The 56,061-nt window shown below is 65.3% G+C and carries 54 protein-coding genes, 1 other RNA gene and 1 riboswitch (1 of these 56 running past the window's edge); of the genes, 43 read left to right on the forward strand and 12 right to left on the reverse strand.

Annotated elements, in window-relative coordinates; genetic code table 11:
- Positions 1-16 precede the first annotated feature (16 nt).
- From LR961_RS04080 to LR961_RS04150, 15 genes are all read left to right on the forward strand, one after another.
- Complete coding sequence (locus LR961_RS04080; protein ID WP_232147171.1) at positions 17-499, forward strand: RcnB family protein; 483 nt, start codon at positions 17-19, stop codon at positions 497-499.
- 164 nt (positions 500-663) lie between these two features.
- On the forward strand, positions 664-1,917 hold the full coding sequence (gene glyA, locus LR961_RS04085) for a serine hydroxymethyltransferase (RefSeq protein ID WP_232147172.1): 1,254 nt from the start codon (positions 664-666) through the stop codon (positions 1,915-1,917).
- Between the two features lie 171 nt (positions 1,918-2,088).
- A complete protein-coding gene (gene nrdR, locus LR961_RS04090) occupies positions 2,089-2,622 on the forward strand; it encodes a transcriptional regulator NrdR (RefSeq protein ID WP_332311013.1) in 534 nt (177 codons plus the stop codon).
- A 93-nt stretch (positions 2,623-2,715) separates the two neighbouring features.
- Positions 2,716-3,444 (forward strand): hypothetical protein, encoded by a 729-nt coding sequence (locus tag LR961_RS04095; RefSeq protein WP_232147173.1) that lies wholly within the window; start codon positions 2,716-2,718, stop codon positions 3,442-3,444.
- Between the two features lie 144 nt (positions 3,445-3,588).
- Positions 3,589-4,056, forward strand: a complete 468-nt coding sequence (locus LR961_RS04100; protein ID WP_232147174.1) for a GNAT family N-acetyltransferase — start codon at positions 3,589-3,591, stop codon at positions 4,054-4,056.
- A gap of 100 nt (positions 4,057-4,156) precedes the next feature.
- A complete protein-coding gene (ribD, locus tag LR961_RS04105) occupies positions 4,157-5,254 on the forward strand; it encodes a bifunctional diaminohydroxyphosphoribosylaminopyrimidine deaminase/5-amino-6-(5-phosphoribosylamino)uracil reductase RibD (RefSeq protein ID WP_232147175.1) in 1,098 nt (365 codons plus the stop codon).
- A 201-nt stretch (positions 5,255-5,455) separates the two neighbouring features.
- Positions 5,456-5,621: riboswitch (FMN riboswitch) on the forward strand.
- Positions 5,622-5,696: 75 nt separating this feature from the next.
- Positions 5,697-6,299 carry a riboflavin synthase gene (locus LR961_RS04110; RefSeq protein WP_232147176.1) on the forward strand — a complete coding sequence of 201 codons (603 nt, stop codon included), beginning with the start codon at positions 5,697-5,699 and terminating at the stop codon, positions 6,297-6,299.
- Complete coding sequence (ribB, locus tag LR961_RS04115) at positions 6,296-7,396, forward strand: 3,4-dihydroxy-2-butanone-4-phosphate synthase (RefSeq protein ID WP_232147177.1); 1,101 nt, start codon at positions 6,296-6,298, stop codon at positions 7,394-7,396. The genes LR961_RS04110 and ribB overlap by 4 nt, the downstream gene beginning before the upstream one ends.
- A 337-nt stretch (positions 7,397-7,733) precedes the next feature.
- Positions 7,734-8,201, forward strand: coding sequence for a 6,7-dimethyl-8-ribityllumazine synthase (gene ribH, locus LR961_RS04120; RefSeq protein WP_232147178.1), 468 nt, complete (start codon positions 7,734-7,736; stop codon positions 8,199-8,201).
- Complete coding sequence (gene nusB, locus LR961_RS04125) at positions 8,198-8,677, forward strand: transcription antitermination factor NusB (protein WP_232147179.1); 480 nt, start codon at positions 8,198-8,200, stop codon at positions 8,675-8,677. Before ribH ends, nusB begins: the two co-directional genes overlap by 4 nt.
- A gap of 99 nt (positions 8,678-8,776) precedes the next feature.
- Positions 8,777-9,757 (forward strand): thiamine-phosphate kinase, encoded by a 981-nt coding sequence (gene thiL / locus LR961_RS04130; protein WP_332311014.1) that lies wholly within the window; start codon positions 8,777-8,779, stop codon positions 9,755-9,757.
- 151 nt (positions 9,758-9,908) lie between these two features.
- Positions 9,909-10,346, forward strand: a complete 438-nt coding sequence (locus tag LR961_RS04135) for a roadblock/LC7 domain-containing protein (RefSeq protein WP_232147180.1) — start codon at positions 9,909-9,911, stop codon at positions 10,344-10,346.
- A gap of 164 nt (positions 10,347-10,510) precedes the next feature.
- A complete protein-coding gene (locus LR961_RS04140) occupies positions 10,511-10,873 on the forward strand; it encodes a roadblock/LC7 domain-containing protein (RefSeq protein ID WP_232147181.1) in 363 nt (120 codons plus the stop codon).
- 141 nt (positions 10,874-11,014) lie between these two features.
- The gene (locus tag LR961_RS04145) at positions 11,015-11,902 is read left to right on the forward strand and encodes a hypothetical protein (protein WP_232147182.1); all 888 of its coding nucleotides are present in this window, start codon (positions 11,015-11,017) and stop codon (positions 11,900-11,902) included.
- Entirely contained in the window at positions 11,899-12,453 is a 555-nt protein-coding gene (locus LR961_RS04150) for a GTPase (RefSeq protein ID WP_332311030.1), read from the forward strand. The genes LR961_RS04145 and LR961_RS04150 overlap by 4 nt, the downstream gene beginning before the upstream one ends.
- Positions 12,454-12,655: 202 nt before the next feature.
- Here the strand turns inward: LR961_RS04150 and LR961_RS04155 are convergent, their stop codons facing one another.
- Genes LR961_RS04155 through LR961_RS04170 form a run of 4 tightly spaced genes read right to left on the reverse strand, consistent with a single transcriptional unit; the run spans position 12,656 to position 16,662 of the window.
- Complete coding sequence (locus LR961_RS04155) at positions 12,656-14,032, reverse strand: FAD-linked oxidase C-terminal domain-containing protein (RefSeq protein WP_232147184.1); 1,377 nt, start codon at positions 14,030-14,032, stop codon at positions 12,656-12,658.
- A complete protein-coding gene (locus tag LR961_RS04160) occupies positions 14,029-14,571 on the reverse strand; it encodes a metal-dependent hydrolase (protein WP_232147185.1) in 543 nt (180 codons plus the stop codon). The genes LR961_RS04155 and LR961_RS04160 overlap by 4 nt, the downstream gene beginning before the upstream one ends.
- Complete coding sequence (locus LR961_RS04165) at positions 14,571-14,948, reverse strand: YraN family protein (protein ID WP_232147186.1); 378 nt, start codon at positions 14,946-14,948, stop codon at positions 14,571-14,573. Before LR961_RS04165 ends, LR961_RS04160 begins: the two co-directional genes overlap by 1 nt.
- Entirely contained in the window at positions 14,938-16,662 is a 1,725-nt protein-coding gene (locus LR961_RS04170) for a penicillin-binding protein activator (protein ID WP_232147187.1), read from the reverse strand. Before LR961_RS04170 ends, LR961_RS04165 begins: the two co-directional genes overlap by 11 nt.
- Positions 16,663-16,740: 78 nt before the next feature.
- On the opposite strand from LR961_RS04170, the gene rsmI reads away from it, so the two are divergent.
- The 3 genes from rsmI (at position 16,741) to rnpB (ending at position 18,915) form a co-directional block, all read left to right on the forward strand.
- On the forward strand, positions 16,741-17,568 hold the full coding sequence (gene rsmI / locus LR961_RS04175) for a 16S rRNA (cytidine(1402)-2'-O)-methyltransferase (RefSeq protein ID WP_232147188.1): 828 nt from the start codon (positions 16,741-16,743) through the stop codon (positions 17,566-17,568).
- Positions 17,569-17,642: 74 nt separating this feature from the next.
- Positions 17,643-18,506, forward strand: a complete 864-nt coding sequence (locus tag LR961_RS04180; protein ID WP_232147189.1) for an alpha/beta hydrolase — start codon at positions 17,643-17,645, stop codon at positions 18,504-18,506.
- A gap of 57 nt (positions 18,507-18,563) precedes the next feature.
- An RNA gene (rnpB, locus tag LR961_RS04185) (RNase P RNA component class A) lies at positions 18,564-18,915 on the forward strand.
- A 351-nt stretch (positions 18,916-19,266) separates the two neighbouring features.
- On the opposite strand, the gene LR961_RS04190 is transcribed toward rnpB, so the two are convergent.
- Positions 19,267-20,037 (reverse strand): NRDE family protein, encoded by a 771-nt coding sequence (locus LR961_RS04190; RefSeq protein ID WP_232149189.1) that lies wholly within the window; start codon positions 20,035-20,037, stop codon positions 19,267-19,269.
- 329 nt (positions 20,038-20,366) lie between these two features.
- On the opposite strand from LR961_RS04190, the gene mraZ reads away from it, so the two are divergent.
- The 14 genes from mraZ to lpxC all read left to right on the forward strand — a co-directional run bounded on the left by mraZ (position 20,367) and on the right by lpxC (position 36,432).
- Positions 20,367-20,813, forward strand: coding sequence for a division/cell wall cluster transcriptional repressor MraZ (gene mraZ, locus LR961_RS04195; protein WP_282266355.1), 447 nt, complete (start codon positions 20,367-20,369; stop codon positions 20,811-20,813).
- A 14-nt stretch (positions 20,814-20,827) separates the two neighbouring features.
- Positions 20,828-21,796: a 16S rRNA (cytosine(1402)-N(4))-methyltransferase RsmH gene (gene rsmH, locus LR961_RS04200; protein WP_232147190.1), complete on the forward strand. Its 969-nt coding sequence runs from the start codon at positions 20,828-20,830 to the stop codon at positions 21,794-21,796.
- Positions 21,793-22,056 (forward strand): cell division protein FtsL, encoded by a 264-nt coding sequence (gene ftsL, locus LR961_RS04205; protein ID WP_232147191.1) that lies wholly within the window; start codon positions 21,793-21,795, stop codon positions 22,054-22,056. Before rsmH ends, ftsL begins: the two co-directional genes overlap by 4 nt.
- Entirely contained in the window at positions 22,053-23,921 is a 1,869-nt protein-coding gene (locus LR961_RS04210; protein WP_232147192.1) for a penicillin-binding protein 2, read from the forward strand. Before ftsL ends, LR961_RS04210 begins: the two co-directional genes overlap by 4 nt.
- Positions 23,918-25,408, forward strand: coding sequence for a UDP-N-acetylmuramoyl-L-alanyl-D-glutamate--2,6-diaminopimelate ligase (locus tag LR961_RS04215; RefSeq protein ID WP_232147193.1), 1,491 nt, complete (start codon positions 23,918-23,920; stop codon positions 25,406-25,408). The genes LR961_RS04210 and LR961_RS04215 overlap by 4 nt, the downstream gene beginning before the upstream one ends.
- The gene (gene murF, locus LR961_RS04220; RefSeq protein WP_232147194.1) at positions 25,405-26,787 is read left to right on the forward strand and encodes a UDP-N-acetylmuramoyl-tripeptide--D-alanyl-D-alanine ligase; all 1,383 of its coding nucleotides are present in this window, start codon (positions 25,405-25,407) and stop codon (positions 26,785-26,787) included. The genes LR961_RS04215 and murF overlap by 4 nt, the downstream gene beginning before the upstream one ends.
- On the forward strand, positions 26,777-27,862 hold the full coding sequence (gene mraY / locus LR961_RS04225; protein ID WP_232147195.1) for a phospho-N-acetylmuramoyl-pentapeptide-transferase: 1,086 nt from the start codon (positions 26,777-26,779) through the stop codon (positions 27,860-27,862). Before murF ends, mraY begins: the two co-directional genes overlap by 11 nt.
- Positions 27,862-29,172, forward strand: a complete 1,311-nt coding sequence (gene ftsW / locus LR961_RS04230; RefSeq protein WP_232147196.1) for a putative lipid II flippase FtsW — start codon at positions 27,862-27,864, stop codon at positions 29,170-29,172. The genes mraY and ftsW overlap by 1 nt, the downstream gene beginning before the upstream one ends.
- The gene (gene murG, locus LR961_RS04235; RefSeq protein ID WP_232147197.1) at positions 29,172-30,263 is read left to right on the forward strand and encodes an undecaprenyldiphospho-muramoylpentapeptide beta-N-acetylglucosaminyltransferase; all 1,092 of its coding nucleotides are present in this window, start codon (positions 29,172-29,174) and stop codon (positions 30,261-30,263) included. Before ftsW ends, murG begins: the two co-directional genes overlap by 1 nt.
- 43 nt (positions 30,264-30,306) lie before the next feature.
- On the forward strand, positions 30,307-31,743 hold the full coding sequence (gene murC, locus LR961_RS04240) for a UDP-N-acetylmuramate--L-alanine ligase (RefSeq protein WP_232147198.1): 1,437 nt from the start codon (positions 30,307-30,309) through the stop codon (positions 31,741-31,743).
- Positions 31,744-31,834: 91 nt separating this feature from the next.
- A complete protein-coding gene (locus LR961_RS04245; protein WP_232147199.1) occupies positions 31,835-32,563 on the forward strand; it encodes a cell division protein FtsQ/DivIB in 729 nt (242 codons plus the stop codon).
- A complete protein-coding gene (gene ftsA / locus LR961_RS04250) occupies positions 32,560-33,795 on the forward strand; it encodes a cell division protein FtsA (protein WP_057633401.1) in 1,236 nt (411 codons plus the stop codon). Before LR961_RS04245 ends, ftsA begins: the two co-directional genes overlap by 4 nt.
- A 219-nt stretch (positions 33,796-34,014) precedes the next feature.
- Positions 34,015-35,244, forward strand: coding sequence for a cell division protein FtsZ (gene ftsZ, locus LR961_RS04255; protein WP_232149192.1), 1,230 nt, complete (start codon positions 34,015-34,017; stop codon positions 35,242-35,244).
- 276 nt (positions 35,245-35,520) lie between these two features.
- Entirely contained in the window at positions 35,521-36,432 is a 912-nt protein-coding gene (gene lpxC / locus LR961_RS04260) for a UDP-3-O-acyl-N-acetylglucosamine deacetylase (RefSeq protein ID WP_232147200.1), read from the forward strand.
- A 503-nt stretch (positions 36,433-36,935) separates the two neighbouring features.
- Here lpxC and LR961_RS04265 read toward each other — a convergent pair.
- Positions 36,936-37,373: a DciA family protein gene (locus LR961_RS04265; RefSeq protein WP_232147201.1), complete on the reverse strand. Its 438-nt coding sequence runs from the start codon at positions 37,371-37,373 to the stop codon at positions 36,936-36,938.
- 12 nt (positions 37,374-37,385) lie between these two features.
- Here LR961_RS04265 and LR961_RS04270 point away from each other — a divergent pair, with 12 nt between their 5' ends.
- The 3 genes from LR961_RS04270 to LR961_RS04280 all read left to right on the forward strand — a co-directional run bounded on the left by LR961_RS04270 (position 37,386) and on the right by LR961_RS04280 (position 42,403).
- Positions 37,386-38,336, forward strand: coding sequence for a M23 family metallopeptidase (locus LR961_RS04270; RefSeq protein ID WP_232147202.1), 951 nt, complete (start codon positions 37,386-37,388; stop codon positions 38,334-38,336).
- Between the two features lie 152 nt (positions 38,337-38,488).
- Complete coding sequence (gene secA / locus LR961_RS04275; RefSeq protein ID WP_232147203.1) at positions 38,489-41,215, forward strand: preprotein translocase subunit SecA; 2,727 nt, start codon at positions 38,489-38,491, stop codon at positions 41,213-41,215.
- A gap of 237 nt (positions 41,216-41,452) precedes the next feature.
- A complete protein-coding gene (locus LR961_RS04280; RefSeq protein ID WP_232147204.1) occupies positions 41,453-42,403 on the forward strand; it encodes a Nudix family hydrolase in 951 nt (316 codons plus the stop codon).
- Here LR961_RS04280 and LR961_RS04285 read toward each other — a convergent pair.
- Together LR961_RS04285 and metF are read right to left on the reverse strand one after the other, a co-directional pair.
- A complete protein-coding gene (locus LR961_RS04285; RefSeq protein WP_232147205.1) occupies positions 42,393-43,016 on the reverse strand; it encodes a DUF4124 domain-containing protein in 624 nt (207 codons plus the stop codon). The two genes, LR961_RS04280 and LR961_RS04285, sit on opposite strands and share 11 nt — an antisense overlap.
- Before the next feature lie 57 nt (positions 43,017-43,073).
- Complete coding sequence (gene metF, locus LR961_RS04290; protein WP_232147206.1) at positions 43,074-43,904, reverse strand: methylenetetrahydrofolate reductase [NAD(P)H]; 831 nt, start codon at positions 43,902-43,904, stop codon at positions 43,074-43,076.
- 243 nt (positions 43,905-44,147) lie between these two features.
- On the opposite strand from metF, the gene LR961_RS04295 reads away from it, so the two are divergent.
- The 3 genes from LR961_RS04295 to proP all read left to right on the forward strand — a co-directional run bounded on the left by LR961_RS04295 (position 44,148) and on the right by proP (position 46,961).
- Positions 44,148-44,702 (forward strand): DUF3228 family protein, encoded by a 555-nt coding sequence (locus tag LR961_RS04295; protein ID WP_232147207.1) that lies wholly within the window; start codon positions 44,148-44,150, stop codon positions 44,700-44,702.
- Positions 44,703-44,710: 8 nt separating this feature from the next.
- Entirely contained in the window at positions 44,711-45,136 is a 426-nt protein-coding gene (locus LR961_RS04300) for a DUF2809 domain-containing protein (protein WP_232147208.1), read from the forward strand.
- A gap of 295 nt (positions 45,137-45,431) precedes the next feature.
- Positions 45,432-46,961: a glycine betaine/L-proline transporter ProP gene (gene proP, locus LR961_RS04305; RefSeq protein WP_232147209.1), complete on the forward strand. Its 1,530-nt coding sequence runs from the start codon at positions 45,432-45,434 to the stop codon at positions 46,959-46,961.
- 101 nt (positions 46,962-47,062) lie between these two features.
- Here proP and dusB read toward each other — a convergent pair whose 3' ends face one another.
- The 3 genes from dusB to LR961_RS04320 all read right to left on the reverse strand — a co-directional run bounded on the left by dusB (position 47,063) and on the right by LR961_RS04320 (position 50,434).
- Positions 47,063-48,061 carry a tRNA dihydrouridine synthase DusB gene (dusB, locus tag LR961_RS04310; protein WP_232147210.1) on the reverse strand — a complete coding sequence of 333 codons (999 nt, stop codon included), beginning with the start codon at positions 48,059-48,061 and terminating at the stop codon, positions 47,063-47,065.
- A 93-nt stretch (positions 48,062-48,154) separates the two neighbouring features.
- Positions 48,155-49,105, reverse strand: a complete 951-nt coding sequence (locus LR961_RS04315) for a ribokinase (protein WP_232147211.1) — start codon at positions 49,103-49,105, stop codon at positions 48,155-48,157.
- Between the two features lie 30 nt (positions 49,106-49,135).
- A complete protein-coding gene (locus tag LR961_RS04320; RefSeq protein ID WP_232147212.1) occupies positions 49,136-50,434 on the reverse strand; it encodes a nucleoside transporter C-terminal domain-containing protein in 1,299 nt (432 codons plus the stop codon).
- A 202-nt stretch (positions 50,435-50,636) separates the two neighbouring features.
- Between LR961_RS04320 and LR961_RS04325 the strand changes: the two genes are divergently transcribed.
- From LR961_RS04325 to LR961_RS04340, 4 genes are all read left to right on the forward strand, one after another.
- Positions 50,637-51,608, forward strand: a complete 972-nt coding sequence (locus LR961_RS04325; RefSeq protein ID WP_232147213.1) for an aldo/keto reductase — start codon at positions 50,637-50,639, stop codon at positions 51,606-51,608.
- Positions 51,609-51,782: 174 nt separating this feature from the next.
- Positions 51,783-51,977 carry a hemin uptake protein HemP gene (locus tag LR961_RS04330; protein WP_232147214.1) on the forward strand — a complete coding sequence of 65 codons (195 nt, stop codon included), beginning with the start codon at positions 51,783-51,785 and terminating at the stop codon, positions 51,975-51,977.
- A gap of 178 nt (positions 51,978-52,155) precedes the next feature.
- Positions 52,156-54,363, forward strand: a complete 2,208-nt coding sequence (locus tag LR961_RS04335) for a TonB-dependent hemoglobin/transferrin/lactoferrin family receptor (RefSeq protein ID WP_232147215.1) — start codon at positions 52,156-52,158, stop codon at positions 54,361-54,363.
- Positions 54,364-54,461: 98 nt separating this feature from the next.
- Positions 54,462-55,394: a DUF6607 family protein gene (locus tag LR961_RS04340; protein WP_232147216.1), complete on the forward strand. Its 933-nt coding sequence runs from the start codon at positions 54,462-54,464 to the stop codon at positions 55,392-55,394.
- 133 nt (positions 55,395-55,527) lie between these two features.
- Here the strand turns inward: LR961_RS04340 and LR961_RS04345 are convergent, their stop codons facing one another.
- On the reverse strand, positions 55,528-55,881 hold the full coding sequence (locus LR961_RS04345; RefSeq protein WP_232147217.1) for a DMT family protein: 354 nt from the start codon (positions 55,879-55,881) through the stop codon (positions 55,528-55,530).
- A gap of 161 nt (positions 55,882-56,042) precedes the next feature.
- Here LR961_RS04345 and LR961_RS04350 point away from each other — a divergent pair, with 161 nt between their 5' ends.
- Positions 56,043-56,061, forward strand: partial view of a response regulator transcription factor gene (locus LR961_RS04350; RefSeq protein ID WP_057633435.1) — the start only. It continues 695 nt past the right edge of the window; 19 of the gene's 714 nt are visible here — the first part of the coding sequence; the start codon lies at positions 56,043-56,045; the stop codon falls past the right edge of the window.

A 56,061-nucleotide genomic window follows, 5' to 3' on the forward strand; every position in this document is an offset into this window, starting at 1 on the left:
CCTGCGAGGCCACCGAATGAAGACCAACCGCCTGATTGCCGCCGCGATGACTGCCTTGTTGGCCTTCGGTGCGGCTCCGGCCTTTGCAGCAGGTGACCGCGACGATGACGATCGGGGCCGCCATGGCTGGGATGACCGGGGCAGGGGGCACGGCCACGGCCGTGGTCACGACCGCCACGACCACGATGACCGCCGCGAATGGCGCGATGATCGCCGCCGCTACAACGCCGGCTACCGCGAGGGTTATCGCGATGCCCGCTACCAGGACCGCCGCTACTACGCCCCGCCGCCGCGCGTGGTGTACCGCCCGTACGGCTTCCAGCGCGGCCACCGCTACAGCAACTACTACGGCGGCCCGGTCTACGTGGTCAACGACTATGACCGTTACCACGTGCGCCGCCCGCCGCATGGTCACCGCTGGATCCGCGACGATCGCGGCAACATGCTGATGGTGGCCATTGCCACCGGCATCATCGCCGACATCGTGCTGCACCATTAAGCAAGCCGGTTTGCAAGGTTCCAGGACAGCAAAGGCGCCCGAAAAGGCGCCTTTGCTGCTTCCGGGGCCCGGCCGATGGTTGCCGAAGCGACAATTCCGGCGCGGTAAGGGGCAGGGGGACCGGCTACAATCGGCAGCTCCCTCGCCCCGTATCAGGAGCTGTGATGTTCCCGCGTGATGCCCGTATCGAGTCCTACGACCCTGAGTTGGCCAAGGCCATTGCCGATGAAAGCCAGCGTCAGGAAGACCATGTCGAGCTGATTGCCAGCGAGAACTACGCCAGCCCGATGGTGATGGAAGCGCAGGGCAGCCAGCTGACCAACAAGTACGCCGAAGGCTACCCGGGCAAGCGCTATTACGGCGGTTGCGAGTACGTGGACGTGGCCGAGAAGCTGGCCATCGACCGCCTGAAGCAGCTGTTCGGCGCCGATTACGCCAACGTGCAGCCGCACAGCGGCTCGCAGGCCAACCAGGCCGTCTATTTCGCGCTGCTGCAGCCGGGCGATACCATCCTGGGCATGAGCCTGGCCCACGGCGGCCACCTGACCCATGGTGCCAAGGTCAATGCCTCGGGCAAGATCTTCAATGCCGTCCAGTACGGCGTGAACGAGCAGGGCCTGATCGACTATGACGAAGTCGAGCGCCTGGCCCTGGAGCACAAGCCGAAGATGGTCGTGGCTGGTTTCTCGGCCTATTCGCAGATCGTCGACTGGGCGCGCTTCCGCGCCATAGCCGACAAGGTCGGTGCCTACCTGTTCGTGGACATGGCGCACGTGGCCGGCCTGGTCGCCGCCGGCGTCTACCCGAACCCGATCGAACACGCCCACGTGGTGACCTCCACCACCCACAAGACCCTGCGCGGTCCGCGTGGCGGCATCATCATCGCCAAGGGCGCGGGTGAGGAAATCGAGAAGAAGCTGCAGTCGATCGTGTTCCCGGGCATCCAGGGCGGTCCGCTGATGCACGTCATCGCGGCCAAGGCGGTGGCCTTCAAGGAAGCACTGGAGCCGGAATTCAAGGCTTACCAGGAGCAGGTGGTCAAGAACGCCCAGGCAATGGCCACCACGCTGATCGCGCGCGGCTACAAGATCGTCTCCGGCGGCACCCAGAACCATCTGATGCTGGTGGACATGATCGGCAAGGACGTGTCCGGCAAGGACGCGGAAGCCGCGCTGGGCAAGGCCCACATCACCGTCAACAAGAACTCGGTGCCGAACGACCCGCGTTCGCCGTTCGTGACCTCGGGCCTGCGCCTGGGCACCCCGGCCATCACCACCCGCGGCTACAAGGAAGCCGATTGCGTGGCGCTGGCCAACTGGATTGCCGACGTGCTGGACAATCCGGGCGATGAGAACGTCATTGCCGGCGTGCGTGAAAACGTCACCCTGCAGTGCCGTCAGTACCCGGTTTACGGTTGACGGTTTACCGGTGCCGGCCATGTGCAGGCACCGGTTCGTTGAAGTGATCGCCACTGTGATGGTGGCCAAACCCCGGGCCGGGCAGCCTTGCTCCATCCCGGGGTTTGCTGTATCTGCGTTGTAGTATTTCCCGCGCCGTGTTGTCGGCGCCCGATGTTCAAGGCGAGATAGATGCACTGCCCGTTCTGCCAACACACCGATACCCGCGTCATCGATTCGCGCGTTTCCGAAGATGGCGCGACCATCCGCCGCCGACGCGGTTGCGAAGCGTGTGGCGAGCGGTTCAGCACGCTGGAAACCATCGAGCTGAAGCTGCCGGTCATCATCAAGAGCGATGGTGGTCGCGAAGCCTTCGACGCGCGCAAGCTGCGGGTGGGCTTTGACCGCGCGTTGCAGAAGCGGCCGGTGTCGGAAGAGCGTATTGAAGCGGCGGTGCGCGCGGTGGTCCATCAGCTGCGCATGTGCGGTGAACGCGAGGTGCCATCGATCAAGGTGGGTGGCTTCGTGATGGACGAACTGCGCAAGCTCGATCACGTTGGTTATGTGCGTTTCGCCTCGGTGTACCGCAGCTTCGAGGATGTGGCCGATTTCCGCGACGAGATCGAGAAGCTCGAGCGCGATCAGTCGGCCGATGACGGCCAGTTGCCGCTATTGAATGCGGCTGAAGCACCGGATGGCAAGGTGGCAAAGCCGGCAAGGCGGTAACACCGCGCTTGCCGCAGCGCGTAGCTTCATGGAGACGAAGTGATGGCAACGACGGTGGTCCGCACATGGCGGAGCAGGTTGCGGCACCTGGGCATGGTGTTGGGATTGGCCGCATCGAGCTGGACCTTGGCATCGGAGGCGACGCCTGGGGCTGTCTGCGAGGAACGCCCGCAGGCGCCTGATGCGGCCAAGGTCGCAGGCCACTATTACCTTTCCGGTGTGCGTGAAGTCGGCTCGGAGCTGTTGCTCAGGGCAGATGGCCGGTTCCAGTGGATGTTTGCCTATGGCGCGATGGATTTCGTCGCCGAAGGGCGCTGGTGGCGCAATGCGGGCTGCATCGGGCTGGCGCGGGAGCAGGGCGCGCAGGTGCCATTCCAGCTGCTGCGTCGCGATGGTGATGAACAGACGCGCGCCACGTATGCGGACATGGACAAGTACCCCATGCCTGGCCAGGGTGATCGCCTGCTGGTCTACGCCTTTGAAGCGAGCCATGGCATGAGTGCCGACGGCCTGGAGGTCGCCTTGCGCTGGGCTGATGGGCAGGAGCAGACCGTGGTGGCCGAAGGCGGCGCGGCACTGTTTGAACCACGCCCCGGCATGCCGGTGCAGGTGGGTGCACGCTGGCCACGGACGGGTATGCAGATGACCTGGATGCAGGTCGATGCCGATGCACGCTGGCCGCTGTTGATGCGTCTGGACGTTGAAGCGCTGTCCGCCGCTGGCGACTCGCCGATGCCGACCTTCCTGCGCATTGACGACGAGGCGCTGGTGCCCACCTGGCCGGGGGACGAGCGTGAGCGCGGGCGCTATGAGCGCCAGTAGCGTTGGGCGGGTGGGGTGATGTCCAGCGGCATGCCGGCTCCCGGTGCTGGCGCTGCCGTTTCATGGAGATCACGTGGCCTCGCGTTTCATGGCGTGCAGGCGGTAGATTCGCGCCCGTTTCCACCTGCGATGTCATGAATCCCGATGTTGATCGTCAATCTGTTTGATCGCCCCGAGGCACTGCCGGAGCTGGCTGCCGCGCATGTGCAGGCCTTTGGCACGTTGCTGCCGGAGTGGACCGTGACCCAGGCCGAGCAGGAGCTGCGCGCACAACATCGCGATGCGATTCCCTGCACCTGGCTGGTCGAGGACGAGGACGGTTGGTTGGGGTCGGTGAGCCTGCTGCACGACGACCACGAGCAGATCCGTGGCTGGTCGCCGTGGCTGGCATCGCTGTACGTGCAGCCGCGCGCACGCGGGAAGGGCGCCGGTGCGGCGCTGGTCCGGCATTGCGTCGCGCAGGCCGCGGTGCTTGGTGTGGAGCAGCTTTACCTTTACTGCGAAGCACCGATGGTTGCTTGGTACTGCACGCTCGGCTGGCGTGAGCATACGAAGATGCAGCTCGGGCCACTGGCCATCACCGTGATGGAAATCGATACGCGGCAGAAGTGAATGAGTGTTGCGCGGCGAGCGCATACACTCCTTGCCGGTCGTCACTGCCGCCTGCACGGGGATGACGGCCGACATTTCGTCGTCGTACCGGAGCCGTTTCATGAGTTCATTCACCGCCACCGACCATCTGCTGATGGCCCGCGCGCTGCGCCTGGCCGAGCGCGCGGCGTGGACCACCCGGCCCAATCCAATGGTCGGCTGCGTTATCGCCCGGGGAGATGAAGTGGTAGGCGAAGGCTGGCACCAGCGCGCCGGTGGGCCGCATGCCGAAGTGTTCGCGCTGCGTCAGGCCGGTACGCGCGCGCGCGGTGCCACCGCCTACGTCACGCTGGAGCCGTGCGCGCATTACGGCCGCACGCCGCCGTGTGCGTTGGCGCTGATTGAAGCCGGCGTCGCGCGGGTCGTGGCGGCGATGAGTGACCCGTTTCCGGATGTGGATGGTGGTGGCTTCGCGCTGCTGCGTCAGGCCGGCATCGAGGTGGCGGTGGGCCTGCTGGCAGACAAGGCGCGGGAACTCAATCGTGGTTTTCTTTCGCGGATCGAACGTGGCCGTCCGTTCGTGCGGGTCAAGCTGGCCGCCAGCCTGGACGGGCGCACGGCGATGGCCGGTGGCGAATCCAAGTGGATCACCGATGAGGCTGCACGTGCGGACGTGCAGCAGTGGCGTGCGCGTGCCGGTGCCATCCTGACCGGCGCGGCGACGGTGCTGGCGGATGATCCGCTGCTGACCGCGCGCCCCGGCGATGGCGAGTTTCTGCCGCCGCTGCGGGTGGTGCTGGATGCGCGCCTGCGCACCCTGGATCAAGCCCGCGTCCGCGAAGGCGATGCGCCGACCTTGTATCTGCACGACCCCGCAGTGCCGGCGCCGGCACTGGGCGGTGCGGAGTTCGCAGCTTGTTCGTTGCAGGCCGATGGTCGTTTCGATCTGCATGCGGTGATGGCGCTGCTGGCCGCGCGGGGCATCAATGAAGTGCATGTGGAGGCGGGTCCCACGCTGTGCGGTGCCTTGCTCAGGGCAGGGCTGGCCGATGAGTTGCTGCTGTACGTCGCGCCGTTGCTGATGGGCGATGCTGCCAGGCCGCTGCTGGCGGGCCTGGGCATCGACACGATGGCGCAGGCCGTGCCGCTGGAGGTCGTCGATGCGCGGATGCTGGGCAAGGATTTGAGGTTGCTGCTGCACCCGGCCGCGGCACGGTAGCGCCGAGCCGAGCCGAGCCGAGCCGAGCCGAACTCGGCAGAACGTCTGGCCCGGGCAAATGTGGGCCGCAGGGGAATCAGAAGGGCATTCTGTGGCCTTGCTGAACCTGAACGACGTGGATGAAACAGACCGTCCAGCCGAGGGGCCGGCTACGTGCAGCCGGGCTGCTACAATTCGCAAGCCAGTTCGCTGGCAACTTACAAACGTCTTCAGGGCGGGGTGCAACTCCCCACCGGCGGTAGGCAGGGTTCTTCCGAGGAAGCCCGGCAAGCCCGCGAGCGCCGTGGTTGGTCAAGCCAGCCACGGGTCAGCAGATCCGGTCAGATGCCGGAGCCGACGGTCATAGTCCGGATGAAAGAAGACGGTGTTTCGGGCCCTTTGCGGGGTCCGTGCGCCTGTTTGCCTTGCGGCGTTTTTCGCTCACTTTTCGCGGAGAACGTTAGTGTTTACTGGAATCATCGAAGGCGTCGGCCGTCTGGCTGCACGCGAACCCATCGGCGGCGATGTCCGCTTTACCTTCAATGTCGGCAACCTGCCGTTTGATCAGGTGCAGATGGGCGAGAGCATCGCCATCAACGGCGTCTGCCTGACCGTCATTGCATTCGACGCCACCACCTTCAAGGCGGACGCATCGACCGAAACCCTGGCCCTGACCACGCTCGGCGAACTGGCCGAAGGCGCGGTGATCAATCTTGAACGCGCCATGCGCCCGACCGATCGCCTCGGTGGCCATCTGGTCAGCGGCCATGTCGATGGCCTGGGCAAGGTGCTGTCCATCCATGAGGATGCGCGCGCGCTGCGCTGGCGTTTTGCCGCGCCCAAGCCGCTGCTCAAGTACATCGCCAAGAAGGGCTCGATCTGCGTGGATGGCGTCAGCCTCACCGTCAACGAGGCCGATGACGAAGGCTTCGAGGTGGCGCTGATTCCGCATACCGTCGCCAACACCGCGTTCTCCGCCACTGGCGTGGGCAGTGCGGTGAACCTGGAAATCGATCTGGTCGCCCGCTATGTCGAGCGTCTGCTGGGCCAAGGAGCCACGCCATGAATTTCGCCCCCGTTCCCGAACTGCTGGAAGAGATCCGCGCTGGCCGCATGGTCGTGATCGTCGATGACGAGGACCGCGAGAACGAAGGTGACCTGATCATGGCCGCCGAGCTGGTCAAGCCGTCGGACATCAATTTCATGGTCACCCACGGCCGTGGCCTGGTGTGCCTGCCGTTGACCCGCACGCGTGCGGCCGACCTTGGCCTGGCGCCGATGGTGCAGGCCAATACCGCGCAGTTCCAGACCAACTTCACGGTCAGCATCGAGGCTGCCGAAGGCGTCACCACCGGCATCTCCGCACACGACCGTGCACACACCATCCGCACCGCGGTGAAGCCCAACGCCAAGCCGTCGGACCTGCACCAGCCGGGCCACATCTTTCCGCTGATCGCCCAGCCGGGCGGCGTGCTGACCCGCGCTGGTCATACCGAGGCGGGCGTGGACCTGGCGATGCTGGCCGGGCTGGAACCAGCCGGCGTGCTGGTGGAAATCCTGAACCCTGACGGCAGCATGGCGCGCCGCCCGGAGCTGGAGGTGTTCGCCCGCGAGCACGGCCTGAAGATGGGCTCCATCGCCGACCTGATCGCGTACCGCCTGGCCACCGAGCACACCGTCGAGCGCGTGGATGAGCGCGAGATCGACACCGAGTTCGGCCCGTTCCAGCTCGTCACCTACCGCGACCGCATAGCCAACGACCTGCATTTCGCGTTGGTCCGTGGCACCCCGGACAAGGACACGCCGACGCTCGTACGCGTGCAGGTGGAGAACCCGCTGGCCGACCTGCTGCATTGGCGCCGTGATGATTTCGGCGTGGCCAACACCGATGCGTTGCGCGCGATCGATGCGGCCGGTGCCGGCGTGATGGTGGTGCTGTCGGCACCGCGTGACAGCAACGCGCTGCTGGCCCGCCTGCTGCAACAACCTGCACCGGTTACGCCGGGCAAGGACAAGGATGTGGGCCAGTGGCGTCGCAACGGTGCAGGCGCGCAGATCCTGGCCGATCTGGGCCTGGGCAAGCTACGCGTGCTCGGTACCCCGCGTCGGCAGATCGGTTTGGCCGGTTATGGGCTGGAGATCGTCGAGACCGTTCAGGCTTGAAGCCGGAACGGGTGAGGGGCCGCTCAGGGCGCAGAGCACCCCTCCCCAACCCTCCCCTTGGCTTGCGCCAAAGGGAGGGGGTCGAAGCCCCCGCATTGGTGCGATCCGGCAGCCCTCGTGAACTGCCCCCCTGCGCTGCGCGCAAGAAACGGGGCTGAAGCCGGCATTGCTGCAATCTGACAACCCGCATGAATTACCCCCTCCCTTGCGCCGAAGGCGTAGGGGAGGGCTGGGGAGGGGTGCTCTGCGCCTTCTCCCGCAGCCCAGGCACAGCCAAGCCCGCCCCGCACCGCCCGCGCACGTTAAACTTACCCACCCCCAGGATCTCCCACACCCCATGAGCCACTACGAAGGCGACCTCCGCCCGGCCGGTTCGGCCCGCTTTGCCATCATCGCCAGCCGCTGGAATGCCCGCATCACCGACGCGCTGGTGACCGGTGCCCGTCAGAGCCTGGCCAGCAATGGCATCGGCGAAGACGCCATCGACGTGGTGCGCGTGCCCGGTGCCTGGGAAATCCCGCTGGTTGCCGCCCGCCTGGCTGCTGCTGGCCAGCATGCCGCGATCCTCACCCTGGGTTGCGTGATCCGTGGTGACACCCGCCATTACGAACACGTGGCCGACCGCTGCGCCGAAGGCCTGATGCGTGCGCAGCTGGATTTCGGCGTGCCGGTGCTCAATGGCGTGCTGGCGGTGGAGCGTGTGGAAGACGCCGAGGCCCGCGCAGGCGGCAGCCACGGCAACAAGGGTGAGGAGGCCGCACTTGCGGCCCTGGAAATGGTCAATCTTCTGGAGCAGTTGCCATGAACAACAAGAACAACGGCAAGCCTGCCGGAAAGCCCGTCCGCCGCGACGGCATTGACCCGGTGTTGCGTTCGCGCGCCCGTCGTCGTGCCCTGCAGGCGATCTATGCCTGGCAGATTTCCGGTGGCAACGCCGAATCGCTGCTGGCCCAGTTCGCCCACGAGCAGGCGCATGAAATCGCTGATCTGGCGTACTTCGAAAGTCTGCTGCGCGGCGTGCTGGACAACCGCCGTGACCTGGACGAGGCGCTGGCTCCGTTCGTGGACCGTGGCGTGGAGGAAGTGGATGCCATCGAGCGCGCAGTGCTGCGCGTGGCCGCCTACGAACTGCGCTACCGCCAGGATGTGCCGTACCGCGTGGTGATCAACGAAGCCATCGAAACCGCCAAGCGCTTTGGTTCCGAGCACGGCCATACCTACGTCAATGGCGTTCTGGACCGTGCTGCGGTTGAATGGCGCAAGACCGAATCGGGTCACTGAGCCCGGTGGGCGGCGCGGGTCGCCGCCAACTGGATTCATCTTCACTCCGCCGGAGCCGGCATCATCGGCTCCGGCGTTGTTGTTTCAGGAGGGCGGAGCATGAGCCTTGACGAGTTTGGCCTGATCGAGCGTATCGCCCGCCGCGCAGGTGTCCGGGGCGATGTCGCGCTGGGCATTGGTGATGACGCGGCATTGCTGCAGATGCCGGCCGGCCAGCAGTTGGTGGTCACCGCCGATACGCTCAACGCAGGCGTGCATTTTCCTGCGGAAACGCCACCGGCTGACATTGGCTGGAAGGCGCTTGCGGTGAATCTGTCCGACCTGGCTGCAATGGGCGCGCAGCCGGCGTGGTGCACGTTGTCGCTGTCCTTGCCCGAGGCATCGCCGGCCTGGGTGGATGGTTTTGCTGAAGGTTTCTTCCAACTGGCTGACCTGCATGGCATTGCGCTGGTCGGTGGCGACACCACGCGTGGGCCGCTGTCCATTTCCATCACGGCAATGGGCCATGTCCCGGCCGGCAAGGCGCTGCGCCGCGATGGCGCGCAGGTGGGCGATGACGTCTGGGTGACCGGTGTTCCCGGCGAAGCCGGCGTGGCCCTGGCGCTGTGGCAGCAGGGGCTGCTGGATGTGAGCCGGCCGACAGACGAAGAGGCGCTGGAGCACCTGCGGCAGCGTTTGGCGCGGCCCACTCCACGTTCGGCTGCCGGGTTGGCGTTGCATGGCCTGGCCAGTGCAGCCATTGATGTTTCCGATGGCCTGCTGGCCGACCTGGGGCATATCTGCCAGCGCAGCCAGGTGGCGGCCGAAATACTGGAATCTGCCCTGCCGGCATCGGTGCAGGCCGCCGCAGTGGATCAGTCTGCATTGTTCCGGCGCATCAGGGCTACAACCGGTGATGACTACGAGTTGTGCTTCACCGCGCCGGCCGCGCTGCGCGGGCAGGTAAGTGAAAGCATGGCCTGCGTAGCAGTTCCGGCTACCCGGATTGGATATATTCGGGCCGGGAGCCAGGTTCGGCTGGTAGATGGGGAGGGGGGGGCGTCTGTAGTGCCACGGCTGGGCTTCAACCACTTCGATTAGTGGTAATCAATTAAGAAAGCTCCGCATGGCAGGGTGGGGGTGGTCTGTTCACACCTCATCCACGTATTCATATTTATGATCCAACCGTGATCTGTGTCGCGTTTTAGTACGCGCGTTTGTATTGCGCCACGCGGCAGCAAACAGGGGGTTAGTGGTGGAATCGGCAACGCTGGAAAAAGTGAGGGCCAAGGCTGGGGATGCCAGCCTGCCTTCGCTGGCTGCGGACAACCCGGCGCTGGAAGCGCAGCTGGACGCGGTGATTGGGGTCAATGTAGGAATTTCCATGCTGCTGGTGTCCACCGGGGATGGTCGTGCCGTCGCTTTCCGTGCCCAGAGCAAGCTCGATCCCCGACGCCTGTCGGCAATGAGCAATTCCTTTCTCACGTTGGGCGAAACGCTTTCGCGTGAGCTGGGCCTGAGCACCGCCGATTACGTGACCATGTCTACTTCCCAAGGCAGCATGGTGCTGGTGCGCGTGGCAGGTGACCGGCCCTACACGCTGGCGGCGCTGGGCCATTCCGATGCTTCGCTTGCAATCGTGCTGTATGCGGCTCGTGACGCGGCCGCACGCATCAAATCTCTGTTGTAACCACCTGCTGTAAAGCACCTGCATTACGGGTTGTCCGGGGGAGCCGGATGGCCGGCTCGGCCCGGGTCGAGTTGACCGGTTTGAGCACGCAACAGAACGGCCGGCCCTGCCTCTGGCAAGCCTGCGCATCCTGACAAGACAACAACCGTTACATGGAGAAAAACATGGCTGGAAACGTCAAGCTGGAGAAGTTGAACGAGATCGCAGGTTTCGTGGGCGCCGCGCTGGTGGACAGCGACAGCGGCATGGCGCTGGGCATGCTGGGTGGTGGCCCGGTCAATCTGGAAGTGGCCGCAGCCGGCAACACCGAAGTGGTGCGCGCCAAGCGTCGTGTTGCCGCTTCGCTGGGCCTGACCGACAGCATCGAAGACATCCTGATCACCCTGACCCGCCAGTACCACCTGATCCGTCCGCTGGAAAGCAATCCGGATCTGTTCCTGTACGTGGTGCTGGACCGTGCTCGCGCCAACCTCGCGCTGGCACGCCACGAGCTCAAGTCGTTCGAGCAGACGTTGGATTTCAAGTAATCGATGTCCGTGCTGCCGCTCCGCAGGGGGCGGCAGCGCGATCGATGAGTTGCCGAGCCAGGCTTGACCGACGCAATGAGTGACCACTCCAGAAGGATTTCAACCGCCGTGATCGGATGCCACGGTCTGGATGTCCTACACATGATGCGGTTGAAGGTCGCCAGTTCGTTGTTGATGGCCGAGTACATCCAGGCTGAAGTACAGGCCTGGCAGCAGCAGCCGGTGGATCTGCTGGTGGCTTCCCTGGATGATGCGCAGGGGCAGGTGCTGCTGCACGAAGCGCGGCAGAAGGGCCTGCCGGTGCTGGCGATCACGCGCAAGCCGCTGTCGGCGCTATCGATGCCAGGCATCGCACATGGCGCCAGTGTCCGTGAAATGTTCCAGCGACTGCGGGAGCTGCTGCTGGCCGACGTTGTCGGTGAAGTGCCGTTCCGTCCGCGCACCTTGTTTCATAGCTTGGGCGATGTTCCCGGCAAGCCCTGTCTGCTGCACATGGGGCTGGTGAAATTGCTGGTCGATGCCGGGCGTGAACAGGTGATCGTGCTGCGCGACATTCCTTATGAAAACTGCTTGAAAGCCGCCGTCGAAGCGGGCTGGACGCTTGCCGTGATCGATGCCGACACGCTGCAGCAGAGCCAGGCCGATGCGGTCGGCAGGCATCCCTTCGAAGATTTCTGCTGGCGTGCGGCGGCATTGGCGGACGAGCCGCTGCTGGCGCAGGACCTGGAACGGCCCTGCCAATTGCGCGCGTGGCCGGAAGTGGAAACCGGCAGGTTGCCGGTGCAATGGCTGCTGCCGATGGCGGCGATGACGATCCGCCCATGGCGGCCGGCCGAACTGGCGCTTGCCACCGGTGCCGCGCAGGAGGACATTGCTCGTATCATGGCCGCGGCAGCCTGTACCGGCCTGCTTGATGGCAGTAGCACCCCGGTCGCCCATGCGCGCACTGCGGCGGGTACGGTGTCCGGTTTCTTCTCGCGTATCGCCAAGCGATTCGGGCTCAACTTCTCCAATGGGCTTCAGGTCTGACGGATATGGCAACCAAGCTGGTTTTTGTCGGTGAAATGGGCGCGGGCAAGACGACCGCGATCCGCGCGATCTCGGACATGGAGCCGATCAGCACCGAAATGCCGATCAGCGATGAGGCCGCGCTGGAAGCGCTGGACGGCAAATCGCACACCACCGTGGCGCTGGATTACAGCTCCATTGAGCTGGGTGATGGCGAGCTGCTGCACGTCTATGGCGTGCCTGGGCAGGCGTACCTGGACTTCATGTGGCCGATCGTGGCCGAAGGCGCCATCGGCGTGATCGTACTCGTGAGCGCACTCAACCCGCGCGCGCTGCCAAGTACGTTGACGTTGCTGGAGCAGTTCCGCGCGCTGGCACCGGAAGCGTGTTTTGCCGTCGGCGTGACCTGCCAGGACCGCCAGCCGGATTTCCACTTCGGCCAGTTCCGCGACGCACTTGCGCAGGGCGGTTATCGACTGCCGGTGATGTGGGTGGACGCACGCGAGTCGGTGCAGGTGGATTTTCTGGTCAAGGCGCTGCTGTCGTGCCGCTACGCTGAGGCGGTGGCGTAAGGCCTGGTTGTCGTGGGAGCAGCACGCGTCCTCGCAGGAGCGGCGTAAGCGGCGAAGCCGGCAACGTCGAAGGCATGGGAACTCCTGCAATTGCAGGTTTCCTGATGTCGGATGCAGCTTCAGCTTCGCGACTCACCTCGCTCCTGCAACGATCGGATGCAAGCCTGGCTTCGCGGCTTGCGCGCAGGTGCCCGATAACGCTCTACAGCGGCAGCACCTTGCCCGGATTGAGGATGCCGTCCGGGTCCAGCGCCTGCTTGATCGCACGCATCGTCGTCAGCGTGCTTGCGGAGAATGCCTGCGCCATGAAGTCGCGCTTGGCCAGGCCGATGCCATGTTCGCCGGACAACGTCCCGCCCAGTTGCAGGGTCAGTGCGAACACCTTGGGCAAGGCTGCATGCGCACGTGCGTTCTCGCCGGCATCGTCCGGGTGGTACAGGATGTTGACGTGCAGGTTGCCATTGCCGGCGTGGCCGAAGGTGACAATCGGCAGGTCGGCTTCGGCCGAGAGGCGCTGCACGCCCTCCACCAGTTCCGGAATGCGTGACACCGGCACCACCACGTCTTCATTGATCTTGCCCGGCGCAATGCTCTTCAGCGCGGGTGACAGCGCACGTCGCGCCGCCCACAACCTGTCGCGCGCACTACCGTCGGTGGCCACATCCAGCGCCAGCATGCCGTCGCCTTCTGCGGCCTGCGCGAGTGCGTTGAGCAGATAGGGCAGGGTGTCGTCGTCGCCGTCGGCTTCGATCAGCAACATCGCGCCGGCATCGGGGACCTGTGCGCCATTGCGGCGCAGCAGCTCCAGGCTGCGTGCATCCATGAACTCGAGCATGGTCGGTGTGACCGGTTGCGCCATCACCCGTGACACGGCCGCCGCTGCGGCATCCGCATCGCGGTACAGCACACGCAGGCCGGCTTGCGCGCGTGGTCGCGGCGCGAGCTTGAGCGTGGCTTCCACGATCAATGCCAGCGTGCCCTCGCTGCCGACGATCAGGTGGGTGAGGTCGTAACCGGTGGCGTCCTTGGTATACGCGCCGCCGCACTGGATCAGTTCGCCGGTGCCGGTTACCGCCACCAGCCCGAGTACGTTGTCGCGGCTGGTGCCGTACTTCACCGCGCGTGGGCCGCCCGCATTGCAGGCCAGGTTGCCGCCGATGCTGCAGATGTCGGCGCTGGACGGGTCCGGCGGCCAGAACAGACCGTGCGGCATAAGCGCCTGCTGCAGGTCGCCATTGAGTACGCCCGGTTCGACCACCGCGCAGCGGTCGCCGGCGCGGATTTCCAGAATGCGGTTCATGTGTGCGAAGGACAGCACCACGCCGCCAGCGGTGGGCACCGCCGCGCCGGTGGTGCCGGTGCCGGCGCCACGCCCGACCAACGGCACGCCGTGTTCGCGGCATGCCCGCACGATGGCCTGCACCTGCGCGCGGTCGCGTGGCATCGCCACGCCCTGCGGCAAGGCGTGGCGCCAGGAGTTGTCCTGCGCGTGTGCTTCCAGCGCGGCGGCATCGCTGCGCCAATCATCGCCAAGCAACTGCGTCAGGGTCTGGACGAAGGCATCGGGCAAGGGGTTCATGGGTTTCGGGCATCAACAGGTGCGCGTTGCTGGATCAAGCGCCAGCCGATCACGCAGGACAACAGGGGCAGCCACACCCAGCGCAGTTCCGATACGACGGTCTGCATGCCTCGCGCGCTGAAGAAATTGTTGGCGAACGGTGAAACACGGATTGGTCGCCATGGTGCGAACAGCCGCACATCGCTCCATGGCCACCACAGCGCCACGCCAAGGCCGCCAGAGGTGAGTGCATCAAGCAGCGGGTGTGACAGTGCGCATACGAACACGAACGTGCCGGCCTGCGCGCGGCTGGCCCGTAGTGCCGGCGCGATCAGCGCGGCGAAGATGCCGAGCAATGCGGCGAACAGCAACGAGTGGCTCGCGCCGCGATGGCCGAACGCATCGGCGTAGGGAATGTGCAGGGCGAAGGCCAGCACATCGGCATCGGGCAGCATGGCGGCGAGGACGCCGGCGCCCAGCAACCGGGGCGAGATCCGCCCGCGCTCGCTGGCGCACCACAGCGCCAATGGGACTGCCGCATGGGTGAAGACGCTGGGCATCAGCAGTCGTCGGCGCGGAAGGCGTCGCGCAGCCAGTGCAGGCGCGGTGGTTCACCGCTGGCCTCGACCACGTCGAAACGACACGGTGCCTGCGCAAGCCTGGCGTTGCCGGCCAGATACAGCTGCGCGGCATGCACCAGCTTGCGGCGTTTGCCTGCGTCCACCGAGGCGATGCCGCCGCCGAATGCTCCCGAGCGCCGGTAGCGGACTTCGACAAACACCACGGTGTTGGCCGAGGCCGTGTCGAGCATCACCAGGTCCAGCTCGCCACCGCGATAGCGCACGTTACCGGCCAGCCAGCGCAGGCCGGCCTGCTCCAGGTGCGCGCGTGCGGCAGCTTCCACCGCTGCACCGCGCGCAGCCCGGTCAGTTGCCATCACCGATCGGCGTGGGGCGGCCACCACTGAAGGTGGACCATGCCGGCGTGCGCAGCACATTGCCGAAGCCGTCCAGGTGCAGGGTGCCGGTGGCACCGTTGAGGCCGCCGCTGGTCGCGTTGGCCAGCTTCTCCATGTACGCGGTGATCTTCCACGCATCGAAGCCGAAGGCGAACAGTCGCGCCGCACCGCCGCGTGCGGTGGGCAGGGTGGTGGCCAGGGTACCGGCCGACGGCAGGCCGGCAACGCCGCGCGTGGTCCACGCTTCGCTCGGGAACACGATGCCGTCCAGCGGCAGGTCTTCTTCGGCCTTGCCGACACCGGACATCAACTGCGAGGTGCCCACGCGGCTCACCGCAGACAGGCCGGCCAGCGCCAGCTGCGGCGCCAGCATGCGCGCCTGGTTGCCCTTGACCGCCAGGAACACCGCATCCACGCCGCTTGCCTGTTGCAGCTGCGGGCCGATGTCGCTGAGCGTTTCGCCGACGTTGATGGTGTTGGCGACCTTGCCGCCGCGCTCGGCGAAGCGTTCCTTGAACGCGGCGCTGGCCCGGCGCCCGGCATCGTCATTGCTGGCGATCACCAGCACGTTGCCGCGCTCGCGACCAAGCAGGTACTCGGCGGCCATGATGCCGTCGTCTTCCGGCGCCAGCGAGAAGCCGGCGCTGCCCGGCGGCGGGGTGTCCTTGCCGCGGTTCAGTGCCAGCAACGGCACCGGCAGCTGCTGGCGATGGAACAGCGCATCCACTTCGTCGCGGCCCAGCGGCCCGACGATGAAATCCACGCCCGAGCTGACTGCCTTGTCGTAAGCGGCATTGGCACCTGCTGCGGTGCCGAGGGTGTCGATGAAGTCGATCTGCGGACGGCGGCGGGTTTCGCCGTAATAGCCGGCCAGCAGGCCGTCGCGTACCGGTGCAGCCGCCGTGGCCATCGCGCCACTGAGCGGCAGCAGCACGGCCATCTTCACCGGCGGGCGGTAGCCATCGGCATCGGCCGGCGGACGCTTGTTGGTATCCAGCTGCCACGCGGCATCACGGTCGAACGGGCGCGGCAGCGGCAGGCCACGGGCGATCAGCGCGCGACCGGCGTAGTTGTACAGCGGCTCGCCTACCGGCAGCGCGGCAGCGCGACTGCTCAGGGTGGTGTCATCCAGCCCGGCCAGCAGGCGGGTGATGGCCCGTTGGTTCTCGGTACGTCCGTTGTTGCCCTGCAGGACGATGGCGCGGGCGCGATCGGTGGCGGCGCCGAAGGCATCGCCGGTCGCTTCCAGTGCCTGTGCGCGGGCCAGGTGCCAGCGGGCCTGCAACGGAGCGGACAACTGGTCGCCACGCTGGCCAAGGATCTGCAATACGGCGGCCGGCTGTTTGTCGGCCAAGGCCAGTTCGGCCTGCAGCAGCGCAAAGCGCTGGCTGGTGGCGCCGGACAGCTGACGCGGCTGCACCTGCGCCATCAGCATGCGCGCGCGTGCCTGGTCACCGGCTTCGTGCCAGGCGAAGGCGGCATCGGCCAGCAGCGACGTCTTGCCAGCGCCACGTGCAAGGGCGGCCTCGGCCTCAAGCTGCTGCGCGGCCTCGCGCGGCTTGCCCTGTTCGAGCAGGGCGATGGCGGCCTGCTGGGCGGGCGAGGTGGTCGGTGCGAGGCTGGTGGTGGCACAGCCCACGAACAGCAGCATCGACAGTGACAGGGCGGTGATCCGGGCGACTGGCTTGTTCATTTAAGGTCCGTTCGACAGGGCGCGGCGGTGCCGGGCGGGGGAAACGGTAGGATTCTACCCTTGCCTATGGAAATCCCAATGATCAGTCCCGCTTCCGCCACCTTGTATGTCGTTGCCACGCCCATCGGCAACCTTGCCGACCTGAGCCCGCGTGCGCAGGAAATACTGCGGTCGGTTGCGGCGATCTGCGCCGAGGACACGCGCCATACCGGCCAGTTGCTGTCGCATTTCGGAATCAGCAAGCCGCTGGTGGCGCTGCATGACCATAACGAGGAAGCGATGGCCCAGCGTGTGGTGTCGCGGTTGCTGGCCGGCGAGTCGCTGGCGGTGGTCAGCGACGCCGGCACGCCGCTGGTCAGTGACCCGGGTTTCCGCCTGGTGCGTGCCGCGCGCGCGGCCGGGGTCAAGGTCAGCCCGATACCGGGCGCCTGTGCGGCGATTGCGGCGTTGAGCGTGGCAGGGTTGCCGAGTGACCGCTTCGTGTTTGAAGGTTTTCTGCCGGCAAAGGCATCGGCCCGACGCGAGCGGCTGCAACGGCTGGCCAGTGAGGCCGGCACGCTGGTGTTCTACGAATCCTCGCACCGCATTGCCGAGTCACTGGCCGACATGGCCGGTGCGTTCGGCAACGAGCGTCCGGCGGTGGTCGCGCGTGAGCTGACCAAGTTGTTCGAGACCGTGCTCGACGGCACGCTGGAGCAGCTGCTGGCCAAGGTGCAGGCCGACGACAACCAGCGCAAGGGTGAGTTCGTGGTGATGGTGCAGGGCGCCGCCGACGACGAAGAAGGCAAGATCGCCGAAGGCCGCCGGCTGTACGCCAAGCTCAATGAGCACCTGCCACCATCCACTGCGGCCAAGCTTGCGGCCGAACTGAGTGGCGCGCCCAGGAAGGCCTTGTACGGGCAGTGAGCATGCAGTGGTAGCGGGGCTACCGCTGCGCAGGGCAAACGCGCGAGTGGGTTGGACAGCGAGAAGGAGCGTGCATGAACGTTCGTTTTTTTGTGATTGTCCTGCTGTTTGCCATCTGCCCGGCTGGATGGGGGCAGGGTAAGCAGGCGCCGCCGCCCGATGTGCAGACCATTGATGGAGGCGCCGGGCAGCCATTGCCATTGCTGCTGTATGCGCCGGCGGAGACGGCAGCGCGGCCGTCAGCGGCAATCGTGTTGTTTCATGGCGGTGGCTGGACGGTTGGCCAGGCGCGCTGGATGGAGGCGGCCGCACGGTTGATGGCGAACGCAGGAATGCTCGCCGTATCGGTGGAGTACCGGTTGGCCGATCAGGCAGGCGTGACGCCTTTCGACAGCGTTGCCGATGCGCGTGCGGCACTGCGCTGGGTACGGCACAACGCTGCGCGGCTTGGCATTGACCCGCAACGGATTGCTGCCGGTGGGGTATCGGCAGGGGGACATCTGGCAGCTGCTGCTGCCGTGTTTGACGAACCGTTTGGTGATGTCGTGTCGGCACGCCCGGATGCGCTGGTGCTCTGGTCGCCTGCCGTGGCGGTTGCCGGGGATGGTTGGTTCGGCAAACTCACCGGCGGCACCGCGCGTGCGGCTGCATTGTCGCCGGATCTGCATGTTCGCCCCGGATTGCCGCCGACAGTGCTGCTGCAGGGAGAGCAGGACAGCGTTACGCCGGCCGGTGGTGCAGAGCGCTTCTGCAGTCGCATGCGTGTGTCGGGCAACCGGTGTGAACTGACGGTTTATCCGGGCGTGGGGCATCTGTTCACACGCAACCTGCAACAGCAGGAGAAGCCTGATTACGCAGCCATCGACATGAAGATCGACGCCGATGCAGATCAGGTTGCACTGGCCTTCCTGCGTGATCTGGGTTTTGCTGCGAGGTGAATCCCACATGTGAAAGTGGTCCGCCGCCGCATTGGAACATGCGACAATGCGCGCGGCGGAGTCGGCCAGGCAGTCGCGTCATTCCTTCGGGAATGCCGAGGAAAGTCCGGGCTCCACAGGGCAAGGTGCCAGGTAACGCCTGGGCGGCGCGAGCCGACGGAAAGTGCAACAGAAAGATACCGCCTACGTCTCTTTCGAGAGGCCGGTAAGGGTGAAATGGTGCGGTAAGAGCGCACCGCGAGTCTGGCAACAGACCGGTACGGCAAACCCCACCTGGAGCAAGACCAAATAGGGACCTAATGACGTGGCCCGCGTCGGGTCCGGGTAGGTTGCTTGAGCGTCACGGTGACGTGGCGCCTAGAGGAATGACTGTCCACGACAGAACCCGGCTTATCGGCCGGCTCCGCCGCTTTTTCCCGCCTGCCAGGCGGGAAAAAGCCCCACAGTTTCGCAGGGCGAAACTGTGGGCCCCGGGCCTCTGGCCTTCCAGATCCCCCGCCTGTCGGCGCGCCCCTTTACTAAAGGGGCTTGGCTTCCGTTGGGATTGCTGGGCTCGCTTCGCATCGCTTTCAGCACCATGTGAAGCTGGTTTGCCTTGAGCCCTTCTCCTGCTTGCGGAGTGATTGCATGTACTGGTGAGCCGTCGGCTCACGTGCGCACTGTGGTGGGTTGGGGTGCGAGGTGCGTTAGGGCGTTTTTCTGCATTTGGACGGGGTTTCATCCCCGCCCACGAACGAATGGTTGTTGCGTGTCCGCTTTCTCACTCCCCGTTGTGGGGAATTTCGACTCTGGTTTCCCCCAGGAAAACGCCTTCCGGGCCGAAGCGTCGTTCGTGGATGAAGCCCTGTCCTTCATGGTCGATGGCGATCACCGTGCTGGCGCGGGTGCCGTAATCGGTGCCACGAATGAACGCGCTGGAAAGCCGGCGCTCCAGTTCCAGTGGAATGCCGGTATGTGGCAATGCCTCATCCGGCGGCCGGCTTTCGTCGGCCAACGCCTGCCAGATCCCATCGAGAGTGATTTCGTCCCGAGCCAGCCACTGCTCCAGCGCCTGCATCAGTCGGCGGGTCTTCGGCCACGGTGCGTCGAGCGTGCCGTTGGACATGCCGTGGATGCCGGGCGGCAGGCGAAGGTGCAGGGCCGGGTGGTTGCCGAGGAAGCAGCAGTGCTCGGCATCGGCGACCAGCAGGTTGAACGGGGCGAATTCACTGGCCCGGTTGGCCAGCGCATCGACATAAGTGGTCGCGTCCTGGGTACCGCCCAGATAGCCGGCAATCAGTTCGCCGCGCGACGGCCCGCCGCTGGGTGCGGTCGGGTCACGCACGTTGGTGACCACCGCGGCATGTCCGAGCGTGTTGACGCCCATCCAGCTGCCGCCCGAGCGCAGATCACGCCCGGCAATGACCCCTGCGAGCGGGGCGGGCCAGCGTTGCAGGGGCGCAGTGGGACGGGCGTGGAACTCGTCGCGGTTGCCGGCCATGAACAAGCGCCAGCGCGGATGGCATTTCCAGGCAAAGGTGACCAGGCACATGTAGGAAGTGTGCCGGTTTGCGCACTTGTCGGCCATGTCCACCTGAATGGCAATGTAGTTGCCAGTGACTTTTCACATCCCCTCTACGCTGCTGAATTTCAAAGAAATCTCAAAATTTGAGACGAAACAGCAACTTGTGGATAAACCTTGAACAACTCTCTAAAGATTGCTGCAAGCCCTTGATGCGAATGACGATTTTGCGTGCGGAAAGTTGTTGACAACCCTAGGCTCGCTGCTAAGGTGGGCATCAGAGGGAAAACCGGGTTTTTTGTGGTTTTTCGTGGTTCAATGACTTTCCATACGCAATCCAGACAAACGGGTGCATTCGGGTGTTTCAGGGTGAGACGGCCATCACGGTTGACGACAAGGGACGCATGGCGGTGCCCACCGCCTACCGCGACCTTGTCGCGCGTGCCAGCGGCAACCGTCTTGTCCTGACCTACAACCCGTTCGAGGCCGGTTGCCTGTGGTTGTACTCAGAGCAGGAGTGGGAACGGGTGCGGGATGATGTGATGGCCAAGCCCAATACCCAGCGCGTGGTGCGCACCCTGCAACAGAAACTTGTCGGCTCCGCTGCCCATCTGGAACTGGATGGCAACGGCCGCATCAGCCTTCCGTCCAGCCATCGCAGCGCGGTGGGCATAGAGAAGAAGGCGGTATTGATGGGAATGGGTGACAAGTTCGAACTGTGGAGCGAGCAAGCGCATCGCGCACTGATCCAGCAGACGTTGTCTGATGAGGATCTGGGCGATGGGCTGCTCGACCTGAAGTTGTGAGCCGGGGTGCCCGGGTGCGCGGTCAAGCGCAAGCCGGTCACCCTCCGGTGTCACAGCCGCCGGCGGCTCACCTGCCGGTGCTGTACACCCAGGTCCTGCAGGGCCTGAGGGTGATCGAAGATGGTACGTATCTGGATGGCACGTTCGGTCGCGGCGGTCACGCCGGCGGCGTGCTGCGCCAGCTGGGTCCGAATGGCCGTCTGCTGGTGATGGACAAGGACCCCGAAGCCATTGCCGTGGCCGAGCGCGATTTCGCGCCCGATGGCCGCGTGTCGATCTATCGCGGCAGCTTTGCCGACCTGTTGAACTGGAACGAGACCGCCGCCGGCCTTGATGGCGTGCTGTTCGATCTGGGTGTGTCTTCGCCGCAATTGGATGTGGCCGAGCGTGGTTTCAGCTTCGGCAAGGACGGTCCGCTGGACATGCGCATGGACCCGGATTCGGGTGAGAGCGCGGCGCAGTGGATCAACCGCGTCGAGGACCGTGAGATCGCCGACGTGCTGTGGACCTACGGCGAAGAACGCCAGAGCCGTCGCATCGCGCGTGCCATCGTTGCCCGTCGTGCGACCCAGCCGTTCACCCGTACCGCTGAACTGGCGGAGGTGATCGCTTCGGTGATGCCGCGTGGCAAGGACAAGATCCATCCGGCCACGCGCAGCTTCCAGGCCATCCGCATCCACATCAACCGTGAGCTGTCCGACCTCGAAGCCGGACTGGACGCGGCGATGGCGCGGCTCAAGCCCGGCGGGCGGTTGGCGGTGATCAGCTTCCATTCGCTGGAAGACCGCATCGTCAAGCAGTTCATGAACCGTCATGCCAAAGCGCCGCCGACCAACCGTCGTCTACCCGAAGCCAGCGTGTTCGTACCGACGCTGGATCTGATCGGCGGAGCCATCAAGGCCGAAGAAGACGAGCTGGCGGTGAATCCGCGCTCGCGCAGCGCGGTGCTGCGCGTGGCTGAAAAACGTGAGGTGGCTCAATGAGCCGCCTGCTGCTGATCGTGCTGTTGGCCTGCACCATCGCTTCGGCGATCGGTGTGGTGTTCATGCGCCATCGCCATCGGCAGCTGTTCGTCGAGTTGTCGCGTCTGGAGTACGCGCGCGACGAACTGAACATCGAGTTTGGTCGTCTGCAGCTGGAGCAGGCCACGCTGGCCCAGGCCACGCGCGTGGACCAGGAAGCGCGCGGCCGGTTGGGGATGAAGTTCCCCGAAGCGGCTGACATCGTGGTGATCCGGCCATGACCCAACCCGGCCGCAATCGCAACCGCACCCAGTTCAACCTGCGCAACCGCCTGCTGATGGTGGGCGTGGGTCTTGGCCTGTGCGCGGTCACGCTGGTGGGCAGTGCGGCCTACGTGCAGTTGATCAACAGCGATTTCTACCAGCGCCAGGGCGAAGCGCGTTACCTGCGCGAAGTGCCGATCCCGACCTCGCGCGGCATGATCACCGACCGCAATGGCGAGCCGGTGGCGGTGTCCACGCCGGTGGCGTCGATCTGGGTCAACCCGCAGGAACTGCTGCGCGCGCCCGAGCGTATTCCGGAACTGGCGCAGGCGCTGGGCCTGCCGGCGGACGAAGTGACCGCCAAGCTGACCCAGAAGGCCGACAAGGAATTCATGTACCTGCGCCGCCGGATGAATCCGGACGTGGCCGAGCAGGTGGTCGCATTGAAGATCCCGGGCGTGTTCTCGCAGCGCGAGTTCCGTCGCTATTACCCGCAGGGTGAAGCGATGGCGCACGTGCTGGGCTTCACCAACATCGACGATCTTGGCCAGGAAGGGCTGGAGCTGGCCTTCGACGATTGGTTGCGTGGCAAAGCCGGTGCCAAGAAGGTGATCCGCGACCGCAAGGGCGCGATCGTGGAGAGCATCGACCTGGTGCGTCCTGCCGAGCCGGGCAAGGACCTGACCCTGAGCATCGATCGCCGCATCCAGTTCTTGGCCATGCGCGAGCTGCGCAATGCGGTCACCACCAACAAGGCGGCCGGCGGTTCGATCGTGATCATGGACGTGGCCACCGGCGAGGTGATGGCGATGGCCAACCTGCCGACCTACAACCCGAATTCCGTCAGCGGCGCCACCCCGGACACCCGTCGCAACCGCGCGGTGACCGATCTGGTCGAGCCGGGCTCGACGATGAAGCCGCTGACCATCGCCACGGCGTTGCAGAACCACGTGGTGACCCCGGATACGGTGATCGACACCAATCCGGGCTACCTGTCGCTCGGCCGCTACACCATCCGCGATGTGCCGCGTAACAACGGCGTACTCAATGTCACCGGCGTGATCACCCGCAGCTCGAACATTGGCGCGGCCAAGATCGTGGCGCGTATTCCGGACCAGACCTTCTACAACACCGTGCGTGCCTTTGGTTACGGTGTGGCACCGCAAAGCGGTTTCCCTGGCGAGTCGTCGGGCGTGGTGCCATCGCCGGGCAGCCCCGGTTGGTACGGCACCACCAAGACCACCATGTCCTACGGTTACGGCCTGGCGGTGACGCCGCTGCAGATCGCACAGGCGTACTCGGCGCTGGCCAATGGTGGTCAGGTGATCCAGCCGACCTTCGTCAAGGGCCAGCGCAACGAAGCGCGGCAGGTGCTGGACCCGGGCGTGGCCCAGGAAGTGGTGCGGATGATGGAAACGGTGGTCACCAACGGCGGCGCCAAGCAGGCGGCGATCCTGGGTTACCACGTGGCCGGCAAGACCGGCACCGCCCGCAAGAACGGCCCCAACGGTTACGAGCGCGGCCACTACAACCTGCTGTTTGCCGGCGTGGTGCCGGCCACCAACCCGCGCTACGCCGCGGTGATCGTGGTCAACGACCCGCGGGGCAGCCTGCAGTACGGCGGCCAGGTCTCGGCGCCGGTGTTCCATCACGTGATGGAAGGCACGCTGCGCCTGATGGATGTGCCGCCGGACGACATCCAGTCGTGGCTGGCCGCGCAGGCGGCGGGCAAGGTCGGTGGCAAGCCGGGCAGCAACCAGGCGCCGCTGCCGATTCCGCAGGATGCCGCCGAATCCCCGAACGTCGAAGCCGAGTTTGACGCCGCGTTGCCGACGGCCATTGCACCGACGGCTGCGCCCGCCACGACGGGGGTGCGCCAGTGAGCCGCAGCATGCCGCTGTCCACGCTGTTGCCTGAGCTGAACCTGCCGCACGACCCGCAGATCAGCGGGCTGGTGCTGGATTCGCGTTTCGTGCACCCGGGCGATGCCTTTGTGGCGATCGCCGGTTTCGGCGCGCATGGGCTGGGCTTTGTCGAACAGGCCAAGGCGGCTGGTGCCGCTGCGGTGTTGTTCGAGCCGCCGGCGCCTGTTGAACTGCCGGCGCCGGCCGATGCGATTGCGGTGCCGGGCCTGCGTGCGCGCATGGGCGTGATGGCCGACCAGTTCCACGGTCATCCGTCGCGCGCGATGACGATGGTTGGCGTCACCGGTACCAACGGCAAGACTTCGACCGTGCAGTTGCTGGGCCAGGCCTGGCACCTGCTGGGCATCGAAAGTGGCTCGATCGGCACGCTCGGCGTCGGCCTGTACGGCAACGTCGTGCCGACCGGCTTCACCACGCCGCTGGTGCTGCAGATGCATGAAGTGCTGGCGCAGCTGCGCGATGGCGGCGCCACCGCCGTGGCGATTGAAGTCAGCTCGCACGCGCTGGACCAGGGCCGCGTGGATGCCGTGCATTACGACGTGGCGGTGTTCACCAACCTCACCCGTGATCATCTGGATTACCACGGCGACATGGCCAGCTACGGCGCGGCCAAGGCTAGGCTGTTCCATCGTGCGGGCCTGAAGGCCGCGGCGATCAACCTGGACGACGCCTTCGGCCGCGAGCTGATCGGCACGCTGGCTACGGGCGTGAAAGCCATCGGCCTGAGCTCGACCGGACAGGCCGGCGCCAGTGTGCGTGCCGAGAACCTGGTGCTGGACGGGCAGGGCATCGGCTTCGAGCTGGTGATCGGTGATGCGCGCCGTGCGCTGCGTTCGCCGCTGTTGGGCCGCTTCAATGTCGACAACCTGCTGGCCGTGGCCGGCGCCTTGCATGGCCTGGGCCAGCCGGCAGACACCATCGCCGATGTGCTGGGCCAGCTGCAGCCGATCCGCGGCCGCATGAACCGCCTTGGCGGTCACGGCGAGCCGACCGTGGTCATCGATTACGCACATACCCCCGACGCACTGGAACAGGCGCTTCGCAGTCTGCATGGCCACCTCGATGGCCGGCTGCTGTGCGTGTTCGGTTGCGGTGGCGAGCGCGATACCGGCAAGCGTCCGCAGATGGCCGCCATTGCAGAGAAACTGGCCGACGTGGTGTTCGTCACCGACGACAATCCGCGCGGCGAAAACGGCGATGTGATCGTCGCCGACATCATGGCCGGCTTTGCCGATGCCTCCCGGGTCAACGTGCAGCGTGACCGTGCCCGCGCCATCGGCGCGGCCGTCGCGCAGGCAGGCCCCGGCGACATCGTGCTGGTCGCCGGCAAGGGCCATGAGCCCTATCAGGAGATTGCAGGTATCAAACATCCTTTCGATGACACCGACGTGGCATCGCGCGCGCTGCAGGCGCGTGCCGCCGCCGGCCAGGAGGTGCGTTCGTGAAGCGCACCCCGCTGTCGCTGATCGCGCATTGGGCCGGTGGTGAAATCCACGGCGATGACGTGACCATCGATGCTGTCAGCAATGACACCCGCACGCTGGTTGCCGGCAGCCTGTACGTGGCGCTGCGTGGCGAGCGTTTCGATGGGCATGACTTTGCCGCCAACGCCGCCGCACGCGGTGCCAGTGCGTTGCTGGTTGATACGCTGCAGCCGCTGGACGTGCCGCAGGTGGTGGTCGCCAACACCGAACTGGCGCTGGCCAGGATTGCCGCAGCGATGCAGCACGACCGCGCCACCCGCGTGTTCGCCATCACCGGCAGCAACGGCAAGACCAGCGTGAAGAACCTGCTGCTGGCGATCCTGCAACACGCTGCCGCGGTGCAGAGGCGGCATGTCTATGCCACGCCGGGCAACCGCAACAACGAGATCGGCCTGCCGTTGGCAGTGATCGATGCACCGGAAGATGCCGACTTCGCCATCTACGAGATGGGCACCGGCAAGCCGGGCGACATCGCCTACCTGACCGCCATCGCCGCACCGGATGTGGCCATCGTCAACAACGTTGCGCCGGCCCACCTGGAGCGCATGGGCAGCCTGCTGGAGATCGCCAACACCAAGGCGGCGGTCTACGACGACCTGCGCGAGGGCGGCGTGGCAGTAGTCAATGCCGACGATGCGTTCGCGCCGTACTTCGTCGCCCGCGCCGGCAACCACCGGGTGATTCGTTTTGGCCTGGAAGTGAGCGCCGACGTGACCGCAACCGGCATCGTGCTGGGCGAGACCGGTTCGCGCTTCAAGCTGCATGCGCCGCAGGGCGATGTGGACGCCGTCCTGCATCTGCCGGGGCGCCACAACGTGCTCAACGCATTGGCCGCCGCTGCCCAGGCACTGGCCGCCGGCATCGCCTTGCCGCTGGTGGTCGAAGGCCTGGCGCAGGCGCGTCCGGTGGCCGGTCGTCAGGTCGCACATGTGCTGGGTAACGGCGCGGTGCTGGTCGATGACAGCTACAACGCCAACCCCGGTTCGCTGGCCGCCGCGATCATCGCGCTGGCCGCAGGCAAGGAAGAAGGCTGGCTGGTGCTGGGTGACATGCGCGAACTCGGCCCCGATGCCGTGGCGTTGCATGCCCAGGCCGGGCAGCGCGCACGCGAGGCCGGCCTCAAGCGGCTGTACACGCTGGGGCCGCTGAGCGAAGCGGCATCAAAGGCATTCGGCGCGGGCGGGCGTCATTTCGACAGCCATGCCGCACTGGCCGCCGCGCTGGAAACCGAACTTCATGCTGGCGTGCGCTGCCTGGTCAAGGGCTCGCGCGGCAGCGCCATGGACAAGATCGTGACCACGCTGTTGCAGCGTGGCGAGGACACTACGCATGTTGCTTGAACTGGCCCGTTGGTTGCAGCAGCTGGACGACCTGTTCCGGCTGTTCAACTACATCACCTTCCGCGGCATCCTCGCGGCGCTGACCTCGCTGGGTCTGTCGCTGTGGCTGGGGCCGGCGGCGATCCGTCGCCTGGCCCAGCTCAAGGGTGGCCAGCCGATCCGCAAGGACGGCCCGCAGTCGCATTTCTCCAAGGCCGGCACGCCGACCATGGGCGGTGGCCTGATCCTGACCACCGTGCTGATCTCGGTGTTGCTGTGGGGTGACCTGCGCAACCGCTACGTGTGGCTGGTGCTGGCGGTGATGCTGTGCTTCGGTGCCATCGGCTGGTACGACGACTGGATCAAGATCGCCAAGCGTGATCCGAACGGCCTGAAGTCGCGCTGGAAGTACCTGTTGCAGTCGATCTTCGGCCTGGCCGCCGGCCTGTTCCTGTTCTACACGGCCGACGTGCCGGCAGCGCTGACCTTCTACATCCCGATGTTCAAGTCGATCGCGCTGCCGCTGGCCGGCATCAGCTTCGTGACCATCGCCTACTTCTGGATCGTCGGCTTCTCCAACGCGGTGAACCTGACCGATGGCCTGGACGGTCTGGCGATCATGCCCACGGTGATGGTCGCCTGTGCACTGGGCGTGTTCGCCTACGCCTCGGGCAATGCGGTGTTCTCCAGCTACCTGCAGATCCCGCAGGTTCCCGGCGCCGGTGAACTGGTCATCATCTGCGCGGCAATCGCCGGCGCGGGTCTTGGCTTCCTGTGGTTCAACACGTATCCGGCGATGGTGTTCATGGGCGACGTCGGCGCACTGGCGCTGGGCGCGGTGCTCGGCACCATCGCGGTGATCGTGCGCCAGGAACTGGTGCTGGTGATCATGGGCGGCGTGTTCGTGATCGAAACCCTGTCGGTGATGATCCAGGTGGCCTCGTTCAAGCTCACCGGCAAGCGCGTGTTCCGCATGGCCCCGATCCACCATCACTTCGAACTGAAGGGCTGGCCCGAGCCGCGCGTGATCGTGCGTTTCTGGATCATCTCGGTGGTGCTGGTGCTCATCGGTCTGGCAACCCTCAAGGTGCGCTGATGGACGACTACTCGCGTCAGGCAACCCGACTTGAAGCCATTGGCGGCAGCTATGACAAGTGGCTGCTGGGCGCCGCCGTGGCGCTGGCTTCGATCGGGATCGTGATGGTGGCTTCCAGCTCCATCGCGCTGACGCAGAGTCCGTTCTATTACCTCACCCGCCACCTGTTGTTCATCGGCGTTGGCCTGGTGCTGGCGATGGTGGTGATGCGGATCGAACTGCGCGATATCGAGAAGCGCAACCACATCCTGCTGCTGGCCTGCTTCGCCCTGCTGGTGGTGGTGTTCATCCCCGGCCTGGGCAGCAGCGTCAACGGCGCGCGGCGCTGGATCAACCTGGGTGTGTCCAAGTTCCAGACCGTGGAAGCGGTGAAGGTGCTGTACATCGTGTGGCTATCCAGCTACCTGGTGCGCTTCCGTGACGAGGTCAATGCCACCTGGCAGGCGATGCTCAAGCCGGTCGGCGTGGTCGGCGTGCTGGTCTGCCTGCTGCTGCTGCAGCCGGACTTCGGTTCCTCCACGCTGCTGCTGGGCATCACCACCTGCATGCTGGTGCTGGGCGGTGCGCAGATGAAGCGCATCCTGCTGCCGGCGCTGGTGATGGTGCTTGCGCTGGGCCTGCTGGTGTATTTCGAGCCGTACCGCATGCGCCGCATCACCTCGTTCTGGGACCCGTGGGAAGACCAGCTGGGTTCGGGCTACCAGTTGACCAATGCACTGATGGCCATTGGTCGCGGTGAGTGGACCGGCGTTGGCCTGGGCGCTTCGATCCAGAAGCTGAACTACCTGCCCGAATCGCATACCGACTTCATCTTCTCGGTCATGGCCGAGGAGCTGGGCTTCGTCGGCGTGTGCGTGATCGTCGCGCTGTACGCGTTGCTGGTCGGCCGTGCGCTGTGGCTGGGCATGCAGTGCATCGAGATGCGCCGCCACTTCGCCGGTTACATCGCCTTCGGCATCGCGCTGTGGATTGGCCTGCAGACCTTCGTTTCGATCGGCGTGAACCTGGGCATCCTGCCGACCAAGGGCCTGACCCTGCCGCTGATTTCCTCCGGCGGTTCAAGCGTGATGATGACCTGCGTGGCGATGGGCTTGCTGCTGCGCGTGTCCTACGAATACAACCGTGCGGTGCGCCGTCAGGAAGTGCGCGATGACATCGAGCCGCTGGCCGATGTCGCCGAGCGCGAGCCGGCCGCTGCGCCGGCTCCGGTGACCGCCACCGCCGTGGCCGCCGCTGCGCAGACCAGTTCCGCGCGCGGTACCAGCCGCATGCAACAGCGGGTCGAACCGACCTTCGGGAGGATCGCCTGATGGCCGCGACCAACGACAGCGCACGTCCGGTGATGATCATGGCCGGCGGTACCGGTGGCCATATCTTCCCGGGCCTGGCCGTGGCCAAGGTGCTGCGTGAGCGCGGCGTGCCGGTGGTGTGGCTCGGTGCCGAAGGCGCGATGGAAACCCGCCTGGTGCCGCAGCACGATATCGCCATCGATACGCTGGCAATCTCCGGCCTGCGCGGCAAGGGCAAGCTCGCCTTGCTGGCCGCACCGGTGCGGGTGATGCGGGCCATCCGCAGCGCCGGCTTCGTGATGCGCAAGCGTCAGCCGCGCGCGGTGATTGCCTTCGGTGGCTTTGCCTCCGGCCCGGGCGGCATGGCGGCGCGCTTCATGGGCCTGCCGCTGCTCGTGCACGAACAGAACCGCGCACCGGGCATGACCAACCGCATCCTGTCGCGCTTCGCACGCCGCCTGCTGACCGGTTTTCCGGGCAGCTTCGCCAACGGTCGCGAGGAAGCGGTAGGCAACCCGGTGCGTGCGGAGATTGCCGCGCTGGCAGCGCCGGAACAACGCCTGGCCGGTCGCAATGGCCCGATGCGGTTGCTGGTGCTGGGCGGCAGCCAGGGTGCGCGCGCATTGAACAACGGTGTACCGAAGGCGCTGGCTGCTTTGGGCGACAGCGTCGCCATTGATGTCTGGCACCAGTGCGGCGAGAAGCTGCACGAAGAGGCATTGCAGGCCTATCGCGATGCAGGTGTGTCGGGCCGCGTGGACGCCTTCATCAAGGACATGGCCGCTGCCTACGACTGGGCTGACCTGGTGGTGTGCCGCTCCGGCGCCTCCACCCTGGCCGAACTGTGCGCGGTGGGTATCGGCAGCGTGCTGGTGCCGTTTGCCGCCGCCGTGGACGACCACCAGACCCGCAATGCCGAATATCTGGTCGAGCGCGGTGCCGCCGAACTGCTGAAGCAGGACGACGCGCTGGCCACCAACCTGGAAGGCGTGCTGCGCGCGCTTGCCAACGATTCGGGCCGCCGCATGCAGATGGCGCAAGCCGCGCGTGCACTGGCCAAGGTCGATGCGGCCGAACGCATCGCAGACATCATTCTTGAGGAAGCAGCATGAACACGGCATCGCGCACCCGCGCCCGCCACACCGGAGGCCAGGCATGATCCGTCGCCTCCACGACACCACCGATCTGGTCCGCGCGTTCCCGCGCGTGCATTTTGTCGGCATCGGCGGCACCGGCATGAGCGGCATCGCCGAAGTGATGCTGACGCTGGGCTATGAAGTGTCCGGCTCGGACAACTCCGACAACGCCGCCACCCGTCGCCTGTCGCGACTGGGTGCGCGGGTGATGCGCGGCCACTCGGCGGCCAACGTGCTGGGCACCGATTGCGTGGTGGTCTCCAGCGCCATCCGCGAAGACAACCCGGAGTTGATGGAAGCACGCAGCCAGCGCATTCCGATCATGCCGCGCGCTGCGATGCTGGCCGAGCTGATGCGTTTCCGTCGCGGCATCGCCGTGGCCGGTACGCATGGCAAGACCACCACCACCTCGCTGACGGCCGCAGTGCTGAGCGAAGGCAACATGGACCCGACTTTCGTGATCGGCGGCCAGCTGCTCGCAGCCGGCGCCAATGCCAAGCTCGGTGGCGGTCAGTGGCTGGTGGCTGAAGCCGATGAAAGCGATGGCAGCTTCCTGCGCCTGAACCCGCTGGTGGCGGTGATCACCAACATCGACGCGGATCATCTGGAGAACTACGGCAACGATTTCGCCCGGGTCCAGGCCGCGTTCGCCGAATTCCTGCAGCGCCTGCCGTTCTACGGTCTGGCGGTGCTGTGCATCGATGACCCGGAAGTGGCCGCGCTGGCCGCCAAGACCCCGCGTCACGTGATGAGCTACGGCCTGAGCAGCAACGCCGATGTGCGCGCCGAGGACGTGGTACAGGATGGCCCGCGCATGCGCTTCACCCTGCGCCTGCCGGAAGGCAGCAGCGTGCCGGTGACGTTGGCGCTGCCGGGCAAGCACAACGTGCTCAATGCACTGGCCGCCGCGGCGGTGGGCTGGCAGCTCGGCGTCGCGCCGGAAGCCATCGCTTCGGCGCTGGAGAAGTTCGAGGGCGTCGGCCGCCGCTTCAACGACCTGGGCGTGGTCACCACGCACAAGGGCGCCAAGGTCCGCGTGATCGACGATTACGGTCACCACCCGCGTGAGCTGGAGGCCGTGTTTGCCGCCGCCCGTGGTGGCTGGCCGACGCAGCGTCTGGTGGTGGCGTTCCAGCCACACCGTTACAGCCGCACGCGTGATCAGTTCGATGCGTTCGCAGCGGTGCTGTCCGAAGTGGACGCACTGGTGTTGAGCGAGGTCTATCCGGCCGGCGAAGCGCCGATTCCGGGTGCTGATTCCAAGTCGCTGGCACGCGCCATCCGCGCACGCGGTCGCAGCGAGCCGGTGGTGGTGGGTCAGGCCGCCGACCTGGTGTCGGTGCTGCCGGACGTACTCCAGGACGGCGACCTGCTGTTGATGATGGGCGCCGGTGACATCGGTTACGTCGCCCAGCAGGTGGCGACCGAAGGCTTCACGGAGGCGAAGGGCGAATGAGCCAGCACGCATTCCCGTCGTTCCATGCCCGCGCCACCGCATCGCGGTCGGCGCTGCATGCGTGCGCGTGGAATGCCGGGGAGGGCATGCGATGAGCGCGGTACTGCGCATGCTGGCCTGGTTGCTCGCCATCGCGCTGGTCGCGTTGCCGGTGGTGGCTGTGCTCAACGGCTGGGTCGGCGCCGAGCGCTGGCCGCTGGCCAAGCTGCGCGTGCATGGCGAGTTCAAGCGCGTGCCGGCCGAGCAGCTGCAGAAGGCACTGCTCCCGTATGCCAAGGCCGGCTACTTCGCGGTCGAGCTGCAGGATGCCCAGCGCGCGGTCGAGAAGCTGGCCTGGGTAGAAAGTGCGCAGGTGCGCAAGAAGTGGCCGGACGTGCTGGAAGTTTCCATCGTCGAGCACAAGCCGTTCGCACGCTGGGGCGCGGACCGCCTGCTGTCCGAGCAGGGGCGCCTGTTCGCGCTGCCGCACGGACTGGAAGATGCGCCGCTGCCGCAGCTCGATGGGCCTGACGCCAAGACCAGCGAAGTGGTCGAGCTCTACAACGATTCGCGCGCCCTGTTCGCACCGGTCGGTGTGGACGTGCGCAAGGTGGCGATGGACGCGCGCGGCAGCTGGTCGCTGGCGCTGGACAATGGCACCGAGGTCATCGTCGGCCGCAATGACGCGCGCTCGCGCCTGTCGCGATTCGCACGGGTGCTGCCCCAGCTCACCCGTACCCAGGTGCCGATTGAACGCGCCGATCTCCGTTACACCAATGGTTTCACGCTGAGCTGGGGAACCCCGCCGCCGGCAACAAAGCAGACGCAGGACAGGACATGAATCGCAAGGGTGATAAATCGCTGATCGTCGGCCTCGATATCGGCACCTCCAAGGTGGTGGCGCTGGTAGGCGAGTACTCGCCGGGCAGCCCGATCGAAGTGATCGGCATCGGCTCGCATGAATCGCGCGGCCTCAAGCGCGGCGTGGTGGTGGACATCGAATCGACGGTGCAGTCGATCCAGCGCGCCATCGAGGAAGCCGAGCTGATGGCCGGTTGCGAGATCCGTTCGGTCTACGCCTCCATCTCCGGCAACCACGTGCAGTGCCGCAACTCGCAGGGCATCACCCCGATCCGCGAAGGCGAGGTCAGCTGGGGTGACTTGGACCGGGTGCTGGAAGCGGCCAAGGCCGTGGCCATCCCGGCCGACCAGAAGATCCTGCATGCCATCCCGCGCGAGTACGTGCTGGATGATTCGCAGGAAGGCATCCGCAACCCGGTCGGCATGACCGGCGTGCGCCTGGAGGTGCATGCGCACCTGGTGGTGTGCGCGCAGTCGGCTGCGGCCAACATCAGCAAGTGCGTGCAGCGCTGCGGCCTGCAGGTGGATGACCTGGTGCTGTCCTCGCTGGCCTCCAGCGTGGCGGTGCTCACCGCAGACGAGCGCGAGCTGGGCGTGGTGATGGTGGACATCGGCGCCGGCACCACCGACATCGCGGTGTTCGTGCAGGGCGCGATCTGCCACACCGCCTCGCTGCCGATCGCCGGTGACCACGTCACCAACGACATCGCGCACATGCTGCGCACGCCCACCCCGGAAGCCGAGCAGATCAAGGTGCGCTACGCCTGCGCGCTGGCGCAGCTGGCCACCGCCGAGGAAAGCATCCAGGTGCCGTCGGTGGGTGATCGCCCGCCGCGTCGCATGCCACGTCATTCGCTGGCGCAGGCGGTGCAGGGCCGTTACGAAGAAATCTTTGAAATGGTGCAGGCCGAACTGCGCCGTTCCGGCTTCGAGGAGATGGTCCGCGCCGGCATGGTGCTGACCGGTGGTGCATCGAAGATGGAAGGCGTGGTCGAGCTGGCCGAGGAAATGCTGCAGATGCCGGTGCGCGTGGGCATCCCGCAGCACGTCACCGGGCTGGGCGAAGTGGTCGGCAACCCGGTGCACGCCACCGGCGTGGGCCTGCTGCTGATGGGCAGCCAGATCGAACATCCGCGTCGTCCGTCGCTGCCCACCGGGCGCGCGGGCAGCATGTTCAACAAGTTGAAAAACTGGTTCCGTGGCGAGTTCTGATCACGGCATCGGTTCTTGGTAGTGCAGTTGTAGTGCAGTGGAGCAAGCAGTAGGGCAAGACGAAGTGCAGTAACGCAGTCATTGAAACAGGCAACAACGCCGCGAAGGGGCAACCCGGGGCGGTAAACCAACTAAAACTCGCCGGTGCGGGCAGGTGCAGACGGAGAAGGATTCTTCCCGAACACCCGATCCAATCACGGCAATAGAGAGGACATGGACATGGCGCATTTCGAACTGATTGAAAAGATGGCACCGAACGCGGTGATCAAGGTGGTTGGTGTTGGCGGTGGCGGCGGCAATGCCGTGGCACACATGGTCAACAGCAGCGTCGATGGCGTGGAATTCATCACCGCCAACACCGATTCGCAGGCCATCAAGAACTGCGGCGCCAAGCTGCAGCTGCAGCTGGGCACCAACGTAACCAAGGGTCTTGGCGCAGGCGCCAACCCGGAAGTCGGCCGCCAGGCCGCGCTGGAAGACCGCGAGCGCATCATGGACGCCCTGCAGGGTGCGGACATGGTGTTCATCACTGCCGGCATGGGCGGCGGCACCGGTACCGGCGCTGCGCCGGTGGTGGCACAGCTGGCCAAGGAAATGGGCATCCTGACCGTGGCCGTGGTCACCAAGCCGTTCCCGTTCGAGGGCCGTCGTCGCATGCAGGTCGCGCTGAAGGGCATCGAGGAGCTGAGTCAGCATGTCGACTCGCTGATCACCATCCCGAACGAGAAGCTGATCACCGTGCTCGGCCGCAACGCCACCATGGTGCAGGCCTTCCGTGCCGCCAACGACGTGCTGCAGGGCGCAGTGCAGGGCATCGCCGACCTGATCGTGCGTCCGGGCCTGATCAACGTCGACTTCGCCGACGTGCGCACCGTGATGTCGGAAATGGGCTTGGCCATGATGGGCACCGGCACCGCTCGCGGTGACGATCGCGCCCAGGCCGCCGCCGAAGCCGCCATCCAGAACCCGCTGCTGGACGACGTGAACCTGGCCGGTGCCAACGGCATCCTGGTCAACATCACCGCCGGCCCGGACTTCACCATGAGCGAGTTCGACGAAATCGGCCGCACCATCGAAGGCTTCTCCTCGGAAGACGCCACCGTTGTGGTCGGCACCGTGCTGGACCCGGACATGCAGGACGAAGTGCGCGTGACCGTCGTGGCCACCGGCCTGAACCGTGCAACCGCCAAGAACGCACAGCGTCCGGGCGAGCGCGCACCGATCAAGCTGGTCCGCAACGCCACCACTGGCCAGGCCGAGTTCGGCGAGTACGAAAGCCCGGCCGATGCCGTGGCCAAGGCCGTCGGCAACAGCCTGGGCATGGGCCTGCGTCGTCCGAGCGCCGATACCGCTGCCGCCTCGTCGGCATCGGCTTCGACCCCGGCCGCCGCCGAACTGCCGAGCGACTACCTGGACATCCCGGCGTTCCTGCGCCGCCAGGCAGACTGATCGGCCGGCTGGCCGTTCAGCCATGATCCCGCGTCCGCCACATTGGCGGCGTGGGTCGGGCTGGCACGCCAGCGGACCCAGGCAACACAACGTCAGGGCAGTCCACCCTGACGGGCAGCATCCATGTCCTTTGTCGCCGGGCCAGGACCGGCCCGGCGGCATTCTCGGTCCCACGCGACGGTTGCTTGCGCTGCCTGCGTTCCGGCGCATCTGCAAGTGCGTGTTATTCTTGTTTGTCCATGGCCGCGAAAAAGCGGCTTACTCCGGCATTCCCAAATGATCCAGCAACGCACTCTCAAGAACACGATCCGCGCCACCGGCGTCGGCCTGCACAGCGGTGACAAGGTCTATATGACCCTGCGCCCGGCCCCCGTGAATCACGGCATCGTGTTCCGTCGCGTTGATCTGGATCCAGTGGTGGTGGTGCCCGCACGGGCTGACCTGGTCACCGAAGTGACCCTGTGCACCGGCCTGACCTGCGAAGGCGCCAAGATCCAGACTGTCGAGCACCTGATGTCGGCGCTGGCCGGTCTGGGTGTGGACAACGCCATCGTTGAACTGTCCTCGGCCGAATTGCCGATCATGGACGGTTCCTCCGGCCCGTTCGTGTTCCTGTTGCAGTCGGCGGGCATCATCGAGCAGGACGCGCCCAAGCGTTTCCTGCGCATCCTCAAGACGGTGGAAGTGCGCGACGGCGACAAGATCGCCCGTTTCGACCCGTACGAAGGCTACAAGCTGGGCTTCACCATCCAGTTCGACCACCCGATGATCCCGGCCAAGCAGTCGCGGGCCGAAATCGAGTTTTCCACCGCGGCCTACATCAAGGAAATCTCCCGCGCGCGCACCTTCGGTTTCATGCGCGACCTGGAGTACATGCGCGAGCGCAACCTTGGCCTGGGCGGTTCGATGGACAACGCCATCGTGCTGGACGAGTTTCGCGTGCTGAACGATGACGGCCTGCGTTATGCCGACGAGTTCGTGCGCCACAAGATTCTCGACGCCATCGGCGACCTGTACCTTGCCGGCGGCCAGGTGCTGGGCGCCTACGAAGGCTACAAATCCGGCCATGCGCTCAACAACAAGCTGGTGCGTGCCCTGCTGGCCGACCAGACCGCCTGGGAATGGGCCAGCTACGAATCCACCGTGGCTGCCGACCCGGTGATTTACGGCATGCCGGCTTACGCCTGAGCCTAGGCATGTCTGGGTTGGGGTGAAATCCCGCCGCGATCAGATCGCCGATTGCCAGGAACACCCTGCGCCCCGGTCGAAGCTGTTTTGACCAGATCCCGAGCCCTGCCCAAGTGAGTGGCGGCGGGGCAGAGTCATGTCCGTCCTATGCCCCGCAAGAGCCTGCCGGCCCATCCGGAGGCGACGCTACACCATGTGCCAAGCGCCAATGCCTTGGCCAGAGACCGGTGATCCCGGCTGCCGATCCCGGCCGCAGCGCACGGAAGGCTCAATCCGTCCAGGAATCGCCTCTGCAGCCGTAAGAGCTGCCGCCATTCTTTAGGACTGAAATCCGCCACGTCACGAAAGTGTGAACCCAGTGGGCGTGACTTCCTGAATTTAACGTGGAATTAACAAAAGACTAACTCCTGAGGCGCGATCCACGGATAGGATTCGTGCCGGCTCTCCGTTCGGCAGGGTATCGCCAGACGGGGACCGGGGGCTGAGAAAGCCGCCGGTGTCACTCAGGAGCGTGAGGATTTCACATCCTCGAGTGCAGCCAGGGCGTCGCGCAGGCCTTTATGCGTGGCTTCCTTTACTGCGTGGGAACTGCGCTGGTCATTTCGCACTGGGGAGTGCGGGGGCGCAGTCGCAGTCTTGACGGTCACCCGCGTGACTGTCAGCCCGATGGATCGGGCCGCGTCGATCAGCTGGTTCTCGGCAAGCCTTACCTTGGCGTGCCAGACCGGTGACTCGACGAGAAAAATGAGGTGTTCGCCGTCCACATTGGCCAACCGGCAACGGGTTGCCAATGCAGGAGGCAAATGGGGGCGCAATTGTCGGTCCAGCGCATCGAGCCAGAGGGCTCGTCGCAACGGGTTTCCCGCTTTGTCCGCCATGGCCGCATCCAGCGCCTGTTTTGGCGCGGTGCGGGATCGAACACTGGATTTCGGCTCAGACATAAGAATTCTTCAATGGCATTCAGAAAAATCGTAATCAAAACGCGTGAACCGCAGGCCAAGACGCCGCTCGCACGCGTTCAGGTGTACTTCGAGGATCGTCCCAAAGCATTGCTGGGCAGCGTACTCGGGTTGGGCTGCCTGATGGGCCTGACGCTGAGTTTTGCGCTGGGCATGGTCGGAGACTCGGCCATGCAGGCCAAGGTTGACCGGCAGGAGCAGGAACTGGCCAAGGTGCGCGCCGACGCGCAGACCCAGGTCAACGCACTGGCCGCCCGGTTGGGTGAACTGCAGGCCCAGGCTACGCGCCTGAACGCGCTGGGTGAACGCCTGACACAGATGGGCAAGCTGGAAGACGGCGAGTTCGACTTCAACGAAACCCCGGGTATGGGTGAAGGCGAACCGGGCCCGACCCAGGACATCCCTGCAAGCGCGGTCAACAGCGACTTACAGGTGCTGGAGCAGCGTTTTGCTGCTTCAGGCAAGCAATTGTCGGTGATGGAATCGCTGCTGTTCGACCACCAGCTCGAACAGAACGCCGTGCCTTCGCGCATGCCGATCAGCAATACGTACATCACCTCCAGCTTCGGTACCCGCGCTGACCCGTTCGGTCGCGGTGCGGGCAACCACAAGGGCATGGACTTCCACGCCCGCGTCGGCGACCCGGTGATGGCCGTGGCTGACGGCCAGGTGAGCTTTTCCGGGGTCAAGGGCGGCTACGGCAACGTGGTCGAGATCGACCACGGCAACGGCTACAAGACCCTGTACGCGCACAATTCGCGCCTGACCGTGCGCGAAGGCAGCCTGGTGCGCGCAGGGCAGGAAGTGGCCAAGGCCGGCTCCACCGGTCGTTCGACCGGTGCCCACGTGCACTTCGAGGTGTGGCAGAACGGCCAGGTGATGAATCCGCGCAAGTTCCTGGGCGAGGGTGGCAACACGCCGGTTGGGCGTCTCGGTCGCGGTTGACCTTGTGACGGGTGCTTGAATCGCCAAGCCCCCGCCCCAAGCTACAATAGGCGTTGCCATCGACAGGGCGCATTGCGCCCTGTTTCGTTTGCGACGGCTGGTCCCAGGGGGCAGGCCTGTCGCACGGCATTTCATTCAAACCGGTTCCTTCAATGATCAACAGCCTGCTTACCCGCGTCTTCGGCAGTCGTAATGAACGCCAGTTGCGCCAGCTCAACCGTATCGTCGCCAAGATCAATGCCTTGGAGCCGGAGATCCAGAAGCTCTCCGATGACCAGCTGAAGGCCAAGACGCCCGAGTTCCGCGAGCGCATCGCCGCTGGCGAGGCGCTGGACAAGGTGCTTCCGGAAGCCTTCGCCGTCTGTCGCGAAGCCTCCAAGCGCGTGCTGGGGATGCGCCACTACGACGTGCAGCTGATCGGCGGCATGGTGCTGCACCTGGGCAAGATCGCTGAAATGCGTACCGGTGAAGGCAAGACCCTGGTGGCAACGCTGCCGGTCTACCTCAACGCGCTGGAAGGCAAGGGCGTCCACGTGGTCACCGTGAACGACTACCTGGCCCGCCGCGACGCCGCGCAGATGGGCAAGCTGTACAACTGGCTGGGCCTGAGCGTGGGCGTGGTCTACCCGGGCATGCCGCACAGCGACAAGCGCGAAGCCTACGGCAGCGACATCACCTACGGCACCAACAACGAATTCGGTTTCGATTACCTGCGCGACAACATGGCGCTGACCAAGGGTGATCGTTACCAGCGCGGCCTGCATTACGCCATCGTCGACGAAGTCGACTCGATCCTGATCGACGAAGCACGTACGCCGCTGATCATTTCCGGCCCGGCCGATGATTCCCCGGAGCTGTATATCCGCGTCAACCGCGTCGTCCCGCACCTGATCAAGCAGGAAGTGGAAGACGGCGAAGGCGACTTCTGGGTTGATGAGAAGGGCAAGCAGGTGCACCTGTCCGAAGCGGGCATGGAGCACGCCGAAGAACTGCTGCGCGAAGCCGGCATCATCGGCGAGGACAACGACAGCGGCCTGTATGCCGCGCAGAACCTGACCGTCGTCCACCACCTCAACGCCGCGCTGCGCGCGCACGCCATCTACCAGCGTGACGTGGACTACATCGTGCGCGATGGCGAAGTGGTGATCGTGGACGAATTCACCGGCCGTACCTTGGCCGGCCGTCGCTGGTCCGATGGCCTGCACCAGGCGGTGGAAGCGAAGGAAGGCGTGCCGGTACAGCGCGAGAACCAGACGCTGGCCAGCATCACCTTCCAGAACCTGTTCCGCATGTACAAGAAGCTGTCCGGCATGACCGGTACGGCCGATACGGAAGCATTCGAATTCCAGAGCATCTACGGCCTGGAAGTGGTGGTGATTCCGACCAATAAGCCGACCGTGCGCAAGGACTACCCTGACCAGGTGTTCCTCAACCGCCAGGGCAAGTTCAACGCGGTGCTGGCCGACATCGAGGAGTGCGCCAAGCGCGGTCAGCCGGTGCTGGTGGGCACCACCTCGATCGAAACCTCGGAAATGCTGTCCGAGCATCTGCGCAAGGCTGGCGTGAAGCACGAAGTGCTCAACGCCAAGCAGCATGATCGTGAAGCGACCATCGTTGCCAATGCCGGCCGTCCGGGCTCGGTGACCATCGCCACCAACATGGCCGGTCGCGGTACCGACATCGTGCTCGGTGGTTCGCTGGAAACCGAACTGCACGAGCTGGGCGAAGACATCAGCGATGAGCAGAAGGCCGCCGTGAAGGCCGCCTGGCTGGAGCGCCACGAAGCCGTGAAGGCTGCTGGCGGCCTGCACATCGTCGGTACCGAGCGCCATGAATCGCGTCGTATCGACAACCAGCTGCGCGGCCGTTCCGGTCGCCAGGGTGATCCGGGTTCGTCCCGTTTCTACCTGTCGCTGGAAGACAACCTGATGCGCATCTTCGCCTCCGACTGGGTGCAGAAGGCCATGCGCCTGATGGGCATGAAGGAAGACGACGTCATCGAAGACCGCATGGTCAGCCGTCAGATCGAGAAGGCGCAGCGCAAGGTCGAGGCGCACAACTTCGACATCCGCAAGAACCTGCTGGACTTCGACGACGTCAACAACGACCAGCGCAAGGTGATCTACGGCCAGCGCGATGAGCTGCTGGACGCCGAGTCGGTGAAGGAAAACATCGACGGCATCCGCGGCGACGTGATCTACGACCTGGTGGCCCGCTTTGTTCCGCCGAACTCGGTGGACGAGCAATGGGACCTGCGCGGCCTGCAGGCCACGCTGGAGTCGGAGTTGGGCGTGCAGATGGACGTGGAAGGGCTGGTCAAGCAGCACGAAGAACTGGATGCCGAGGGTATCGCGCAGAAGGTCATCGAGTTCATGGATCAGCACTTCGCACAGAAGGAAGCTGCTGTCGGTGGCGAGACCATGCGCGCGCTGGAAAAGCACGTGATGCTGACCGTGCTGGACCAGAGCTGGAAGGAGCATCTGGCCCGCATGGATTACCTGCGCCAGGGCATCTACCTGCGTGGTTACGCGCAGAAGCAGCCCAAGCAGGAGTACAAGAAGGAAGCCTTCGAGCTGTTCTCGCAGATGCTTGAAGACGTCAAGCGCGAAGTGATCAACCTGCTGTCGCGCGTGCGTGTGCGCAGCGAGGAAGAAGTTGCCGCGATGGAGGCCATGGAGCGTCAGCAGGCCGAGGCACGCCTGCAGATGTCGCAGTTCCAGCATCAGGATAACGGCAGCTACAGCGCCGATGAGGAAGCCGCGCAGGTCGAGGCCGGTGTGGCCCAGGTCACCCGCGACGAGCCCAAGGTCGGCCGCAATGATCCGTGTCCGTGCGGTAGTGGCAAGAAGTACAAGCACTGCCACGGTCAGTTGAACTGATCCATCAAACGCCCCGCGAAAGCGGGGCGTTTCGTTTCAGGGGGAGCCGAGCGTGGTTGAGCGCTACCGCGAGTTTCGAATTCGGGCCGCGGCGGCAGCTGTAGAGCGGAGCAATGCTCTGCTGGAGCCTGCCCGGTAAAGCGCCCCGCCGAGCATGGCTTGGCGCTACCGGTGCGATGCGCGATGTAAGAGACGTTCCCGTTGCACGTTTGGCCGGGTTTTCGGCATTCTCTGGGCATGAATTCACCCCAGCGCTCAATCCATGTTGTGGCCGCCGTCATCACCGACGCGCGTGGTCGCATCCTGCTCAACCGTCGTACCGGCAACAGCGACATGGCGGGCCTGTGGGAATTTCCCGGCGGCAAGCGCGAGCCGGGCGAAACCTCCGAGCAGGCGCTGGTGCGCGAACTTCACGAGGAGCTGGGCATCGAGGCCGAGGTCGGCGAATGGCTGATGGACGTACCCCAGCTCTACCCGGACAAGCGCCTGCGTCTGGAAGTCCGCATGGTGCGGAGCTGGAAGGGCACCGCCCGTGGCCGTGAAGGGCAGGCCATCACCTGGGTGACGCCGGACAAGCTGTCGCGTTATTCGATGCCGCCGGCCGATCTGCCGGTGGTCGCGGCGCTGCGCCAGCCGGACCGCTACCTGGTCACGCCCGAACCTGCCGAATGCGCAGAAACCTGGTTTTCCTGCATCGAGGCGGCGATCCACGGCGGCATCCGTCGCATCCAGCTGCGTACACCCTCGGCAGCCGACCGCCAGGGACTGGCGCGCAGTGTCGCCGAGCGCTATGGCAAGCAGGCCGACCTGCTGCTCAATCGCGATATCGACCTGGCACGCGAGCTCGGCGTGGGCGTGCACCTGGGCAGTGAGCAGTTGCTGTCGCTGCAAAGCCGGCCGTTGCCGGAATCGTTGCCGGTGGCCGCTTCCTGTCACGATCTGGCACAACTGCAGGCCGCACAGCGGCTGGGGTGTGACTTCGCGGTGCTCGGCCCGGTGCAGGCCACCGCCACGCATCCGGGGGCGTCGCCGCTGGGTTGGGAGGCCTTCGAACGGCTGCGTGAGCAGGTGTCCTTGCCCATCTACGCGATCGGCGGCATGGGCGTGGCGGATATCGATATCGCGCGCCGGCATGGCGCCTTGGGCGTGGCCGCGATCCGCGCGCTCTGGCCTGCGCCTAGAGCGTGATCCAGAAGCAGTTGTACTGCCGGCGGAGCCGGAAAACGGTGCGGGTGGGCGTGCTGCTGCGGGGCAGCGTCTGCTCCAGCCGCAGTGCCACCGGACGCCGGGGCTTGTACGCCTGATCGCTGCTGGCTGCGGGTTCGATCGGATAGCCGCTTTGCTCCGCTGCCGGGTCCAGTACCGTGCCGTCGGTGTGGGTGAATGGTTGTGTCGGCGCGGGTTCGTAGGCCGGCAGCTCCGGAAACACCGGTGCGATGTCGATCAATGGCCGCTGCACGATTTCGTTCAGGCGATCCATTACCCGCGTCGCGGCCGCGTTGGACAGGCCGGTCCACAGATAGATGCCCGACAGACGGTTCGGATCACGGGCATCGGCGGCTGACTGGATGATGCTCACCACCTCGCTGAGACGGCGTGCGCAACTGTCGCGATACAGCCCGTTGCTGCCGGCCGGCCGGGGAGCTGGCAGCAGACGCGCGCGTGCCCCCATCAGTTCGCAGGGCTTGTCGCCGTACACGGTTTGCCCCTGCGCGTTGGTGCAGCGATTGATCTGCTGTGCGCGTGCATTTGGCGCGGGCAGCAACAGGCAGAGTAGGGACAGGAGCAGCGCGATTCGCATCGCGCAAGGGTAGCCGCTGCCCCTGTGGACAGGAAGCGACGGCGGCCGCGTAATCGATCAGGCGCTGCGCAGACGTTGCAGCACCGCGTTGGTGGGCTTGGCCAGGTTGAGCGTGTAGAAGTGCAGCGAAGGTGCGCCACCGGCGATCAGGCGTTCGCACAGGCTGGCGACCACATCGGCGCCGAAGTCGCGGACCGAATCGGCGTCATCGCCGAAGGCCTGCATGCGCTTGCCGATCCAGCGCGGAATTTCCGCGCCGCATTGTTCGGAGAAACGACGCAGCTGGCTGAAGTTGGAAATCGGCATGACGCCGGGAATGATCGGCACCTCCACGCCCAGCCGACGCGCCGCGTCAACAAAGTGGAAATAGGCGTCAGCGTTGTAGAAATACTGGGTGATGGCCGCGTCGGCGCCAGCGTCGATCTTGGTCTTGAAGTGGCGCAGGTCGGCCAGTGCGTCGCTGGCCTGCGGATGCGTTTCCGGATAGGCGCCGACTTCGATGCGGAAAGCGTCGCCATGTTCGGCGCGGATGAAGGCGATCAGCTCCGAGGCATAGCGCAGGTCACCCGGGAAACCCATGCCCGAGGGCAGGTCGCCGCGCAGCGCGACGATGCGCTTGACGCCAATGGCGCGGTACAGCTTGAGCAGTTCGCGGATCTCCTCGCGGGTGCCGCCGACGCAGGACAGATGCGGCGCTGCCTGCAGCCCGTGGTGCTGGTTGAGGTGGCGCACGGTCTCGGAGGTGTAGCTCAGCGTCGAGCCACCGGCGCCGAACGTACAGGACACGTACTCGGGCGCGTGGGACTTGAGCTTGGCGGCGGTACGGTCCAGCTGGGCGCGCTGGTCGTCGGTCTTGGGCGGGTAGAACTCGAAGCTGATCGCGGTCATGAAGAGGGCCGGGCATCACGGATGGCGGCATTATATCTCTCCATCAAGATGGATGTGCAACCGTTGCGAGCGTGACCGTTGGGACGGCGTCAGCCGTGAAGCTGGCCATGCTGCCAACTGCCGACCTGCAGGCAATTGCACGCCTGGCCGTGCCAGCGGCCGTTCCGCCGGCTTCGCGGTTGCTGCGGTTCCTACATTCGTGGCCAATCACCGACAATGGCGCGTTTCCCGCAAGGCTGCGCCATGTCGATTCATCTCACCTCCTTTGCCCGCACCCGGCTGTTCCCGCGCACACCGCGTCCCAACACCATCCGCGATATCAGCGCCGAGGCATTCGAGCAGTACCTGAACGCGCATGCGCCGGACAAGGTGATCGATGGCTACGCGCCGTTCTGCAAGCTGTTCGTCTATCGCAACTGGACCAGCACCCGCTGCCTGACCGTGCCGGTCACCGATGACAACCGGCATCTGCTGCGCTCGGCCTATGAGGCGCGCACGCGCGAGGAGCTGCCGGTGCTGGTGCGCTGGTTCGAAGGCGTGGAGCCGCCGGTGGCCGAGTACCTGGTGGTGATCCTGTACGACCGTGAGCAGATGGCCAAGGAGGGCACCGCTATCGACGCCGATTGGGGCGTGGTCGGTTGCCTGTACACCGCGACAGCGGAAGAGATCCCGATGGCGCCGATCACCATGATGCGCAATGCACTGGGCGTGGAGGAAGGCGGCTCCGGCGTGCCGATCGACCGCGATGCCTACCGGCGTGCGGTGGCGTTCTGGGAAGCCAATGCGAACTGGCGGTGAGTGGCGCGATGACGACGGCTGAGCGCACGCCGCGCATCGGCTTCAGCGCGTGGCATGCGCTGCTTGCGCTGGCGGCGTTCGTGATGGAAGTGCTGATCGCCACCCGCGTTCCGCATGCATCGTGGATACGCGGGTACTTTGGCGATGTGCTGGTGGTGGTGCTTCTCTATGCCGCCGTGTACAGCGTGTTGCGGGTGAACGACTTTGCGCTGTTGCTGGCGGTGTTCGTGTTCGCCTGCGGCATCGAGTTCGCGCAGTACTTCGGCGTGGCCGAGCGGCTGGGTTTCGTGCGTGGCGACGTGATGTACACCGTCATCGGCAACACGTTTTCCTGGGGCGATGTTGCTTGTTATGCGCTGGGTTGCGGGTTGACCGCGCTGGTACTGGTGATGCGCGACGTGGTTGTATCCGCACGACGCAGTGCGGCGCGTTGAACATGCTGGCTTTGGAATGAATGCGCGTGACGGCGCGCTTTAACGGTTCTTAACAGTTGCCTGCGTAAAATACGCCGGCTCGGTATCTCAAGCGCTTCGCGCAGGGCCTTCATTCCCTGATACCCGGACAGCCGGCATTCCGCCTTTCCAGGCACTGTTCCTGGTTCTTTCTGTCCCCGACCGTTCCCGTGGCGCATGCCGCGGGTCATTCATTCGTGCGCATTACGGCCTGCGCAGGAACCCTCCGTCCAGGCCCCGCACGCATCCCACTCAGTAACGGGAGGACTGGTCCTGTATGTCAGCAGGTGATTCCGCTATTCGCAATGAACCGCTCCAGATCGAAGACATCACTGTCATCGACAAGGGCAAAGTCAAAAAAGCCGTCACCGCCGCCGCGCTTGGCAATGCCATGGAATGGTTCGACTTCGGTGTCTACGGCTTTGTTGCCTATGCCCTTGGCAAGGTGTTTTTCCCCGATGCATCGCCCAGCGTGCAGACCATCGCCGCGTTGGCCACGTTCTCGGTGCCGTTCCTGGTGCGCCCGCTCGGCGGCGTGTTCTTCGGAGTGATGGGCGACAAGTTCGGGCGGCAGAAAGTGCTATCGGCCACCATCATCCTGATGGCGATCAGCACGTTCTGCATCGGCTTGATTCCCTCCTATGAAAGCATCGGCATCCTCGCGCCGATCCTGCTGCTGCTGTGCAAGCTGGCGCAGGGTTTCTCGGTGGGGGGGGAATACACCGGCGCTGCGGTATTCGTGGCCGAGTTCGCGCCGGACCGCAAACGCGGTTTCCTCAGCAGCTGGTTGGACTTCGGTTCGATCGCCGGCTTCGTGCTCGGTGCCGGCGTGGTGGTGGTGTTGAGCAGCATCCTTGGTGAGGACCGCTTCCTGGAATGGGGCTGGCGGGTGCCGTTCTTCCTCGCTGCGCCGCTGGGCCTGATCGGCCTGTACCTGCGCCATGCCGCGGAAGAAACGCCGGCCTTCACCGAGCAGCTGGAGCGCATGGAGAAGGAAGACCAGGATGCGGTGGGCAGCGCGCCGAGGATTTCCTTCAAGGAGATCGTCACACGTTATTGGCGCTCGCTGCTGGTTTGCGTGGGCATCGTGCTGGTCACCAACGTGACCTACTACATGCTGCTGACCTACATGCCGACCTATCTGTCGCACAACCTGCATTACTCCGAGGATCACGGCGTGCTGATCATCATCGTGGTGATGATCGGCATGCTGTTCGTGCAGCCGGTGGTGGGCTGGGCCAGTGATCGCATCGGCCGCCGGCCGTTCATCGCCGCCGGCAGCATCGGCTTGTTGGTCTCGGCGATACCGGCATTCCATCTGATCAACAGCGGCAACATCGGCCTGATCTTCGTCGGCCTTTTGTTGCTGGCGGTGCTGCTGAACTGCCTGATCGGGGTGATGGCTTCAACCTTGCCGGCGATGTTCCCCACCCGCGTGCGTTACAGCGCGCTGGCCACGGCATTCAACATCTCGGTGATCATCTGCGGCGTGACACCGACCGCAGCGGCATGGCTGGTGGAAACCACCGGCGACCTGATGATGCCGGCTTACTACCTGATGGTGGTGGCGGTGGTCGGGTTGGCTACGGCATGGCTGATGCGCGAGACCGCCAACCGGCCGCTGCATGGCGACACGCCCAACGCGTCAAGTCGGCACGAGGCGCGCGAGCTGCTGCAGGAGGCCTACGACCATATCGAAGCCAGCGTCGACGACCTGGACGCGCGGATCGACGGCCTGCAGGCCAAGATCGATGAGCTGCAGCAGCGCAAGCAGGTCCTGGTGGACCGACACCCGGATCTGGTGTGACGTTCTGAACAGCAAAGCCCGCCATCACGGCGGGCTTTTTGTTTTCGGCGGAGTGCATGGCACCGCAGTCGGGACCGCGCTTTGCTTTTCAGCGCAGGCGCTCAGGCAGCTGGTGAAAGTGCCGGCGTTTCTCCGGCGATCAGCGCATCGAAGTAGTCGCGGGTCAGGCGAAGCTGTGCATCGGCGCTTTCGGCCGCGTTGACCACGGCGCGGAAGGCGGCATTCTCGGGCCGGTCCTTGGCGTACCAGCCCAGGTGTTTGCGCGCGATGCGCACGCCCTGCGGTTCGCCATAGAAGCCGTGCAGGTCGTTCAGATGGCCGAGCAGGATGTCTCGTACTTCCTGCAAGGTCGGCGGCGGCAACTGCTCGCCGGTAGCCAGGTAATGGGCGATCTCGCGGAAGATCCACGGCCGGCCCTGCGCGGCGCGGCCGACCATCACCGCATCGGCGCCAGTGTGCTTGAGCACCTGCTCGGCTTTCTGTGGCGAGTCGATGTCGCCATTGGCCAGCACCGGGATACGCAGCGTCGCCTTGATGCCGGCGATGGTGTCGTGCTCGGCCTGGCCGGTGTAGTGCTGGTCGCGGGTGCGCCCGTGGATGGCCAGCGCGGCGATGCCGCTGTCCTCGGCGATGCGGGCGATGGTCGGTGCGTTGCGCACGTCGGCGCACCAGCCGGTGCGGATCTTCAAAGTGACCGGCACCGGGACCGCATTGACCACCGCTTCGAGGATGCGCGCCACCAGTGCCTCATCACGCATCAGTGCCGAGCCGGCCCAGGCGTTGCACACCTTCTTGGCCGGGCAGCCCATGTTGATGTCGATGATCTGCGCGCCGTGGTCGACGTTGTAACGCGCCGCATCGGCCAGTTGCTGCGGCTCGGTGCCGGCGATCTGCACGCTGATCGGTGCCGGTTCGCCGGCATGGTCCATGCGGTGGATGGACTTGCGGGTGTTCCAGAAGCGAGGGTCGCTGATGGTCATTTCCGACGCAGCCAAGCCCGCGCCCAGCCGCTTGCACAGCTGGCGGAACGGCTTGTCGGTGACGCCCGCCATGGGGGCGAGCACCACGTTGGGGGCGATGGTGTAGGGGCCGATCTGCATCTGCGTATTGTAGTTGCCCTGCCATGCGGCAGCGGCTGAACAGCATGACGGCCCGTTTCCGGGCCGTCATTGGGTTCGACAATGAACGGCGGATCAGACGTCGGCGGGGGTCATCCGCGGCATCGACAGCGCCGCGCCTTCCTGCTCGGTGGAGCGGGCGGCGTACTGGTTGGCAAAACGCACGTGCTTGATGAAGGACGCTTCCGGGGCATGCGCCAGCGACGCTGCCAGCGCGCCGTTGAAGGCATCGCCGGCACCGGTGGTGTCCACCACCTGCACCGACTCGGCCGCGACGCGGTAGTACGGCTGGCTGTCACCACGCAGCCTGTCCTCGTCGTGCGAGACGAACACACCCACCGCGCCCAGCGTCACCACCACGGTGTTGCCCGAAAGCTTGCGGCACAGCGCATGCAGGCTGGCGCCATCCAGCGCGGCCACGTCGTCCGCTTCCAGGCGCTCGCCGACATGGCGACCAAGCAGGGCGGCGAACTCGGTTTCGTTCGGGGTCAGCACGTCGGCAAGCTTGAGCAGGCCGATGCTGGACGGAGCGTTGGCCGGGGCGGCGTTGAGCATGGTCAGCACGCCGGCCTCGCGGGCCAGGCCGAGCATGGCTTCAATCGATTCCACCGGCGATTCCAGCTGCGCCAGCAGCACCTTGGCGTTGCCGAGCAGTGCGGCGTTGGCGGTCATGAATGCCGTGCTCAGCGAGGCATTGGCGCCAGCGCCGATCACGATGGAGTTGCGGCCACGGCCATCGACGTAGATGCCGGCGGTGCCGGTGGGTTCGCTGCTGGCTTCGGCAATCAGGCTGATGCCGTCAGCGGCGGCCAGCTGGCGGGCGAGGGCGCCACCGGCATCCTCGCCCAAGGCGCAGACGAAGCTGGTGTCGGCACCCGCGCGACGGGCCGCCACGGCCTGGTTGAAGCCCTTGCCGCCGGGGCCGGTGCTGTAACGCCCGGCAATGGTCGCCCCTGGCGCGGGCAGGGCATCGCAGCGCCAGACGTGGTCGACATTGAAAGAACCGGCAACGACAACAGAACTCATGGAATCTACGTCTCTAAGGTGGCTGATGAATCAGCCGAAATGGGTCAGAACGCCGGCGATGGTAGCGGTCATCAGGGTAGCAATGGTGCCACCGAGCACAGCGCGCAGGCCGAACTTGGCCAGGTCCTGGCGACGGTCCGGGGCCAGGCCGCCGATGCCGCCGATCTGGATGGCGATCGAGCTGAAGTTGGCGAAGCCGCACAGCGCGTAGGTGGCGATCAGACGGCCTTCCTCGCTCAGGGTGACGCCCGGGACGTTGCCCTTGATGATCTCAGACAGGTCCATGTACGCCACGAACTCGTTGATCACGACCTTCTGGCCGATCAGCGAGCCGACCGTGGTGGCATCAGCCCACGGCGTACCGATCACCCAGGCCAGCGGTGCCAGCACGTAGCCGAAGATCGTCGCCAGGTTGGTCGGCTTGCCGATCGCCTGGGCCAGGCCGGTCACTTCGCCGATCCAGGTCAGCGGCGCGTTGAGCAGCGCGATCAGGGCGATGAAGGCCAGCAGCATCGCACCGATGTTCAGCGCCAGACGCAGGCCGTCGCCGGCGCCTGCAGCGGCGGCGTCGATGATGTTGGAGGAGGTCTTTTCCACTTCCATCTTGACCGTGCCACGGGTCAGCGGCGTGCCGGTTTCCGGCACCAGCAGCTTGGAGATCACCAGCGTTGCCGGGGCGGCCATGATTGAAGCGGCCAGCAGGTGCTTGGCGTAGAACGCCTGCGCGGTCGGGTCACCGCCACCGAGCATGCCGACATACGCCGCCAGCACGCCACCGGCAATGTGCGCCATGCCGCCGATCATCATCGTGATCAGCTCGGACTGGGTCATCTTGGAGATGTACGGGCGCACGGTCAGCGGCGCCTCGGTCTGGCCGATGAAGACGCTGGCGCAGACGCTGGTGGTTTCGGCACCGGACACGCGCATCACCTTGGTGATGGCCGCGGCCATCACCCGCACGATGGCCTGCATGACGCCCAGGTGGTACATCACGCCCATCAGCGCCGAGAAGAAGATGATGGTCGGCAGCACCTGGAAGGCGAAGATGAAGCCGTACTTGGGTACGTCCATCAGGCTGCCGAAAATGAAGTTGGAACCTTCATTGACGAAGCTCAGGATCTTGACGAAACCCTTGCCCAGCCAGTCGAATACGTCACGACCACCAGGCACCAGCAGCACCAGCGCGGCAAAGGCGATCTGCAGCGTGATGCCGGTCGCAACCAGCTTCCAGTCCACCGCCTTCTTGTTGTTGGAGAACAGCCAGGTGATGCCAATAAGCACCGCCAGGCCGAACAGGCCGAAGCCGATCCTGCCCAAACCTTCGACCATGATGAATCCCCGGGCGTGCCCGCAAAAGACGCAAGCCTAGAGCAGCGGCCTATGCCGGGCAAGAATTGCTGGCGCAGATGTTCCCAATTGCCCTGATTGCGCCGGTATCGGCAAGGTCTGGGGGGCTATCGTGCCAATAGTCACGGTTACACTTGCGGCCCCTGTCCGCGCTCGCGCGCGGATCGAAACTCAGGAGCCAGCCATGCAATATCGCCGTCTCGGGTCGTCCGGCCTGCAACTTTCCGCGTTGTCCTTCGGGGCCTGGGTCACCTTCGGCAGCCAGATTGGCCGCGACGAATCGCGCAACCTAATTGCCGCAGCCTGGGACAACGGGGTCAACTTCTTCGACAACGCCGAGGGCTACGCCAAGGGCCGGGCCGAGCAGGTGATGGGCGACGTGATCGCCGACCTGCGCCTGCCGCGCGACGGTTACTGCGTGTCCAGCAAGGTGTTTTTCGGTTCGGCCGAGGAGCCGGCACCGACCCAGCGGGGGCTTTCGCGCAAGCACGTCACCGACGCCTGCCACGCCGCGCTCAAGCGCCTGCGGGTGGACTATCTGGACCTTTATTACTGCCATCGCCCGGACCTGGAAACCCCGATCGGTGAAACCGTGCTGGCCATGGACACCCTGATCCGCCAGGGCAAGGTGCTGTACTGGGGAACCTCCGAATGGTCCGCTGAACAGATCGCCGAAGCGGTGGCCTTCGCCCGCACCAATCATCTGCACGCACCGAGCATGGAGCAGCCTCAGTACAACCTGTTGCGCCGCCAGCGCGTCGAGCAGGAGTACGCGCCGCTGTATGCCGATGCCGGCCTGGGCACCACCATCTGGTCACCGCTGGCCTCGGGCCTGCTGACCGGCAAGTACAACGACGGCATCAGCGCCGATTCGCGCCTGGGCCAGCCGTCGCTGGAGTGGCTGCAGGCCTCGGTGCTGGGTGAACCGGCCGACGACCGGGTGGGCAAGGCGCGTCGCTTCACCGCCTTGGCGGCGGAGCTGGGCGAATCACCGGCGCAGCTGGCCATCGCCTGGTGCCTGCGCAATCGGCATGTGTCCAGCGTGATCCTGGGCGCCAGCCGGGTGTCGCAGCTGGAGGAAAACCTGCGTGCGCTGGATGTGCTGGCGCGGGTGGACGAGGCAGCCTGGCAGCAGATCGAGGCCATCTTCGCCTGACCGCAGCGGGTCGTTGCCGGGTGGTTCGGACACGGCGGCTCGGCCCGAAGCCGGGCCGCCAGCGGTTCCCTGACCCTGCACCGGGCGGGGCACGCGTAAAAAATTGAGAATGGGTCTTGATTTGGTATTGAGAATCATTATCATCAACTCCGTCCCCAGCACGGAATCACGATGATGTCCGCTCAGCCCGTCCTGCTCCGCCCCCGTACGCTCCACCTGCCGCAACGTCCGGCCCAGTTGATGTCGGCCGACGGCGTGATCGATAGCGGCGCCCTGCTCAAGGGCCAACGTGAAATCGTCATCCAGCACGGCGACAAGTTCTATCGCCTGCGTCATACCAGCAACGACAAGCTGATCCTGACCAAGTGATCGGCGCCGAGTAGTCGGCGCCACCTCATTCCGGGTTCGCATTCCCCGCCAGCCGGCGCGTTACCGCGCCATGCCCGCCTGAATCGCACATCTTTCTCCCCCCTTGGCCGCGGCCGGGTTGCCCTGCAACCCGGTCGCATCGCCAAGGGTTTCCTTTACCCAACGATTCCTGGCGTCCATGATCCGTCCAACTGTCCTGAGTGCCGCCCTGTGGGCGGTGCTGTCTTCTCCTGTCCATGCTGAAGGCGCTGCCGTCGCCGATACGCATGACTTCGACCGCGTCCAGGTCACCGCCACCCGCACCGAGCGGGCGGTCAGCGATGTCGCTGCCACCGTCGATGTGATCGATCGCGAGCAGTTGGACAAGCAGCTGGTGCAGGACATCAGCGACCTGGTCCGTTATGAACCCGGCGTCTCCGTCACCCGCAGTGCGGCGCGCTTCGGCCTGGGTGGTTTTCGCATCCGCGGGCTGGACGGCAATCGCGTGCTGATCCAGACCGACGGCATCGCCATGCCCAAGAGCTTCGACATCGGCAGCTTCGCCAATGCCAACCGCAACTTCACCGATCTGGAAACCCTCAAGCGGGTGGAGATCGTGCGCGGTCCGGCCAGTTCGTTGTACGGCTCCGATGCGCTGGGCGGCGTGGTGGCCTTCGTCACCAAGGACCCGGCCGACTACCTGGCCGATGACAAGAACAGCTATGCCGGTTTGAAGTTCGGCTACGACGGCGACTGGCAGGGGCTGCTCGGCAGCGCCACCATGGCGTTCGGCGGCGAGCGCTGGAGCGGCATGGTCAACGTCAATCATCGCCAGGGCCAGGAAACCGGCAACAAGGGTGACGTGCGCACGAAGGACTACACCCGCACCGCGCCCAATCCGCAGGAACGTGACGGCCGCAGCGTGCTGTCCAAGCTGGTCTATGCGCCGGACGAAAACCAGCGTTTCCGGTTGACCGTGGAAGGCAATGAGGACATCACCGATACCGATGTGTACTCCGCCGTCAACGACAAGCACCCGACGCCGTCGGCGCGGACCACCACCAGCATGACCGCGCATGACAAGCAGACGCGGGCACGCGTTTCGTTCGCACACGAAATGGACGTGCTGGACTGGGCGGTGGCCGACAGCCTGCGCTGGCAGGTGTACCGCCAGGACAGCGAGACCACGCAGATCACCAACGAAGGCCGTACCAATGGCAGCCGTCGTCATCGTGAATTCAACTTCGACCAGCGCGTGTACGGTGCACAGGCACAGTTCAACAAAGGCTTCCAGACCGGCGGCGTGGAGCACGCGCTGACCTGGGGTTTCGATGGCGCGTGGACCGAGGTCCGCCAGAAGCGTGATGGCTTCCAGGTGCTGGCCAACGGCAGCACCAGCACCACGATCCTGCCCGACGCGTTCCCGGTGCGTGACTTCCCGATCAGCAAGACCACCGAGCTGGGCCTGTACGTGCAAGACGAAATGCGCATGGCCGATGGCCGCCTGTCGCTGGTGCCTGGCCTGCGCGTGGACCACTACCGGCTCAAGCCGGAGGTCGATGCGATCTTCCGCGAGGACAACCCGGGCATGGAAGTGGCCTCGTTGAACAAGACCAGCGTGTCGCCGAAGCTGGGCATGGTGTGGCGCTTCGACGACGAGTGGTCGCTGTTCGCCGGCTACTCGCATGGCTTCCGCTCGCCGCCGTACAACGACGTCAACCTGGGTTTCACCAACGTCATGTTCGGCTACACCGCCATTCCCAATCCGAACCTGAAGCCGGAAACGAGCAATGGCCTGGAGCTGGGCATGCGTTACCTGACGCCTGCGGCCTACGTCAGCGTCAGCGGCTACTGGAACGACTACAAGGACTTCATCGAGTCGCAGCGCAATGTCGGCCGCAATGCGCAGGGGCTGCTGGTGTTCCAGTCGCAGAATATTTCCGAAGCGCGCATCTATGGTGCCGAGTTGAAGGCCGGCGTCGACTTCGGCGAGCTCAGTGCCGCGCTGGAAGGTTGGTCGCTGCGCGGTGCCGTCGCCTGGGCCCATGGCCAGAACCGCACCGAGGACGTGCCGCTGGACTCGGTGGACCCGCTGCGTGGCACCGTCGGCCTGATGTACGACCGCGATGCATGGGGCGTGGAGCTGGCCGGCACGTTTGCACAGCGCAAGAGCCGCGTGGCCGACGATGCCACCTACCGCCCAGCTGGCTACGGCGTGCTTGATCTGATGGGGCATTGGGAGTTTGCGCCCGGTGCACAGTTCAACGTGGGTGTGTTCAACCTGGCTGATCGCAACTACATCGATTGGTCCAGCATCACTTCCACGCTGGCGACCGGCAGCACCGTCATCGATCGTTACAGCAACCCGGGTCGCACGGTTTCGGCCAGCCTGTCGGTGTCCTGGTAATCCCTGGGTTTCCCCCGGCTTCTCCAGGGCCGGGTCGAAGGATCGATCAGGAAGCCACGGATGGCTATTTCTCTTCGCAACGTACAAAGGAACGCTCAATGAAGCTCCACATCGCCAGCCTGCTGCTGCTCACTGCCGCCAGCGGTGCGGCCAGCGCATCGCCCGCCGATATCGCCCGTGACCATGACGCCATCCTCGCCATGCAGGGCGAGTACACCGTGGATTTCGCCTTCGACGAAACCGTGCTGCTTAAGCCTGGCTACGAGCGCGCGCCGGCGATGCGCAGCGGTGGCAATGAAGTGGTGATCGTGGTTGAGGACACGCCGCAACGCATCGTGCTGCAGCATCTGCTGGTGGACGAAAAAAGCGGTCACGTGACCAAGCATTGGCGCCAGGACTGGGTGTACGAAGCACCCAACCGCTTCGAGTTCACTGCCGACCAGACCTGGCTGGTGCGCGCCATCCCGGCGCCGGTCAACCAGGGGGCGTGGACGCAGTGCGTGTATGAGGTCAGCGATGCGCCGCGATACTGCGGTACCGGCAAGTGGAGCTATGACAACAACGTGCCGACCTGGACCAGCGACCTGAGCTGGCGTCCGTTGCCGCGCCGCGAGTACACCAAGCGCAGCGACTACAACGCGCTGGCGGTGGTGAACCGGCATACGCTCACGCCGAACGGCTGGACGCACGAGCAGTTCAACACCAAGGTGCAGCGCAATGCGGACGGCAGCCAGGTGGAGATTGCCCGCGAGTTCGGTTTCAACGATTACATCAAGACCACTGAGGTCGATTTCTCGCCGGCGATCGCCTACTGGAAGGGCACCTCGGGCTTCTGGGCGCAGGTGCGGCAGCGCTGGGATGGATTCCTGGGCAAGGCGCCGGGTGTGCATCTGAAGACCAAGCTGGACGGCATGGCGATGATCATTCCGCTGTTCGAGCAGGCAGAGGCCGTCAAGGATGGCGCGGCGGTGGATACAGCCAGGATCGACGCAGTGTTCAAGCAGTACGTGGAACCGGCGGCAGTCAAGTGAGAAAAAGGCCCCGCATTACGGGGCCTTTTTCTTTGCGCGGAGATTCGGCATCCGCTGTCTGATGGCATGGTCCGGCAATGTGCGCAGGGCGGGGCAACGAAGCGTGGTCCCAGCCTGCGATTAGGCTGCCGGCTTACTCCTTGAACATCAACAGCACCGCCGCCAAGATCAGCGCGAACGCAGCCCAATGGTTCCACTTCAACGGTTGGCCCAGATAGGTGGCCGAGAACACCGCGAACACCAGCAGGGTGATCACCTCCTGCATACCCTTGAGCTGCGGCGCCGAGTACACCGCGCTGCCCAGCCGGTTGCCCGGCACCTGCAGGCAATACTCGAAGAAGGCGATGCCCCAGCTGATCAGGATGACCGTGGTCAATGGAGCGGACTTGAACTTCAGGTGGCCATACCAGGCAAAGGTCATGAAGACGTTGCTGGCAACCAGCAACAGCACCGGGTACAGGTAGGCGGTGAAGGGCGAGGCGGGCATGGCAGAAATCGCGTCGGCGGGCTTGCCAGCATAGGGGAGAGGCCCGCCAAGCCTGCGGGAGGGATTTTGTTTCAATTGAAACTTGATGTGTAGCGAAGTCTTCACACCGTTTCTACTCGGCGTACGGCATCTTTCACAAAGCTGAAGACTGAGGAGGCTCCATGCGACAGACAAAGGAAT

This window comes from Stenotrophomonas sp. SY1 (assembly GCF_021202945.1).
Lineage (GTDB): Bacteria > Pseudomonadota > Gammaproteobacteria > Xanthomonadales > Xanthomonadaceae > Stenotrophomonas.

Bases quoted from the DNA above. Each gene is read 5' to 3' on its own strand.
- LR961_RS04080 (WP_232147171.1), top strand. From the start codon at position 17: ATGAAGACCAACCGCCTGATTGCCGCCGCGATGACTGCCTTGTTGGCC.
- glyA (WP_232147172.1), top strand. From the start codon at position 664: ATGTTCCCGCGTGATGCCCGTATCGAGTCCTACGACCCTGAGTTGGCC.
- nrdR (WP_332311013.1), top strand. From the start codon at position 2,089: ATGCACTGCCCGTTCTGCCAACACACCGATACCCGCGTCATCGATTCG.
- LR961_RS04095 (WP_232147173.1), top strand. From the start codon at position 2,716: ATGGTGTTGGGATTGGCCGCATCGAGCTGGACCTTGGCATCGGAGGCG.
- LR961_RS04100 (WP_232147174.1), top strand. From the start codon at position 3,589: ATGTTGATCGTCAATCTGTTTGATCGCCCCGAGGCACTGCCGGAGCTG.
- ribD (WP_232147175.1), top strand. From the start codon at position 4,157: ATGAGTTCATTCACCGCCACCGACCATCTGCTGATGGCCCGCGCGCTG.
- ribB (WP_232147177.1), top strand. From the start codon at position 6,296: ATGAATTTCGCCCCCGTTCCCGAACTGCTGGAAGAGATCCGCGCTGGC.
- ribH (WP_232147178.1), top strand. From the start codon at position 7,734: ATGAGCCACTACGAAGGCGACCTCCGCCCGGCCGGTTCGGCCCGCTTT.
- nusB (WP_232147179.1), top strand. From the start codon at position 8,198: ATGAACAACAAGAACAACGGCAAGCCTGCCGGAAAGCCCGTCCGCCGC.
- thiL (WP_332311014.1), top strand. From the start codon at position 8,777: ATGAGCCTTGACGAGTTTGGCCTGATCGAGCGTATCGCCCGCCGCGCA.
- LR961_RS04140 (WP_232147181.1), top strand. From the start codon at position 10,511: ATGGCTGGAAACGTCAAGCTGGAGAAGTTGAACGAGATCGCAGGTTTC.
- LR961_RS04145 (WP_232147182.1), top strand. From the start codon at position 11,015: ATGATGCGGTTGAAGGTCGCCAGTTCGTTGTTGATGGCCGAGTACATC.
- LR961_RS04155 (WP_232147184.1), bottom strand. From the start codon at position 14,032: ATGAACCCCTTGCCCGATGCCTTCGTCCAGACCCTGACGCAGTTGCTT.
- LR961_RS04160 (WP_232147185.1), bottom strand. From the start codon at position 14,571: ATGCCCAGCGTCTTCACCCATGCGGCAGTCCCATTGGCGCTGTGGTGC.
- LR961_RS04165 (WP_232147186.1), bottom strand. From the start codon at position 14,948: ATGGCAACTGACCGGGCTGCGCGCGGTGCAGCGGTGGAAGCTGCCGCA.
- LR961_RS04170 (WP_232147187.1), bottom strand. From the start codon at position 16,662: ATGAACAAGCCAGTCGCCCGGATCACCGCCCTGTCACTGTCGATGCTG.
- rsmI (WP_232147188.1), top strand. From the start codon at position 16,741: ATGATCAGTCCCGCTTCCGCCACCTTGTATGTCGTTGCCACGCCCATC.
- LR961_RS04180 (WP_232147189.1), top strand. From the start codon at position 17,643: ATGAACGTTCGTTTTTTTGTGATTGTCCTGCTGTTTGCCATCTGCCCG.
- LR961_RS04190 (WP_232149189.1), bottom strand. From the start codon at position 20,037: ATGTGCCTGGTCACCTTTGCCTGGAAATGCCATCCGCGCTGGCGCTTG.
- ftsL (WP_232147191.1), top strand. From the start codon at position 21,793: ATGAGCCGCCTGCTGCTGATCGTGCTGTTGGCCTGCACCATCGCTTCG.
- LR961_RS04210 (WP_232147192.1), top strand. From the start codon at position 22,053: ATGACCCAACCCGGCCGCAATCGCAACCGCACCCAGTTCAACCTGCGC.
- mraY (WP_232147195.1), top strand. From the start codon at position 26,777: ATGTTGCTTGAACTGGCCCGTTGGTTGCAGCAGCTGGACGACCTGTTC.
- ftsW (WP_232147196.1), top strand. From the start codon at position 27,862: ATGGACGACTACTCGCGTCAGGCAACCCGACTTGAAGCCATTGGCGGC.
- murG (WP_232147197.1), top strand. From the start codon at position 29,172: ATGGCCGCGACCAACGACAGCGCACGTCCGGTGATGATCATGGCCGGC.
- murC (WP_232147198.1), top strand. From the start codon at position 30,307: ATGATCCGTCGCCTCCACGACACCACCGATCTGGTCCGCGCGTTCCCG.
- LR961_RS04245 (WP_232147199.1), top strand. From the start codon at position 31,835: ATGAGCGCGGTACTGCGCATGCTGGCCTGGTTGCTCGCCATCGCGCTG.
- ftsA (WP_057633401.1), top strand. From the start codon at position 32,560: ATGAATCGCAAGGGTGATAAATCGCTGATCGTCGGCCTCGATATCGGC.
- ftsZ (WP_232149192.1), top strand. From the start codon at position 34,015: ATGGCGCATTTCGAACTGATTGAAAAGATGGCACCGAACGCGGTGATC.
- lpxC (WP_232147200.1), top strand. From the start codon at position 35,521: ATGATCCAGCAACGCACTCTCAAGAACACGATCCGCGCCACCGGCGTC.
- LR961_RS04265 (WP_232147201.1), bottom strand. From the start codon at position 37,373: ATGTCTGAGCCGAAATCCAGTGTTCGATCCCGCACCGCGCCAAAACAG.
- LR961_RS04270 (WP_232147202.1), top strand. From the start codon at position 37,386: ATGGCATTCAGAAAAATCGTAATCAAAACGCGTGAACCGCAGGCCAAG.
- secA (WP_232147203.1), top strand. From the start codon at position 38,489: ATGATCAACAGCCTGCTTACCCGCGTCTTCGGCAGTCGTAATGAACGC.
- LR961_RS04280 (WP_232147204.1), top strand. From the start codon at position 41,453: ATGAATTCACCCCAGCGCTCAATCCATGTTGTGGCCGCCGTCATCACC.
- LR961_RS04285 (WP_232147205.1), bottom strand. From the start codon at position 43,016: ATGCGAATCGCGCTGCTCCTGTCCCTACTCTGCCTGTTGCTGCCCGCG.
- metF (WP_232147206.1), bottom strand. From the start codon at position 43,904: ATGACCGCGATCAGCTTCGAGTTCTACCCGCCCAAGACCGACGACCAG.
- LR961_RS04295 (WP_232147207.1), top strand. From the start codon at position 44,148: ATGTCGATTCATCTCACCTCCTTTGCCCGCACCCGGCTGTTCCCGCGC.
- LR961_RS04300 (WP_232147208.1), top strand. From the start codon at position 44,711: ATGACGACGGCTGAGCGCACGCCGCGCATCGGCTTCAGCGCGTGGCAT.
- proP (WP_232147209.1), top strand. From the start codon at position 45,432: ATGTCAGCAGGTGATTCCGCTATTCGCAATGAACCGCTCCAGATCGAA.
- dusB (WP_232147210.1), bottom strand. From the start codon at position 48,061: ATGCAGATCGGCCCCTACACCATCGCCCCCAACGTGGTGCTCGCCCCC.
- LR961_RS04315 (WP_232147211.1), bottom strand. From the start codon at position 49,105: ATGAGTTCTGTTGTCGTTGCCGGTTCTTTCAATGTCGACCACGTCTGG.
- LR961_RS04320 (WP_232147212.1), bottom strand. From the start codon at position 50,434: ATGGTCGAAGGTTTGGGCAGGATCGGCTTCGGCCTGTTCGGCCTGGCG.
- LR961_RS04325 (WP_232147213.1), top strand. From the start codon at position 50,637: ATGCAATATCGCCGTCTCGGGTCGTCCGGCCTGCAACTTTCCGCGTTG.
- LR961_RS04330 (WP_232147214.1), top strand. From the start codon at position 51,783: ATGTCCGCTCAGCCCGTCCTGCTCCGCCCCCGTACGCTCCACCTGCCG.
- LR961_RS04335 (WP_232147215.1), top strand. From the start codon at position 52,156: ATGATCCGTCCAACTGTCCTGAGTGCCGCCCTGTGGGCGGTGCTGTCT.
- LR961_RS04340 (WP_232147216.1), top strand. From the start codon at position 54,462: ATGAAGCTCCACATCGCCAGCCTGCTGCTGCTCACTGCCGCCAGCGGT.
- LR961_RS04345 (WP_232147217.1), bottom strand. From the start codon at position 55,881: ATGCCCGCCTCGCCCTTCACCGCCTACCTGTACCCGGTGCTGTTGCTG.